This window comes from Streptomyces sp. NPDC025806 (assembly GCF_055558275.1).
Genome location: NZ_JBVHMU010000021.1, coordinates 54,760 through 108,915, shown reverse-complemented (window position 1 = coordinate 108,915; position 54,156 = coordinate 54,760). Strand labels below are relative to the sequence as shown.

Here is a 54,156-nt window from a genome sequence, read left to right as displayed (position 1 = left end):
GGTCGAAGGCGAGGCGGGCCCGGCAGTCGGCGAGGAAGGCGTCGGTCGTCACGTACCAAATGGTGCCTGAGGCGGCTCCTAGCGTCGGGGTGAACGTTCGAAGCGACACGCGACAAGGAGCACATGATGAGAATCGGCGTACTGGGCACGGGCAACATGGCCGACGCGCTCGCCGGCCACTGGGCGCGGGCCGGACACGAGGTGACCATCGGCGGACGGGACCCGCGGAAGGCGGAGCGCCTCGCCGCACGCATCGGAGGCGGCGCACGGGCCGCCGGCCTGCGGGAGGCGGCCGCATCCGGCGAGGACGCGGTGCTCGCCGCGCTCCCCTTCGGGGCGGGAGCCGACGTCGTACGGGACCTGCGCGCGTCCCTCGACGACAGGACACTGGTCGACTGCTCCAACCCGATCGGCCCCGGCTTCCGCCTGCTGACCGACGGAGCCCCCTCCGCCGCACGGCAACTGGCCGCGGCAGCCCCCGGCGCGCACGTGGTCAAGGCGTTCAACCTCTGCCACGAGGACGTCTGGCGCATGCGGCCCCCGGTCTTCGACGGGCGCCCTCTGTCCGTCCCGGTCTGCGGCGACGACGACACGGCCGTGGCCCGCGTACGACAACTGGTACGCGACACCGGATGCGCACCCGTCCGCGCCGGCGGCCTCGACCAGGCCGGTCTCCTCGAAGCGACCGCCGCCCTGTTCATCGCCCTGTGGGTCGGCGAGGGCGCGGACGCCCAGGCGATCGCACCCCCGCTCGCCTTCGCGACCGGGCCCGCGCCGCGCGGCTGAGCGCTGGGTACCGTACCGCCATGAACAGCAAGCACGTGGCGTTCGACGAGCTCGACCGGAAGATCGTCGCGGCGCTCATCGCGAACGCCAGAACGAGTTTCGCGGAGATCGGCGCGGCCATCGGTCTGTCCGCCACGGCCGTCAAACGGCGGGCCGACCGGCTGCGCGAGAACGACGTCATCACCGGATACACCGCCACGGTCCGGCCCGCCGCCCTCGGCTGGAGGACCGAGGCGTTCGTCGAGGTGTACTGCGACGGCGCGGCCCCGCCCCGGCGCCTCGCCGAGGTCGTCCGCAACCACCCCGAGATCACCTCCGCGATGACCGTCACCGGCGGCGCCGACGCGCTGCTGCACGTCAGGGCCACCGACGTGGGGCACTTCGAGGAGGTCCTCGAACGCATCAGGGCCGAACCGTTCATCCGGAAGACGATCAGTTACATGGTGCTCTCCCACCTGCTGCCGGACAGCGCGGAGGCCGGGGCTCGTGACGCGGCCCCCGACCTGACGCCCGAACCCGCCCTCGGTGACGCAGCAAACCCGCGCTGACCACGCGAAACACGCAGCATTCCTGCGGGGGCACGCATTCAAATGTCCTTGTCGAGCGCGGCCACCGCTTTCTACCTTTGGAGGACACCCCCGGTCGTCTCCCGCAGGAAGCGGAGGTACCCGCCTGTGCCCAGGCGCTATCTGGTGTGCGAACCCCGATACTTCGACGTTCGCTACGCCATCAACCCGTGGATGCGTGAGGACGCGCCGGTCGACACCGCGCTCGCCCTCGCGCAGTGGCAGAACCTGATCGAGGCCTACCGCGCCCACGGCCACACCGTCGAGACGGTGCAGCCGGTCCCGGACCTGCCCGACATGGTGTTCGCCGCGAACTCGGCGCTCGTCGTCGGCGGACGCGTCCTCGGCTCGAACTTCCACGCCGAGCAGCGCCGTCCGGAGTCCGTCGAGTACGCGACCTGGTTCAAGGCCGCCGGCTTCGACGTCCAGCGCCCCGAGTCGGTCTGCGAGGGCGAGGGCGACCTCGTCCCCGTGGGGCGCTACGTCCTCGCCGGCACCGGCTTCCGTACGACCCGGGAGGCGCACGCCGAGGCGCAGGAGTTCTTCGGCGTCCCGTTCATCGGCCTGCGCCTGGTGGACCCGTACTTCTACCACCTGGACACCGCCCTGTTCGCCCTCAACGACCCCGAGGGCGACGGGAACATCGCGTACTACCCGGAGGCCTTCTCCGCCGGCAGCCGCGAGGTGCTCGCGCACCTGTTCCCCGACGCGATCCTCGCCACCCGCGACGACGCCATGGCCTTCGGCCTGAACTCGGTCTCCGACGGGCGCCACGTCTTCGTGGCCCCCCAGGCGACCGGCCTCGTCGACCAGCTCGCCGAGCGCGGTTACGTCCCCGTCCCCGTCGACCTGTCCGAGTTCCACAAGGCGGGCGGCGGCATCAAGTGCTGCACCCAGGAGATCCGTTCATGACCCTCGCCCCCGTCCAGGCCGCGCGTTCCTCCGCCGAGCTGATCAGCGCCGAGACGCCCGTGCTCGCGCACAACTACCACCCGCTGCCCGTGGTCGTCGCCCGCGCCGAGGGCACCTGGGTCGAGGACGTCGAGGGCCGCCGCTACCTCGACCTGCTCGCCGGCTACTCGGCCCTCAACTTCGGCCACCGCCACCCCGAGCTGATCGACGCGGCCCACCGGCAGCTCGACCAGCTCACGCTGACCTCCCGCGCCTTCCACAACGACCGCCTCGCCGGCTTCGCCGAGGGCCTCGCCCGGCTGACCGGCCTCGACATGGTGCTCCCCATGAACACGGGCGCCGAAGCCGTCGAGAGCGCCGTCAAGGTCGCCCGCAAGTGGGCCTACGAGGTCAAGGGCGTCCCGGCGGACCGGGCGACGATCGTCGTGGCCGACGGCAACTTCCACGGCCGTACGACCACCATCGTCAGCTTCTCCACGGACGAGTCGGCCCGCGCCGGGTTCGGCCCCTTCACCCCGGGTTTCCGCGTCGTCCCGTACAACGACCTCGCGGCGCTCGAAGCGGCGATCGACGAGACGACCGCGGCCGTCCTGCTCGAACCCATCCAGGGCGAGGCCGGTGTCGTCATCCCCGACGACGGCTACCTCACCGGCGTGCGGAACCTCACCCGGCGGGCCGGCTGCCTGTTCATCGCCGACGAGATCCAGTCGGGCCTCGGCCGCACCGGCCGCACCCTCGCCGTCGACCACGAGGGCGTACGGCCCGACATGCTGCTCCTCGGCAAGGCGCTCGGCGGCGGCATCGTGCCGGTGTCGGCGGTCCTCGCCGGGCGGGACGTCCTCGGGGTGCTGCGGCCCGGCGAGCACGGCTCGACGTTCGGCGGGAACCCGCTGTCCGCCGCGGTCGGCTCCGCCGTCGTCGACCTGCTGGCCACCGGCGAGTTCCAGCGCCGCGCCACCGACCTCGGCGAGGTCCTGCGCAGCGGCCTCGAAGCCCTGACCGGCAAGGGCGTCACGGGCTTCCGGGCGCGCGGCCTGTGGGCGGGCGTCGACATCGACCCGGCCCTCGGCACGGGCCGTCACGTCAGCGAACTTCTCATGGCGGAGGGCGTGCTGGTCAAGGACACCCACGGCTCGACCATCCGCATCGCCCCGCCGCTGACCATCACGCGTGAGGAACTGGAATCGGCGCTGGACGCGCTGGGGCGGGTGCTCGGGTAGGGCGTGTGCCGCCCCGGCCGGTGATCTGTTGATCCGGCTCTCCCGTCGTGGGGGCTGGTCGCGCAGTTCCCCGCGCCCCTGAAGGCTGCGCGCAGCGCATGCCTTCAGGGGCGCGGGGTGAATCCGCGTGGCGCCGCATCCCGCCCGCCCCGCGCGCTCCGCTCGCTCAGGCCTCTTCGCCGCTGTCTCGCTCGGTGTCGTCCCCGCGACGCCGCAGCGCGCGCTCGGTGATGTGGGTGGAGAGTCTGCCGGTCGCGGAGCGGGCCCGGCCGAGGGTCTGCGTGCCGAGGCGCCGGGCGGCGTCCACGTTCTCCGCGCCCTTCTCCAGCGCCCTGTCCCGCACCTCCACGGCCGCCTCCTTCCAGCGCCGCGCCTCCAGCGACTCCCGGTCGCGCTCGATGCCGAGCCGCCCGTGGAAGTCCACGACGGCGACCTCCACCTCGTTGCGCGCCTGCACCACGTCCCGGGACGTGGTCGGGTGCAGCAGCACCTTCGCGTTGGCCGTCCCTGCCGCCGTGTGCAACCGGGCCATCAGGCGTTCGGTGCTCCGCGAGATGAGCTCCATCCGGCTCCGCCGGGCCGTGCGGACCCCGAGCCGGTGCCGGTCCAGTTCGTCCGGGGCCGTGTCCATGACCCGGTCGAGTTCGAGCACGGCCAGCGCGTCCTGGAGGCGGAAACAGTGCGCCAGCACGGCGAGCCACTCCCGGACCCGGGGCTCGACCTCCTTGGACGCCTTCGCCAGATCACCGACCTTGGACGTGCGCTCCAGCTTCTCCGCGAGCGCGTCGAGCCGGCGCAACGCGTACACCTGGGTCTGCGCGATCGTCGCCGCCGTGGCCTGCACCTTCGACCAGGTCACCTCGGAGACCCGGTCCACCTGCGCGCGGATCGCCAGGGCCTCCTCGATCACGAGGTCCACACCGCCCATGGTCGCCACCGCCGCGTCGTCCTGCGCGCGGAGCACGTCGTCGACCTTCTCGTCGATCGTGGCGAGATAGTCGCTGATCTCGTCCATGGCCGTCTGCATCGCCAACTGAGCCATCAGGGCCGCCGCGTTGGCGAGCCGCGCCGGGTTCGCCCGCAGCGGCCCCGCGCCGCCCTTCGCGAACTCGACGAACCCCTTGATCCGCCCGCTGTCCCCCTTCAGCACGCCCGTCCTCAGCCCCGACGCGGCGTTCTCCCGCAGCCCGTACTTCTCGACGGCCTGCGCGGACTCCTTCGTCAGTTTGACCCAGCGCCCCGAGTCGGCGGCCAGTTCGGACCCGGTCTGCGCGACCCCCGCCGCGGTCCCGAGCGCGTCGCCGAGCCGTCGCCGCCCCAGTTCTTTCGACGGCAGCCCCTCGGCGACGAGGAAACGCTCGACCGCGCTCGCGTCCCCGAGGACCGCGAGCCCCTCACCGTCACTGATCAGCTGAACTTCGTCCCGCATGTACGCCCCCTCGCGCCGCTCTCCCCGCCCGTCGTGAAGGTACCGCGCCGCGGGAGCCGTTCGCGGTCAGATCCGGCGGGCGCCGGCCGCGAGGCGCTCGGCGAGCGCGATCACCGCGTCCCGCAGTTCCCCGGGCCGCTCGACGACGAACGGCTGGTCCAGGCCGGCCAGGACGCCCGGGAGCCAGTCGAGCCGCTGGGCGCGGATCTCGACACGGAACCAGCGGTCGGCTCCGTCCCCACCGGGCCGCCCGTACTCCTCCACGTGCGCGACGCTCACGGGGAGACGCGCGCGGATCTGCTCGACCGTGCCGTGGATCCGCAGGACCACCTCGTGCTCGTACGCGGCCGAGGCGAAGCCGGCCAGGACGCGCTGCGCCGGGTCGGGTCCGTCCGGCGGCGGGTCGAACGAGCCGGGGAGGGTTCGTGGGTCCGCGATCCGGTCGAGGCGGAAGGTGCGGTCCTCGCCGAGACCGTCGTCCCTGCCGGTCACGTACCAGCGGCCCGCGTGGGCGACGATCCCGTAGGCGTGCAGGGTTCGTTCGGTGCGCCGGCCCTCGCGGTCGGTGTAGCGGATCGAGAGCGGGCGGCGGTGGCGCACCGCGTCGGCGACGGACAGCAGGACCGCGGCGTCCGGGGTCTCGGGCTCGCCGGGCCGCTCCGTGAAGTGCAGCGCCTCCGTGAGCGCGTCGAGTCGGGCGACCAGATGCCGGGGGAGCACGCGCCGGATCTTCGCCGACGCCGTCTCGTTCGCCGTGCGCTGCGCCGTCGTCAGCCCCGCCCGGCGCCCGGCGAGCAGACCGAGCAGCACGGCCAGCGCCTCGTCGTCGCCGAACATGAGCGGCGGCAGCCGGTGGCCGGGGGAGAGCCGGTACCCGCCGTAACGGCCGCGCACCGACTCCACCGGCACGTCCAGGTCGACGAGTTGGTCCACGTACCGCCGCACGGTGCGCCCCTCGACACCTAGGCGCTCGGCGAGCTCGGACACGGTGCGCGTGCCGCCCGACTGCAGCAGTTCCAGCAGGGTCAGCACGCGGCCGGTGGGTCGGGACATGGCCCCAAGCTAGCGCGAATAGAGGACCGATTCTGTCCCCTATCCCGCCTAGCCTGCGATACGTCCCGCCCCACAGCCCAGGAGATTCCCATGGACTTCGTCTCGATCCGCATCATCACCGGCGACGTGGCACGCCTCGTCGCCTTCTACGAACGGGCCACGGGGGTAACGGCGACCTGGGCCACCGAGGACTTCGCCGAGCTCAGGACCCCGGCGGCCACCCTCGCGATCGCCGGCACCCGCACCGTCCCGCTGTTCGCCCCCGGCTCCGCGCGCCCGGCGGCGAACCACAGCGTGATCACCGAGTTCCGCGTCGACGACGTGGACCGTGCCTACGAGAATCTGACCGGTTTCGTCACCGAATTCGTCACGGAGCCCACGACCATGCCCTGGGGCAACCGGTCACTGCTGTTCCGCGACCCCGACGGCAACCTCGTCAACTTCTTCACGCCGCCCGCCCGCTGAGCGGTTCAGCGCAGCCCGGCGAACAGGTCGTCCTCGCGCTCGCCCGCGCCGGGGCCGTCGTCGACCCGTACGAAGGTCTCCACGCCCATCAGCTCCCCGAACCGCTCCTTGCCCATCCGGAGGAAGAAGATGTTCTCGCCCTGACTGGCGTGCGCGGCCAGCGCGTCGAACTTCTGGCCGCTGAACGCGGTGGTGTCCACCCACGTGGTGATCTCGTCGTCCGGCAGACCGATCTTCGCCATCTCGGCGGCCTCGGCGGGGTCCGGCTCCGGCATGTCCTCGTGGAACTCGCGCATGATCTCCCCGAACCGGCCCATCATCGAGCGGGGCGCCGTCGTCCAGTACACCTTCGGCGTGAGGTCGGTCAGCTCGAGCGCCGCCATCGTGATGCGGTGGGCCTGGATGTGGTCGGGGTGGCCGTAGAAGCCGTTCTCGTCGTACGTGACGACGACGTCGGGCCGGTAGGTGCGCATGAGCTCCGCGAGCCGGGCGGCGCCCACCTCGACGGGGGTCTTCCAGAAGGAGTTGGGGGTGTCGTTGCTGGGCCAGCCCATCATCCCGGAGTCGGCGTAGTCCAGCGTCTCCAGGTCGCTGACCTTCAGGACGTCACAGCTGGCTCGGAGCTCCTCACGCCGCATCCGGGCGACGGCGGCCGGATCGTGCCCGGGATCGCCGGGCTTGACGCCTCCGGGTCCGTCCCCGCAGGCGCCGTCGGTACAGGTCACCAGCACGGTGCGGATGCCCTCCGCCGCGTACCGCGCGAGCACCCCGCCCGTTCCGGTGGCCTCGTCGTCGGGGTGGGCGTGCACGGCCATGAACGTCAGGGGCCGGTCAGTCATGAGAAGTCCTCCAGCGGAAACATGTGGTCGTCCAAGTGGTGGCAACAGTGTCGGGCGTGCGGCCTGTTCCCCGCACGCAGACTCGACCTCGCCGGTCCGTCACCCGCACCGGACAGCCCGCCCCGCCCGGGCCTGACCTTCCGGTGTGACAGGACGATCGAGCACGGTGGTGTTGATGTGCGGTCTGCCCGGATCGGGCAAGACCACGTACGCGCGGGAGCTGGTGCGGCGATCGAACGGCACGGGTGCCGCTGGGAGCTGGTCCACCTCAAGGCGGACCCGGAGACCCTGGCCCGTCGCCTCGCGGCGCGCAACAGCCAGGCGGGCGCCGATTCCGTCACCGTGGACGAGGCGCTCTTCGCCAGTTACGTGGCGAAGTTCGAGGAACCGAGCGGTGAGGGCGAGGAGTTGGTCGTACAGACCCCTTCCTGACCAGTAGGCTCGACCCGCAACACGACGCGAAGGGGAGTTCGGTGGCGCGGGTTGCGGTGATAGGCGGCGGGATCGGTGGGCTGGGGACGGCCCTCATGCTGGGGCGGCGGGGCCATCCGGTCACGGTGTTCGAACAGGACGCGCGGCAGGCCGGGGACGACCCGGACGAGGACTTCTTCCACTGGAACCGGCCCCGCGTCCCGCAGGCCGATCAGCCCCACTCCCTGCTCGCACCCGTACGCACCGTGCTGCGCGCCGAGGCGCCGGACGTCTACGCGGACCTGCTGGCGCGCGGGGCCCGGGAGTACCACGACTTCGACTGGTTCGACGAGCATCCCCCGCGCCGGGACGGCGACGAGGACCTGATCACCCTGCGCACCCGCCGCATCGTGCTGGAGGCCGCACTGGCCGCGGCCGTGCGCCGGGAGCCCGGCGTCGAGGTGCGCCAGGACGGGCGGGTGAGCGGACTCGTCTTCCGGGAAGGCGACCCGGCCCGGGTCACGGGCGTGCGGGTGGGAGCCGAGACCTGCGCGGCGGACCTCGTGGTCGACGCGTCCGGGCGCCGCTCGCCGGTGCCCGCGTGGCTGACCGGGGCCGGCTGCCGCCCGCCCGTGGTCGAGAGCCACCGCGCCGGGATCGCGTACCTGTGCCGCTGGTACCGCCTGCGCCCGGACGGGCCCCGCGACCCCGGGCGTGTGAAGACCGGCTCGGCCGCGCCGTTCGCGCTCGGCGGCGTCTTCCCCTCCGACAACGGCACGTTCGCGGCGAGCCTGGTGCTCTCCACGAGCGATCCCAGCCGCGCCGCGCTCACCGACCCCGCCGTGTTCGAGGCCGTCGCCCGTCGGTTCCCGGCGATCGCCGCCTGGCTCGACCTGGACCCCGAGCCGCGCTCGGCCGTCCTGCCCATGGCGGGCCTGGACAACCGCTGGACCGCCCTGACCGACGGGGACGGGCTCGTGGTGACGGGCCTCGTCAACGTCGGGGACAGCCTCATCCACACCAACCCCACCTTCGGGCACGGCGTGGCCCTCGGACTGCGCGCCGCCCAGCACGTCGCCGCCCACGCCGACGAGATCGCCGAGGACCCGACGGGCTACCACGCGTGGGCGACCGCGACCCTGCGGCCGTGGTTCGACACGCAGGTGAAGTCGGACCGCACCGACGAGGAACGCCTCGCCGTGGGCGCGCCGGCCACGAACCGGCGGGCCGCCGCCCGGGGCGCGTGCGCCTTCGACGACCCCGTCGTCATGCGGGCCCGGGCCCAGGTGCGCCACCTCCTGAAACACGCCGACGAGGCGTACGGGACCGACGAGGTGGAGCGGCACGTCACCGACTGGCTGGCGGCGCACCCGGAGTTCGCGCCGGGCCACGACGGCCCGACCCGCGCCGAGTGGGACGCCCTCATCCCCTGAGGACGCGATTCTCGGCGCGGGCGCCGGCGCGCGGACCTCAGTCGAAGACGACCGTGCGGTTGCCGTGCAGCAGGACGCGGCTCTGGCAGTGCCAGTTCACCGCGCGGGCCAGGGCGAGGCGCTCCGCGTCACGGCCGACCCGGACGAGTTCGTCGGCGCTCTTGCGGTGGTCGACGCGGATCACCTCCTGCTCGATGATCGGGCCCTCGTCCAGGTCGGCGGTCACGTAGTGGGCGGTGGCGCCGACCAGTTTGACGCCGCGCCGGTGCGCCTGGTGGTACGGCTTCGCACCGGCGAAGCTCGGCAGGAACGAGTGGTGGATGTTGATGGCCCGCCCCTCCAGGGTCTTGCACAGGTCGTCGGAGAGGATCTGCATGTAGCGGGCCAGGACGACGAGGTCGACGGCGTGCTCCTCGACCAGGCGCAGCAGCCGCTCCTCGGCCTCGGGCTTGGTGTCACGGGTGACCGGGACGTGCAGGAAGGGGACTCCCGCCTGCTCCACCTGGGCGCGCAGGTCGGGATGGTTGGAGACGACGAGGGCGATGTCACCGTCGAGCGTGCCGCTGCGCCACCGGTACAGCAGGTCGGCGAGGCAGTGGTCGAACTTCGACACCATGACCAGCAGACGCGGCGCGGCACCGGCGTCCCGCAGCCGCCACTCCATCGCGTAGGCCTCGGCGGTGGCGGCGAAGCCCTCCTGGAGGTCGTCGAGCGTCGCCTCGTCGGGGGCGCTGAAACTGGTGCGCAGGAAGACGACGCCGGTGTCCGTGTCGTCGAACTGCTGGTGCTCGGTGATGTCACAGCCCCGGCCGACGAGGAACGCCGTGACGGCGTGCACGATGCCGGGACGCTCGGGGCAGTTCAGGGTCAGGATGTAGGGCTGGGGCACGACCGGCTCACCTCTCCTGGGCGTACGCGACGGGCTCGGTGTCCTCCTGGTACTCGACGCACGCGTCGGTCAGCCACGCGGCGAGGTACCCGGCGAAGGAGGACCGCACCAGCAGCCGGATCTCGCGCGGCCCCGCCGGACCCTGCGCGCGGACCACGAGCGTGACACCGGCCTGCGCCAGGAAGGTCGTGTGGCAGGAGCCCTCGGGGGCGCTGCGCGGGGCGAGGTCCAGGGCGCAGCCGTGCGCCAGGACGTCGGGGAGCAGCGCGCCGGACAGGGCGAGCACGGTGCGCTGCGCGGAGGTGTCGGTGACCGTGGCGAACGCGTCGCCGATCGCGGCCCGCAGCCCCGCCGTGAGCTCCCCGGCGCGGTCGGGGTCCGCCACCAGCAGCCATTCGTCGGGCCCGAGCCACAGGGCCTCCACTCCGGCGCCGAGGCGTGCGGCACCCGGGCCGGGCAGCGCGTACCCGAGGTACCCCTCCACGGCCTCGGCGGCGGGCGTGTCCGGCTCGACGCGGAGGGTGAGCTGGGTGAGGAAGGGCAGCTCCCGGACGCTGAGTCCCGGCGGCAGGGACGGGTTCCACCCGGCGAGCGGGCTGATGCGGACCGGGCGTGCTGAGGTGTCAGCCGTCACGTCGGGCCCCTTCCTTGTCGTAGAGCACGGGTTCGGCGACGGTCACCGCGACGGTGCGGCCGTCCAGCGGGACGTAGAGGGTCTCGCCGATGCGCTCGGTGCCGGAGCGCAGCAGCGCGAGCGCGAAGGTGCGCCGGAGGGCGTCGCTGCGGTAGCTGGAGGTGACGTGGCCCAGCATCGGCACCGGAGGAGCGGGCACCGTCTCGGTGGCGATGATCTGCGCGCCCTCGGGGAGCAGCGTGTGCTCGTCGGCCGGCAGCAGCGCGACGAGCTGCTTGCGGTCGGTCCGCCGGTTCTCCGCCCGGTCGAAGGAGCGCTTGCCGACGAAGTCCTTCTTCTTCTTGGAGACGACCCAGTTCATGCCGAGGTCCTGCGGCGTGACCGTGCCGTCGGTGTCCTGCCCGATGATCGGGTACGCCTTCTCGGCGCGCAGCACGTGCATGGTCTCCGTGCCGTACGGGGTGATGCCGAGGGGCTGCCCGGCGTCGTACAGCGCCTGCCAGACCGTCGTCGCGTACCAGGCGGGCACGTTGACCTCGTAGGCGAGTTCGCCGGAGAAGCTGATGCGGCACACTCGCGCCTCGACGCCCGCGATGACGGTGTCGCGCCAACTCATGAAGGGGAACGCCTCGTTGGACACGTCCAGGCCGTCGCGGGCCACGGTGGCGAGGACGTCGCGCGAGCGCGGGCCGACCAGGGGGATCGTGGCCCAGTGCTCGGTCACCGAGGTGAGGTGGACGCGGAGTTCCGGCCACTCGGTCTGGAGCCATTCCTCCATCCACTCCAGGACCTTGGCGGCGTTGCCGGTCGTGGTCGTGACGAGGAACTCGCTCTCCGAGACCCGGATCACGGTGCCGTCGTCCAGCGCCATGCCGTCGACGCCGCACATCACGCCGTACCGGATCCGGCCGGGCTTCAGATTGCTCATCAGGTTCGTGTAGAGCCGGTCGAGGAGGATCCCCGCGTCCGGACCCTGCACGCTGATCTTGCCGAGGGTGGAGCCGTCCATCATGGCGACGCCGGTGCGGGCGGCGCGGCACTCGCGCAGCACGGCCTCGTCCATGTCCTCGCCCGGGAGCGGGTAGTACCAGGGCCGCTTCCACTGGCCGACGTCCTCGAACAGGGCGCCGTGGTCCACGTGCCAGGCGTGCAGCGCGGTCACCCGGACCGGGTCGAAGAGCTCGCCCCGGTTGCGCCCGGCGAACGCCGCGAACGCGACCGGCTGCACCGGGGGCCGGAAGCTGGTGGTGCCGAGCGCGGCCACACTCGTCCCGAGGGCCTCGGCGACGATGCCGGACGTGAGGATGCCCGAGGTGCGGCCCTGGTCGTGGGCGGTGCCGATCGTCGTGTAGCGCTTGACGTGCTCGACCGAACGCAGCCCCGCACCCGTCGCCCGGAACACGTCGCTGACGAGCGCGTCCCGCTGGAGGTCGACGAACTGCGCGGAGCCGTCCGCCCCTTCCTGCGGACTCGGCACCCGCCACAACTCCAGGGCGGGGTGCGGCAGTTCGGTCGCCGCCGCGGGTACCCCGGTGGGCGGGACGGCGACGCCGAGCGCGTCCAGGGCGGTGGCCGTCGCGGAGATCCCGGCGGCGAGGCACTCGCCGAGCGTGCGCAGCCCGTCCGCCGCACCCGCGGTGCGCACGGTGGGCAGGGCGGCGGCGGGCACGAACGTGGCGAGCCCGGCGTCGTAGCGGAGTCTGCCGCGGGCCTGGCTGAACAGGGCCACCGACGGGTTCCAGCCACCGGAGACGAGCAGCACGTCGCAGTCGATGCCGCGCCGGTGCGCGACCGCGCCGTCCCGCTCGGCCACGTGGACGCGCGAGATGCGGGCGATCCCGCTGGTCCCGGTCACGACGTGCCCGGCGTGCACGGGGATGCCGCGCTCGGCGCAGGCGGCCGCGAGCCGCTCGGGGACGGCCGGGCGGGCGTCGATGACGGCCGCCACCGCGACGCCCGCGTCGGACAGGTCGAGCGCGGCGTCGTACGCGCTGTCGTTCGTGGTGAACACGGTGACCCGGCGGCCGGCGAGCACGCCGTACCGGTGCAGATAGGTGCGGGCCGCGGAGGCCAGCATGATGCCGGGACGGTCGTTGTCGTCGAAGGCGACCGGGCGCTCGGTGGCGCCGGTCGCGTGCACGACCTGTTTGGCCCGGATCCGCCACACACGCTGGCGGGCCTTGCCGGCCGGGGCCGCCGCACCGAGATGGTCGGTGCGCTTCTCCAGAGCCAGCACGAGGTTGTCGTCGTAGTGGCCGATCGCGGTGGTGCGGGTCAGGAGCGTCACGTCCGGGTCGGCGGCCAGCCGGGCCGTCGCCGCGTCCACCCACTCCTGGGCCGGGCGGCCGTCGATCGTCTCGCGGGTGCCGAGCAGGCTGCCGCCGAACTCCGGGGCGCTGTCCAGGAGGACGACCCGGACGCCGGTGCCGGTCGCGGCGAGCGCGGCGGCGAGCCCGGCCGGTCCGGCGCCGACGATCAGCAGCTCCGCGTGCAGGTGCTTGGTGTCGTAGCGGGCCGGGTCCGGCGTGGCGGACAGTCGGCCCTGACCGCCGAGACCCCGGGCGGCCAGGCCCTCGTACAGCTCGACGGTGGTGGCGGTGAGCATGGGCTCGGGGAACGGCGCCTCGATCTGCACCAGCGCGTTGGGCTCCTCGACGCCGGCGGCCATGATGCCGCGCGGGCGGCCGTACTTGATGCCGGTCGCCACGTGGTGCACGCCGTGGGCCAGGAGCGCCGAGGCGAGGGTGTCGCCCGGGTGCCCGGTGTAGGCGGTGCCGTCGAACGTGAAGGAGAGGGTGGTGGAGCGGTCGACGCGGCCGTACGCGGACCCGGCCCGGAACTCGGTGCTCATGCGGTGGCCTCCTGGTCCTCGCGCGGCGTCGCGGCGAGCGGGCTCGGGGAGCCGGTGGCGTACACGGACAGGAACTCGTAACTCACCGTGTCGCGCACGGCGTTGAACCAGCGGCGGCACCCGGCCGTGTGCGCCCAGCGCTCCGCGAAGGGGCCCTTCGGGTTGTCGCGGAAGAACACGTACCCGGCCCACTCGTCGTCGTCGAGCGCGAAGGGGTCCTCGGGGTGGGCGACATGGGCCTGGCCGCCGTAGTGGAACTCGGTCTCCTCGCGCGGTCCGCACCAGGGGCAGGGGATGAGCTGCATGACGGTCTCCTCGGAAGGGTCTCAGTGCGCGACGGCGGCGGCGCCGTGCTCGTCGACGAGGGCGCCGGTCGTGAACCGGTCGAGGGTGAAGGGCGCGTTCGTGGGGTGCGGCTCCCCGGTGGCGATCGTGTGGGCGTAGGCCCAGCCGACCCCGGTCGTCGCCTTGAAACCGCCCGTGCCCCAGCCGCAGTTGAGGTACAGGTCCTCGACGGGCGTGAGACCGACGATGGGGGAGGCGTCGGGTGTCGTGTCGACGATGCCGCCCCAGGTGCGCAGCATGTGGGCGCGCGCGAACACGGGGAACAGCTCCAGGGCCGCCGCCATCTGCCGCTCGATGATGTGGAACGCGCCGCGCTGCCCGTACCCGTTGTAGCTGTCGATGCCGGCGCCCATCACCAGCTCGCCCTTGTGCGCCTGGGAGACGTACACGTGCACCGCGTTGGACATCACGACGGTGGGGTGCACGGGTTCGAGGAGCTCGGAGACGAGCGCCTGGAGCGGGTGGCTCTGCAGGGGGAGGCGCAGGCCGACCATGGCGGCGAGCACCGAGGTGTGTCCCGCGGCGGCGAGCGCGACCTTCCCGGCGGCGATCCGGCCGCGCGTCGTGTTCACCCCGGTGATCCGGCCGCCGCTCACGTCGATGCCGGTGACCTCGCAGTTCTGGATGAGGTCGATGCCGTACGCGTCCGCGCGCCGGGCGAAGCCCCAGGCCACGTAGTCGTGCTTGGCGATGCCCGCGCGCGGCTGGTAGGTCGCCCCGTGCACGGGATAGCGCACGTCGGGGCTGATGTTGACGATCGGGCAGACCTTCGCGACCTCGTTCGGCTCCAGCCACTCGGCGTCGATGCCGTTCAGCTGGTTCGCGTACACACGCCGCTTGCTGTCGCGCACGTCCTGGAGGTTGTGCGCGAGATTGAGGACGCCCCGCTGGCTGAACAGGATCGGGTAGTCGAGATCCTCCTCCAGCGTCTCCCACAGCTTCAGCGAGTGCTCGTAGATGCCCGAGCTCTCGTCCCACAGGTAGTTGGAGCGGATGATCGTGGTGTTGCGGGCCATGTTCCCGCCCGCCAGCCACCCCTTCTCCAGGACCGCGATGTTCGTGATGCCGTGGTTCTTGGCGAGGTAGTAGGCGGTGGCCAGACCGTGCCCGCCGCCGCCGACGATCACCACGTCGTACGAGGGCTTCGGGTCGGCGTTGCGCCACAGGAATTCGGGGTGGTCGGGCAGGACGTCGCCGGGGGTCATGAGGACTCCTTGAAAGCCAGCATGCGACACACTGATATATCAGAGACGCGAGAACGCTAACCAGCGTCGGCGCGGGCCGTCAATGGTGCGGGAGCGGCTGTCCGCGGACTGATATATCAACCGGGTTCTGCGTTACAGTCGTCCCCCCGGAAGCGGGGTACACCGAGGGAGATCCGCATGACCTCCGGAGCCGTGGCGCAGGAGCAGCCGCACGGTCCGACGCTCGCCGAGCAGGCGTACCGGACGATCACCGACCGCCTGGTCACCCTGGAGATCCGCCCCGGCGCGCCGGTCCACGACGGCCGCCTCGCCGAGGAGCTGGGCCTGGGCCGGACTCCGGTGCGCGAGGCGCTGAAACGCCTGGAGACCGAGCGGCTCATCGTCTCGTACCCGCGCCGCGGCACCTTCGCCACCGAGGTCCAGATCGCCGACCTGAGCCACATCTCCGAGGTGCGTCAGCAGCTCGAACCGCTGGCCGCGTCGATCGCCGCCCGCCGCGCCACCGCCGCCGACCGTGAACGGCTGGGCGAGTACCTCACCCGACTCGAATCCGCCTCGGGCGAGTCCGGCGGGGAGACCGAGCTGCTGCGGCTCGACATGGCCGTGCACCGCGCCGTCTACGCGGTCACCCACAACCCGTACCTCGAGGCCACGCTCATCGGCTACGACAACCTGGCCACCCGCATCTGGTGCCTGTTCATCGACCGCCTCGAAGGCCTCGACCAGCATGTGCACGAGCACGAGCAGATGCTTCAGGCGGTCATCGAGGGGGACGCGGCGAAGGCGTCCGCGCTCGCGGCCGAGCACGTCGACCACTTCGAGCGGGCGATCCGGGCGCTGATCTGAGGCGGCGCGCCGGCGTCGGGCAGACAGGCCAGGCACCTCATCGGTCGGGCCTCCGCTCCGTGTCCTCGTGCCTCCCGGCTAGCCTCCCACCAACGCCCGGACCAGGCGCCGCATGGCGGGCCGCGGGTCGGGGGCGCCGGACCAGCTCGTCATCAGCAGATGGTGGGCCGTACCCACGATCGCGAGGGCCGTGGAGTCCGCGTCGACGGTGCCGGCGACCCGGCCGGCGCCCTGTTCGGCCTTCAGGTAGGCGGTGACGGCCTCCTGGATCGTCGTGTACCCGGGCGCCCCGGCCTCCAGCGCCTCGCGGACCAGGAGCGCGGCGGCGGGGCGCGTCATGACCAGGCCCGAGATGCCGGGGCCACCGGCGTCGAACAGTGCGAGGGCGACAGCCTCCAGGTTCCCGGCCGGGGTGCCCTGACCGACGAGCGTCGGCAGTTCCCGCGCCCGCGCCGTCGTCCGTGCGAACCGGTCGAGACACAGCTCGGCCACGAACGCGTCGAACCCCGCGAAGTGCGCGTGCAGCAGGCCCTTCGCGCACCCCGCCTCCGTCGTGACCGCCCGGCTGGTGAGCGCTCCCGGCCCCTGACTCTCCACGACGCGCTCCGCCGCCGCGAACAGCCGCTCGCGCACGTCCGGTGTCGCCACTCCGCGCGGTGACATGGCCCTCTCTTCCGCTCCGCCCCTGCCGCCCCTCGCCGTCGGCGCGGGGTGCCGTGGCCCCGAGCGTAGCCGGTGATTGTCAGTTTGGGCATCTGCCCATACTGTTTGGGCGCACGCCCATTCTTCGTGGCCCGGCACAGGAGGCACCCGTGCGCGACATCGTCAACACCGAGCAGGCACAGGCATGGAACGGCCCGGAAGGCGTCCACTGGGCCCGGCACCAGGACCGCTGGAACGCCGTGAACGGCGGCTTCGACGAGCCGCTCCTCGACGCCGCGCGCATCGCCGCCGACGGCCGCACCCTCGACGTCGGCTGCGGCGCCGGCCGGACCACCCGGCTCGCCGCGCTCCGGGCACCCCAGGGACACGCGCTCGGCCTCGACCTCTCCGGGCCCATGCTGGCCGAGGCCCGGGCGAGCGCCGAACGGGAAGGCGTGACCAACGTCCGCTTCACGCAGGGCGACGCGCAGACGTACCCCTTCGAGCCCGCCTCGTTCGACACCGCGATCAGCCGCTACGGCGTGATGTTCTTCGCCGACCCCGTGGCCGCGTTCGCCAACGTCGCCCGGGCGCTGCGCCCCGGCGGACGCCTCGCCTTCGTCTGCCCCGCCGACGCCGCGCTCAACGCGTGGGTGACCGCCATGGCGACCCTGCGCGACCTCCTGCCCGTCGGCGACTTCGGCCGCCCGGGGCAGCCCGGCATGTTCTCCCTCGCCGAACCCGACCGGGTCCGCGACCTCCTCACCTCCGCCGGATTCACGGGGATCACCCTCACCCGGACGGAGGCCTACGGGATCTGGGGTCACGGGGCCGAGGACGCGGCGGAGTTCCTGCTGGGGACGGGCCCCGGCCGCCACCTCATGGAGCAGGCCGACGCCGGCGCGCGGGCGCAGGCGCGGCGCACCCTCACGGACCATCTGCGCGGCCACGAGACGGCGGACGGCACGGTCCGGCTGCGCAGCACGTCGTGGCTGGTCGGCGCCGAGGTCAGGGCCGGTTGCGGCTGAGCGCGACGATGTCGCCCGGGCACGTCGGCGTTCTCGTGCCCGGGCGGGCCGTCAGCGCACCGCCGTGATCACCTCCCCGGCCGCGCGGGCCCCTTCGGTCGCGCCGCCCTCCATGAAGCCCTGGAAGTCGTACGAGCAGTGCTCGCCGCCGATGTGGACGCGTCCTTGGGCGACGCCCTCGTAGCCCGCGTACCGGTGGAGGTAGCCGACGGGCCAGTACGAGTAGGCGCCCAGCGCGTACGGGTTCTTGTGCCAGGCGGAGAGCTGGGCCCGGCCCGTCCAGGCCGCCCGGGTACCGGGGAAGACCTTGTCGATCTGGGCCAGGTGACGGGCCGCCAGGTCGCGGACGTACGGGTCGTCCTCGAACGCGAACGGGGTGGACGGGTCGAGGGACGCGGCGAGGGAGCCGCCGCCGTACTGGATGAGGATGCCGCCCGTGCCCGGCTGCACCTTGGTGGTGTCCCAGGTCTGCTGGAAGTCGGCGTCCGTGAAGCAGTCCCCGGCCGAGACGCCCGGCCAGGCACCCGTGCCCCGCCAGGGGCGGCTGCCGAACTGGAGGTTGAGCTTGCTGCAGTGGCCCATGCGGGCGTCCCGGAGCAGGTTCGTCATACGGCTGTCGAAGCCGGCCCGGGACAGGTCGAGCCGCTGGAGCACGGGCAGGGGCACACACAGGATCGTGTGGTCGGCGGTGACCGTGCGGGTGGTGCCGGAGTCGGTGAAGGTGAGGGTCTGGGTGCCGTTCGTGTTCGCCGTGACCGCGGTCAGGGACCAGCCGTGCCGGACCGTCCCGTCGGGCAGGGCGGCGGCGATGGCGCGCGGCAGCTGGTCGTTGCCGCCGACGACGTGGTAGCGCTCGTTGGACAGCCCCCAGATGTTGAAGTTGCCGGGATTGGTCTGATAGCCCATCAGGAGCACGAGGGCCAGGGCCGATTGGTCGACCGTGTCGGCGCCGTACTCGACGTTGTACGCGACGTCGAACCACCGCCCGAGCGGCGAGGCGTGACCGCCGGGCACCCGGGAGTCGATCCACTCGTACAGCGACATGTTGTCCAGGGCCGTCCCGGTGGGCGTGGTCTGGTTCCAGAACACCTCGCCCGAGTTCTGGAGGTCCTGGTGCAGAGCCTGGTAGACCGGCTTGAAGTCCTCGTCGGCCTGGGCGCGGGAGTAGTACGCGCCGTTGAACCAGAGGATCTCCTCCGCGCCGTTCGGCCCGCCGCCGAGGAAGTCCTCCAAGGGCAGGTCGAAGCGGCGGCACAGTTCCTGCATCTTCTTGTGGCTGGTGTCGATCAGCTCGCCGCCGATCTCGGACGTCTGCCCGTACGCCCAGTGCGCGCGCTGCGAGTACATCCGGCCGCCGACCCGGTCCGGGTGCGCCTCGTACACGGTGCAGCCCAGGCCCGCGTCCTGGAGGGTGAGGGCGGCGGTCAGACCCGCGATGCCCGCGCCGACGACGGCGATCCGGGGAGCGCCGGCGGACGAGGCCGCTCTCGCTCTCGGCGCGGGCAGCGCGGCCGCGGCCACGCCGGAGGCCGCGGCGGCCTTGAGGACGGTACGGCGGGTGGCGTTGCGTTCGCGGAACTCATGGACGGGGACGCGCAGTTGGGCGGCGGCGTGGTGCTCGGCGGTGAGGTGGCGCAGGGCGTGCATCAGATGCGTTCGAGCCATGGTGCGTACTCCCTCTCTCGACTGGCGGTGCCCGCTGGGTCCGCGTCGCTCACACGATCGCGGTCGTCCGCACCTCCTCCTCCCGCTCCGTGGCGTCCTCGAGCACGATGCGGCCGATCACCTCGTAGCGGTCCGGCCGGCGGGAGCGGAGGTACAGGCCGAGGCCCAGGCCTCCGCAGAACACGAGGCCGACGATCCACGGGATCGCCTTGAAGAACAGGGAGTCGGCGGCCGAGCCCGCGGCCGTCTCCATGTTGAGGACGAGCAGTACCACGACGGCGATCATGCCGACGCCGCCGAGGAGCGGGGCCAGGAACGTGCGGAACCAGTGCCGGTCCTCCGGGTGGTTGCGCCGGAAGTAGCCGATCACCGCGAACGAGCAGAGCGTCTGCACGATGAGGATGGCCATCGTGCCGAGGATGGCGAGCAGCGTGTAGAGGTGCAGATACGGGTCCTGGCCGGTGAGCCAGAAGGCGGCGACGATCGCCACCGCGATGACCGACTGGGTGAACGAGGCGAGGTACGGGGAGCCGTGCCGGGGGTGGGTGCGGCCCAGGGCGGGATGCAGGAATCCCTCGCGGCCGATCGCGTACAGATAGCGCGAGGCGCACTGGTGGAAGGCCATGCCGCACGCGAACGACCCGGTGATCAGCAGCCATTGGAACGCGTCGACGGCCCAGGCTCCGATGAAGCTGTGCGCGGGGTTGAAGAAGAGGTCCAGCGGACTCGTGCTCGACGAGACCTTCACCGCTCCCGCCAGGCCGTTGCCGGCGATCGTCATCCAGGACACGTAGATGTAGAAGATGCCGACGCCGACCACCGAGATCAGGGTGGCGCGCGGCACGACACGCTTGGGGTCGCGGGATTCCTCGCCGTACATGGCCGTCGACTCGAAGCCGACCCACGACCAGAAGGCGAAGAAGAGTCCGAGGCCCGCCGAGGTGCCGGTGAAGGCGTTCTTCGGATTGATGGGCTCGACCGGGATGCCGTCGGGGCCGCCGCCGTGGACGAGGACCGCCGTGGCGACCGCGAAGAGCACCGCGATCTCGGCGATGAGCATGACGCCGAGCGCCTTGGCCGTGAGGTTGATGTCGAAGTACGACAGGGCCGCGGTGACGAGGAGCATGGCCGCGGCGTAGACGATCCAGGGGACGTCCCAGCCGAGCTGGTCGTGGACCGTCGTCTGAGCGAAGTACGAGAACACGCCGACGATCGACGCCTCGAACACGACGTACGCCAGCACGGCGAGCATCCCGGACGCCATGCCGGCGATCCGGCCCAGGCCGTGCGAGATGTACCCGTAGAAGGCGCCCGCGGCGGTGATGCGCTTGGCCATGGCGACGTAGCCGACGGAGAACACCGTCAGGACGAGCGTCGCGAAGAGATAGCCGGCGGGCGCCCCCGTGCCGTTGCCGAAGCCGACGGCGATGGGAAGGTTGCCGGTCATCGCCGTGATCGGTGCGGCCGTGGCGACGGCCATGAAGACCACCCCGACGAGCCCGACCGAGTTGGCTTTCAGCCGATGGACCGGAGGATTCTGATGTGCGCCGTTCGCCGCTGTTTCGGGCATTTTCATCCCTCTCTGGGGGCTGCCACTGCGAAATCCGTAGATGGGAACGTGGTGCGCTTGCGGATGCGTCAGTGTGGCGGGGTGGTGAGCCGGGTCACAACGGACAGGGCGTCGTGCAATCCCCGCCGGAGCGCGACGAGTTGTCGGGGCCGTGCGCGTCGGAGGGCGGTACGGGCGCGACGGTGGAGAGTATGGGTGGGCGGCGGCGCCCGCGGTGCCGCTCGCCCGACGCTCCATCGCCGTGCCCAGGAGGCGTGATGCACACCTTCACCTACGACGCCCTGCCCGGACGGGTCGTGTTCGGTCCGGGCGCGGCCCGCCGGAGTCTGAGAGACGAGATCGACGCGTTCGGCGCGCGCCGGATCCTGCTCGTCGCCGGAGGGTCCGCGACCGGACCGGCGCGCGACCTGTGCGCTCCGTTCGCCGACCGGGTCATGGCCGCGTTCACCGAAGTCCGCCCGCACGTCCCCGCCGAGACCGCCGAGCGCGCCCGCGCGGCGGCCGTCGGCGCCGATCTGGTGCTGTGCGTGGGCGGCGGATCCACGACGGGCACCGCCAAGGCCGTCGCCCTGACCACCGGCCTGCCGATCGTGGCCGTGCCCACCACCTACGCGGGCTCCGAGGTCACCCCGGTGTGGGGCCTCACCCAGGGCACCCGCAAGACCACCGGAACGGACCGCCGCGTGCTGCCCCGGACGGTCGTCTACGACCCCGAGCTCACCCTCGGCCTGCCGGCCGCGCTGTCCGCGGCCAGCGGCCTCAACGCCATGGCCCACTGCGTCGAGGCGTTCTGGGCCCCCGGGCGCAATCCGGTGTCCGGCGCCGTCGCCGAGGACGGCATCCGGCACCTCGCGGCCGGACTGCACGGCGTCGCCGCCGACCCCGCCGACCCCGTCGCCCGTACGTCCCTGCTGCTGGGCGCCTACCTCGCCGGGTCGGCCTTCGCCGGCGCCGGATCCGGCCTCCACCACAAGATCTGCCATGTCCTCGGCGGCGCCTTCGACCTCCCGCACGCGCAGACCCACGCGATCGTGCTCCCGCACGTGCTGGCGTACAACGCCGCGGACGCTCCCGAGGCCGTGGCCCGCATCGCCGCCGCGCTCGGCAGGACCGACCCCGCCGCCCGACTCCACGACCTGGGCAGGAATCTCGGCGTACCGGCCGGGCTGCGCGAACTCGGCCTCGCGGAGGGCGACTTGGACACCGTCCTCGGCGACATCCTCGCCCTCGCGCCCGCCGACAATCCGCGCCCCGTCACCGCGCAGAACCTCGCCGGGCTGCTGCACGCGGCATGGGAAGGCACGGCACCTTCGAGGGGGAGCGACGCATGAGTGCCGAGCACGAGGACGCCGCCGAGCGGGAGCAGGCGGTCACGGCGGTCACCGAAGAGGTGCTCGCCGCTTTCGACGCCACCCCCGACCCTCGGCTGCGCGCGATCATGCGGAGCCTGGTCGGGCATCTGCACGCCTTCGCCCGCGAGGTCCGGCTCACCGAGCGGGAGTGGGAGACGGCGATCGCGTTCCTCGCCCGCGCCGGCCACCTCACCGACGAGCGCCGCCAGGAGTTCGTCCTCCTGTCCGACGTCCTCGGACTGTCCATGCTGACCGTCGCCCTCAACGCACCGGACGCCCCCGGGGCGACCGAGGCGACGGTCCTCGGCCCGTTCTTCGTCGACGGCGCCCCCGAGATCCCGCTCGGCGGCGACCTCGCCCAGGGCGCGCCCGGCACCCCCTGCCACGTGTCGGGCCGGGTCCGGTCCACGGACGGCAGCCCGGTCGGCGGAGCGCTGCTGGACGTCTGGGGAGCCGACGAGGACGGCCTGTACGACGTCCAGTACCCCGGCGAGCACTGTGCGGGACGCGGGCGCCTGCGCACGGACCCGGACGGCGGCTTCCGGTTCTGGACCGTGCTGCCGACGCCGTACCCGATCCCGCACGACGGCCCGGTCGGCGACCTGCTCACTGCCTGCGGACGCGGCCCCATGCGCCCGGCCCACCTGCACTTCAAGGTGACCGCCCCCGGCTTCCGCACCCTGACCACCCACCTCTTCGTCGCGGGCGACCCCCATCTGGGCCGGGACGCGGTGTTCGGCGTCAGGGACAGCCTCGTCGTCGAGGCCGCCCACCACGAGGGCGGCACGGCACCGGACGGATCACGGCCGCGGGGCGCGTGGGCGAGCATGGCCCACGACCTGGTCCTGGCACCGGACCATGGATCCGCACCCGGTCGCTAGGGTCGTTCCCGTGACGCACCCCGTACCGGCCACCAGGACCGCCCCCGCCGCCTCGCCCGCGCGCCCCTCCACCCACCCCGCCGTACCGGACGCTGTGCCCGGCGGCGCGCTGGAGGGGCTGGACCGGCGGATCGTCGCCGCGTTGCAGATCGACGGGCGGGCCTCGTGGCGGCGGATCGCGGCGGCGCTCGGTGAGCCGGAGCGGAAGGTGGCGCGGCGTGGGCTGCGGCTGCTGGAGAGCGGGGACGTCGCCGTGCGCGGGCTCGTCATGCGGGGCGAGACGGTGATCCTGCGGATGACGTGCCGGCCGGGCACCGTGCGCGACGCCGCGGTGGCCGCCGCGCGGCGCCCGGACTGCATCTTCTCGTACGCCCTGGCCGGGCCGGTCGACTGCGTGGCCGAACTGCAGTGCCCGCCGGGCCGGCTGGCGCCGCTGATGCTGGACGAGGTCCCCGAGCTGCCGGGCCTGGTCTCGCAGAGCGTGTCCCCGGTGCTGCGGTACTTCCGCACGGTGCACGAGTGGTCGCCGGGCATCCTGGACGCGGACGAGGTGGAGGCGCTCGGCGGGCAGCCCCGGGACGTGGGGCAGCCGGTGCCGCCGCGCATCGAGATCGGGCCGGAGGAACTGGCGATCCTGGGGGCGCTCGCCGAGGACGGGCGCAGCACGTACGAGGACCTGGCCGCCGTAGCCGGGGTGTCCGTGGCCACGGCGCGGCGCCGGGTGGAGGCGCTGACGCGGGAGGGCGTCGTCAGCATCCGGGCCGCCGTCGAGCCCGCGCTGCTCGGCCTGCCGGTCGAGGCGCTGCTGTGGATCAAGGTCAGGCCCGACGAGGTCGAGAAGGTCGGTGAGCTGCTCGTCGCGTCGCCGCTCGTGCGGTACGCGGCCGTCGTGATGGGCGAGCACCAGCTCCTGGTCGACGTGACGCAGCCGTCGAAGGCGGCGCTGCACGCGTTCCTGACCGCCTCACCCTGGGTGCGGCACGTGGAGTCCGTGCAGTCCCATCTGGTGGTCGAGTCCTTCAAGCGCAGTGGTGTCGAGTTCCCCGGCGTCGATCACCAGACCGCGCAGGGCGACTGAAATCGTCAGCCTTGCTTCTCTGGCGTCCTAAAAATTCATCAGTCACCAAGCATTGACTGAAACAGTCATCGGCTTCAGTGTGGTGCATCACACGCGTTGCGCTCCCGGCTCCGTCCGGTTCACCGCGGCGACGACGCTCCTCGTGCCTGCTGCCCAAGGAATGCCATGCCTGTTTCCCCCGGCCCTGTCGCCTCCAGCTCTCCCGCGTCCGCTTCCGCCGGCGAGGACATCTGCGTGCTCGACGCCGTGGACCTCGCGGCGCGGATCCGGCGCGGAGAACTGTCGGCCCGCGAGGTCGTCCAGGCCCACCTCGACCGCATCGAGCGGCACAATCCGGTCGTCAACGCGATCGTCACCCTGGACGCGGAGGGCGCGCTCGCCGCCGCCGCAGACGCCGACGCACGGCAGGCGCGCGGCGAGGAGCTCGGCCCGCTGCACGGCCTGCCCATCGCCTTCAAGGACACCCACGCCACCCGCGGCATGCGCACCACGCACGGCTCGCCCCTCTTCGCCGACCACGTCCCCGACGAGGACGAACTCCTCGTGCGGCGCATCCAGGAAGCGGGCGCCCTCCGCATCGGCAAGACGAACGTCCCCGAGTTCGCGGCCGGCTCCCACACGTTCAACACCGTCTTCGGCGCGACCAGGAACCCGTACAGCCTGGACCGGTCCGCCGGGGGCAGCAGCGGCGGGGCCGCGGCCTCGCTCGCCGCCGGGTTCCAGCCCATCGCGGACGGCAGCGACATGGGCGGTTCGCTGCGCAACCCGGCGTCCTTCTGCAACGTCGTCGGCCTGCGCCCCACCCCCGGCCGTGTCCCCTCGCACCCCACCGGCAACCTCTGGGACACCATGGGCGTCGCCGGGCCCATGGGCCGCACCGTCGCCGACACCGCCCTGCTGCTGTCCGTCATGGCCGGCCCCGACCCCCGCGTCCCGATCTCCCTCGGCGAACCGGGCGCCGTGTTCCGCGCCCCGCTCGCCCGCGATCTCACCGGCCTGAGGGTCGCCTACGCGCCCGACCTCGGCGGCCGGGTCCCCGTCGACCGCGACGTGCGCGAGGTCGTCGAACGCCAGGTGCGGGTCTTCGAGGACCTCGGCTGCGACGTGATGGAGGACTGCCCCGACCTGGACGGCGCCGAGGACGTGTTCCGCACGCTGCGCGCCCAGGAGTTCCACCACGGCCTCGGCGCGCTGCTCGACAGCGACCGCGACTCCCTGAAGCCCAGCCTCGTCTGGAACATCGAGGAGGGGCGCCGCCTGACCGGCGCCGACCTCATCCGCGCCCGCGACGGGCACGCCCGCATCCACCTCTCCGCCACCGCCTTCTTCCAGCGGTACGACGTGCTGATCGCCCCGGTCAGCCAGGTCACCCCCTTCGCCGTCGAGTCGGAACACCCCACCGACATCGACGGAGAGCCGCAGCACACCTACCTCGACTGGATGCGCTCCGCGTACTTCGTCACCGTCCTGGGCTCACCCGCCCTCTCCGTCCCCGCCGGCTTCACCTCAGCCGGGCTTCCCGTCGGCCTCCAGATCGTGGGCCCGCCCCGCGCCGAGAGGACCGTGCTCGAGATCGGCGCCGCCTACGAGGCGGCCACCGGGCACGGACGCCGTCGCCCCTCCCTCCCGTAGTCGTATGGAGCCCCGAATGGAGCCCCGATGAGAACACCGCATGTGCTCTGGGCCCTCGTGCCCGTGGTGGCTTTCCTCAGCACCCCCTTCCTGCCCTTCGTCAACGGACCGCACCTCTGGCTGGGCATCCCCTCCGTCCTCGCCTGGTGCCTGTTCTGGACGGCGGGCACGACCGCGTCGCTCGCGGTCGTCGAACACTTCGCCCGCCACACGGGCGAGGACGAGGACACCGATCCCGCCGACGCGAACGACCGTGCGGCGCACGACAGTTGTCGGGAGGCCGTCGCGTGAACACCACCATGGCCATCACGCTCGTCGGCATCGTGACCATCGCGATCGTCGGCATGAGCGGACGCAGGCCCGGCCGCGGGGAGTTCGGTGAATGGACCGTGGGGAAGCGGAAGTTCTCCACCTTCACCACCTGGTTCCTCCAGGCGGGCGAGTCCTTCACGACCTTCAGCTTCCTCGGCCTCGCGGGCATCGCCTTCGGCGGCGGCGTGGCCGCGGCCTTCGCCCTGTGCTACCTCTCGATCAACTTCATCCTCCAGTACTTCACCGCGCCCCGCATGCGTGAACTGGGCCGCAAGGGCGGCTATCTGACGCAGGCCGACTTCTTCACCGACCGTTTCCACAGCCCCCTGCTCGGCAAGGTCGTGGCCGTCGTCGGCGCCGTCTTCCTGCTGCCCTACCTCCAGCTCCAGATCACCGGCCTCGGCCTCATCGTGCAGCTCGCCACCGGCAGCCGCACCGGCGGCAACCTCAGCATGGTGCTCGCCACCGTGCTCACCGTCGCCTTCGTCCTGTGGTCCGGCATCCGCGGCATCGCCCGCGTCGCCTACCTCAAGGACGCCCTGATGATCATCGGGCTCGTGGTCCTCGTCGTCGGAGTGGCCCTGTCCGTGAACGGCGGCATCGGCGGCCTCTTCGAGACGGTCCGGGACAGCCACCCGAACCTCCTGACGTTCCATCAGGAAGGCTACGACACCACGTTCTTCGTGACGGCCGTCGTCATCTCCGGCCTCGGCGGCGGCCTCGGCACCATGGCCCATCTGTGGCCGCCGGTCCTCGCCGCCGGCAGCGGGCGCGCCCTGCGCAAGAACGCGATCTGGCTGCCGCTCTACCAGATCGCGCTCGGCATCCCCGTGATCGTCGGCTTCGCCGGAATCCTGCTGGTCAAGCAGGGCTCGGCGCCGAACGCCGTCGCCCTGACCCTCGCCGGGCAGACCCTGCCCGGCTGGCTCGTCGGCGTCGTCGCGGTCGCCGCCGCCTCGGCCGCGATGGTGCCGTCCGCCGCCATCGTCGTGGGCATCTCCAGCCTCCTGTCCCGCAACCTCCTCAGCGCCGGCAACGAGCGCACGCAACTGCGCACCAACCACCTCTGCGTGATCGCCGCCGCCGGGCTCGCCCTCGTCCTCGGCCTGACCCGGCCCGGCCTCCTGTCCGACCTGCTCCTGCTCACCTACGGCGGCCTCACCCAGCTCGCCCCGGCGATCGTCATGGGCCTGGCCCGGAAGGTCCGCCTGGACGCCGTGCCCGCACTGCTCGGCATCCTGACGGGCGTCGGCGTCCTGATCTGGCTCACCTTCGGGGGAGTGGACGTCGGCACCTTCGACACGGGACTCATCGCCCTCGTCCTGAACGTGGCGGTCACGGCCGTCGCCCAGCTGGTGGTCCGCTCCCGGTCCGTCGCCCCGGTCCCGGCCGAGGCGAACTGAACCGCCGCCGGGTCGCGCGCGGTGTGGGGCCGCGCGCGACCCGGCGGCCGTCACTCCCGAGGCGCCGACCGCGCCCAGCCGCGCCGCTCGCCCTCGTCGATGAGGCACCGCCCGGCCTCCCACAGCGCGCCGGACGCGTCCCCGATCACCGCCTTGCGGGCCCGGACCTCGTCGGCGGTGACCCCCGGGGTGCGCCACGTGCCGCCGCGGGCCATCCAGTTGAGCAGCAGCGGCTGCAGTCGGTCCATCGCCTTGGCGAACCGGGCCTCCGGCGTGCGGCGTTCCTCGAACTCGTCCCACAGGGCCCGCATGTACCGCGTCTGGTCGTCCGGGAGCAGGCCGAACAGTTCGTCGGCAGCCGCGGCCTCCCGCTCCTCCTGGTCGGCGCCGGCGGCACTGTCGTACAGCGGGGTGTCGCCCGCGTAGATCTCGACGAGGTCGTGCACCAGGACGAGCTGGACGGTGTGTCCCACGTCGATCGGACGGTCGGAGTGTTCGGCGAGGACGGTGACCATCATCGCCAGGTGCCAGGAGTGCTCCGCGTCGTTCTCCCGGCGGTCCGCCGCGGCGAGCGGCGACTGCCGCAGCACGGTCTTGAGCCGGTCCACCTCGACGAGAAAGCCGAGTTGGGCGCGCAGCCGTTCGTCGAGCTCGTCCGGGAAGGGGTTCTTCTCCGCGAGCAGCCTCCGGCGGGATTCATCGCTCATGCGTTCATCGTGGCAGGCCCCGAGTCGATCGCGCCTCCACGTGGCGGACGACCTCGTAGATCGTCCGCGAGCAGGGCGCCGGGTGCGGGGTGTCGTGCCGGCCGATCTCCGCGGCGCGCTGCTCGATCGCCGGCGGTGTCACGGGCTGAACCAGATGTTCCGCGACCTCCTGCGCGGCCGAAGGATCTTGCGGCCGGTGACCAGGACGAGGGACGTGGCCGCCAGGGCGAACAGCGCCACCGCCCAGATGACATGTGCCGTCGTGTCTCCGTGGGCGAGCGTCAGGACGCCTCCGGCGATCGAACCCAGGGCCAGGCCGAGCGCCGGCGGCCAGCGATCGGTCACCAGACCCATGATCGCGAACACCACAGCGGGCAGCCCCAGGACGAAGAACGTGATCGCAGCAGGCCAGTGGAAGGCGGAGTAGGGGACCAGACAACCACCGCGCGGCCCCCGTGGACAGTCGTCGGGGAGATCCACGGCGTAGGGATCGATCCACCAGTTCAGCACGGACCACGCCACGCCGAACACCACGGGCGCACCGACGACGATCCACCACGGCTTCCGCCACGTGTCCTCGATGTCCTCGCCACCCGCCGGACCCCCACTGCTCATCCTGCCTCCCCGTACACGAGCCGACCGTGACTATACGACGATCAACTCGCGCGCCCGCGCCCCCGTGTGCCTTTCACTCGGTGTCCGAACGGCGCTGGTCGAGCGCGGGGTTCTCCTCGTACTCCTCCGGCACGGGCAGCGGCTGGCGGCAGGGGGTGGACGTGTCCAGATCCGGGGCCCGCCCGCTGATCGCCCGCGCTCGGTCCCGGGCCTCGGCGAGCGTGGAGACGGAGGCGGCCAGAAGGCGGAAGGGCGCCGGGTCCCGGAACTCGACGCAGACGACCGGCCGGCCGTGCCGGATGGCGACGAAGTCCGCACCACCCTCGTACGTACGCGTGCCGATGCACCGTGTCCCGGCGGTCCAGCGGCCCTTGCCCGGGACCCCGCGCAGGGGCCGCCACCAGGAGGGTTCCACCGTCACCCGGCTCACCGAGCCGAGCGGAGCGCGCACGTCGCCCCTGCGTGCCGCCGCCCTCTCGCGCCAGGACAGGTGCACGACCACATCGTCACCGTCGACGAACATCCGTGCCATCACTCGACTCCACCTCCATCGTCGCGCGGGAGGCCGCGGATGTCACGGTGGATGTCACGGGGAGGGGACGCTAGCCGGGCAGTTCCGTGCGCTCCCACCATTCGTAGACCGGCAGCGAACCCTCCGGGGTGTCCTGGCTGCGCTCGGTGGCCCGGAAATGCTCGTACCCGCCACGAAGGGCGATCTTGATGTCCTCCCCCGGAGTGGACACGGAGACGATCCGCTCGGGGAGATCGTCGGGCCCGCCTTCGAGAACTGCTTTGCTCGCATCGCTCATGCCCGCATCTTCGGTGCCACCGCACGCGACGCGCCCAAGACGCGCCGACAGGCCCGCCGGCATTCACACGTGCGTCGGGTCCCGGCGAGGGGCCCGGCCGCGTGCGGCCGAGGGCAACGCGGGGGACCCGCAAGGGAATTGCCGCCCGGCTACCCGCAGAGCCGCTCCGCCAGCCGCGTCGCGTTCATGTGGGCGATCGCCTCGATGGAGATCATGGGGTTCACCCCCGAGGAGGTGGGGAAGCAGGACGCGTCGGCGACCACCACATTGGGGACCTCCCAGGTCGCGCCGTCGGGGTCGGTGGCGCTGGTGTCCCGGGAGCCGCCCATGCGCGCCGTGCCCATGATGTGCAGCGCGGCGATCGCGCAACGGCCCGGCTGGTAACCGGCGTTGCGGCAGGCCGCGGTGAACTCCTCGTACGAGCCGCTGCGTCCCGGCTCGTACGAGGGGCCCGCCTGATGGGCGGACCGGATGCGGCGGGCCCCGGCGGCGGCCAGGATCTTGGTGGCCCCCTCGATCCCGGCGTGCAGATGCGCGGTGTCGTACGCCGAGAGCCGGTAGTGCGGGACGGGCTCGCCGTCTCGCGCCACCTTGACGACGCCGCTGTCGCGGTCGCGGGTGATGACGCCGATGCCCGCCGTGTGGCGGAGGTTCTTCAGGGCGGCGAGATGGGCCCCGGCGCCGCGCCAGTTCATGAATCCCTGGAGGGCGGCGGGGTTGCCCGGCCCGGTCTCGTAGATGACGCCGTGGCCGTGGCCGTCGAGGTCGCTGTGCTCGCGGGAGTACCGGGTCTGCATCCCGCCCTCCCAGGGGCGGATCTCCTCGTCGAAGACGCCCCACACGGCCGTGGCGGGATGCAGGCGCAGGTACCGCCCGATGTTCGGGTCGGTGAACCCGGAGCGGCGCAGCAGGGCGGGTGTCTGGACGGCGCCGGCCGCGACGACGATGGCGCGGGCCCGCACGGTGACGCAGTGGCCCGACGCGGTGACCGCGCGCACGCCGGCCGCGCGGCCCTGCCTCACCTCGATCGTACGGACGGTCGTGTCGACGACCAGGCGCGCGCCCGCGGCCTCGGCGTCCGCGAGCCAGGTCTTCGTGACGGACTGCTTGGCGCCGAGCCGGCAGCCGTACCCGCAGCGCCCGCAGTCGGTGCCCGTGTCGCAGCCCACGACGTTGCGCGGCATCGCGTCGACGTGCCAGCCGAGGGCGCGCAGGCCGCGCTCCATCACGGCGTCGCGGGCCGACGCGGCGCTGTGGTCCCGGTTCACGGACAGCCGGTCCGTGACGGCGTCGAGCGCCTGCGTGTACTCCTTCTCCGCGAACTGCGCGGCGCCGAGGCCCGCCCACTCGGCCCGGATCTCGTCGGGTGTGCGGAAGGAGGTCGTCCAGTTCACCACGGTGCCGCCGCCGAGGCAGGACCCCGCGACCAGGGAGATCTGGCCCTCGGCGGTGGTCGCCGGGCCGCCCGCGTACAGCCGGGTGAGCCCCGTGTGCTCGCCGCCGTCGAAGTCCGCGTCGTCGAAGTACCCGCCGCGCTCCACCACGACCACGTCGAGGCCCGCTCCGGCGAGGACGGCCGCCGCGGTCCCGCCCCCGGCGCCGGAGCCGACCACGACGACATCGCAGTCGAGCCTCGTGTCGACCGTCGGGGACAGCGGGGAGAGGCGGGGGAGCGGGGCGTCGGGCCGGGTGCCCAGGGGGCCGGGGTAGCCGATGGCCTCCCAGACGGGCGAGGTGCCGGTCGGGCCAGGGGTGAGCAGGTACGCCGAGGTCGCCAGGGAGCGCAGGGCCTGGAACAGCACTCGCTTGCGTTCCGACGACGCGTCGCCCAGGCGGAGCATCAGCTCCTCACGGGCGGCCGGCGTGAGCTCCGAGAACCGGCGCCCGCCGGTGCCCAGGAACAGTCCGGTCAGCCTCGCGTCCCACACGGACAGCAAGGTGGCCAGCTGCTTGCGGTCGGCGGCCCGCGGCAGGGCGCGTACGAGGGATTCGGCGACGGGCACCGCGCCGAGCGCTCCGGCGGACGGGATCGCCGCGCCGTCCCCCGGGGCGAAGGTGTCGCAGATCGCGGTGAGCGCCGCCCGCCGGCGGGAGTCGAGCTGCATGGGGCCGTCCGTCCTCAGAGATGGGGTGCGGGTCAGGCGTTGCGTCGTGCCCGCTGCTCGTCCTGGGTGCGCAGCGCGTGCTTGACGACCTTGCCGCCCGCGTTGCGGGGCAGACCGTCACCGGCGACGAGGTCCTTGGGCATCTTGAACGACGCGATCCTGCCGTCCAGGAAGTCGGTCAACTCGCCGAGGGGCAGGGAGGCTTGGGGTGCGAGGGTGACGTACGCGACCGGTACCTGGCCCCAGCGCTCGTCGGGGCGGCCGATCACCGCGACCTCCAGCACCGAGGGATGCCCCGCGATCGCGTTCTCCAGCTCGGCGCAGTAGATGTTCTCGCCGCCGCTGATGATCATGTCCTTCTTGCGGTCGACGACCCAGACGAAGCCCTCCTCGTCCATCCGGACCAGATCGCCGGAGTGGAACCAGCCGCCCTCGAAGGCCGCCGCGGTCTCCCGCGGCTTCCTCCAGTACCCGCGCGTCACCGTCGGACCGCGGTAGACGATCTCGCCGACCGCGCCGACGGGTACGTCGTTCATCGCCTCGTCGACGATGCGGTACTGGAGGGTGGGGATCGGGCGGCCGACCGAGCCGAGCTTGCGCAGGGAGTCCTTGCCGCGCAGGACGCAGGTGATCGGCGAGGTCTCCGTCTGGCCGAACACGGCCACGTTCAGGGCGTCCGGGAACGCCTCGCCCATGGCGCGCAGGGTCGCGTCGCTCGCGGGCGCGGCGCCCCAGCTGATGACGCGCAGCTTCAAGTCCCGCTTGTCGATGTCGGGTTGGGCGCAGAGCAGGTCCCACTGCTGCGGCACGTTGAACACCACGGTGGCGCCCTCGCGTTCGTACGCGTCGAGCACGGCCTTCGGGTCGAAGGCGCCTATCGGGTGGATCACGACGGTGCCGCCGACCAGGATGTTCGCGACGATCGAGCCGAGGCCCGCGATGTGGAAGAAGGGCGCGGTCAGGAAACCGACGTCGGAGTCGTCGAAGATCTCCATCGCCCGGATGCAGGTGATCGCCTGCACCTGCATGTTCCGGTGCGACAGCAGCACGCCCTTCGGCTGCCCGGTGGTGCCCGAGGTGTACATGATCAGCGCCGTGGAGTCCTCGGAGATGTCGGGCAGCTCCATCGGCTCGTGCCCGGTGAGGAAGTCCTCGTACGCCAACTCGCCCTCGGCCGCGCCGTTCTCGCCGATGACGACGACGGTGGCGATCGACGCCGCGGCCGGGACCGAGCGGAGCAGCGGCAGGAGCTGGGCGTCGACGAGGACCGCGGACGGCGTGCAGTCGTCCAGGATGTACCCGAGTTCGAGCGGCGCGAGCCGGAAGCTGAGAGGGACGGCCATGGCGCCCAGGCTGTTGGCGGCCAACACGCTTTCCACGAACCACGGATGATTGAGCGTCAGCAGCGCCACCCGGTCACCCTCGCCGACGCCCCGGCCGGACAGCGCGGCGGCCAGCCGCAGGGACCGCTGCGAGAGCTCGGCCCAGGTCGTGGTCGCTCCGAGATGACGCAGTGCGGGCTTGTCGGGCCGCATGGCCGCGTGGGTGGCCGTCTGCGCCATCCAGTGGTGCCGGAAGGACCAGGCGGGAGCCGTATCGGTGGACATGCCACTCCTCGGGTTCCGGAAGAACGGGGCGGGGCGGGCGGAACGGGACGGGGTGCGCGCGAGGGTCATTATGCCCGCGCGGGCACCGCCCAAGAAGCCCTTTGTTAATGGAAAATCACATGGGATGTGAACGCCGCGTCACGTGAGGACCGAGGCGTGGAGCGGGCTCTGCCCTTCCGGAACCGTGTGATTGACTGGTGCGCATGGCCCCGTCTCTACGACCTTCCCCCTGCCGGTGACCGCCGAGCCGATCGCCGCCGCGCGCCCCCGCAACCGCAAGCAGTTGATCGTCGGCGCTGCCGGCCGGGTGTTCAGCGAGCGCGGCTACCACGCGGCGTCCATGGAGGAGATCGCGGCCGCCGTGGGCATCACCGCCACGGCCCTCTACCGCCACTTCCCCAACAAGTACGCGCTGTTCGCCGCCTGTGCGAACGTCATGGCGGACCGGCTCGTCGCGACGCTCGACGAGGTGCCGTCCGACGCGGACCTCGCGGAGGTGCTCGGCGCCGTCACCCGGGTCGCGGTGGAGCACCGCGCGTCCGGGGGGCTGTACCGCTGGGAGGCGCGCTACCTCGACGCGGAGGACCGGCGGCTGCTCAAGGGCAAGTTCGCGCGCGTCGTCGGCCGGGTGTCGGAGTGCGTCCGGCGCGAACACTCGTGGCCCGGCGCGCAGGTGCGTGCCGTGGCGGCCCTCGGCGTGATCGGGTCCGTCACCCAGCACCACAACGCGATCGCCCGGCGGCGCCTGGAGGAGGTGCTGCTCGGCTCGGCCCTGCGCGTCGCCGCGACCACCCCCGCGCAGACCGTGCGCGCTCCGCGGCCCGTCGGGCTGCCCGCCCAGCCCGTGCCGCGCACGCGGCGGGCGGAGATCCTGGCCGCGGCGGTCCCGCTGTTCGCCCGCGACGGGTTCGCCAAGGTCACCAACGGGCAGATCGCGCAGGCCGTGGGGCTGGCCCCGTCCGCGCTGTACCGGCACTACGCCACCAAGGTGGACATCCTGGTGGCCGCCTGTCTGCAGGCGGCGGGACTGCTCGCGCAGGCGGTGGACCGGAGCCTCGACGAGGTGACCGACCCGGGCGACGCGGTGGTCGCGCTGGCGTCGGCGTACGTCGGCTACAGCTTCGAGCACACCGGTCTCATCAGCGTCGCGCAGGCCGAGGTCGCCGGGCTGCCGGACGCTCTGCGGCAGCCGCTGATCCTCGCGCAGCGCGAGCACATCGCCGTCTGGGAGCAGCAACTGCGGCGGGCGCGGCCCGACTTGGACGCGCGGCAGGCCCGGGTCCTGGTGCACGCGGGGTTCGGTGTGGTCGTCGAGGCCGGTCGTCGGCTGCGGTGGCAGGACAGCCCGGAACACCGGGAGGGGCTCACCACCCTGGTCGTCCGGGCCCTCGGTCTGTGACTCCGGCCGTGCCTGCGGCGTCGCCCCGGGATCCGGGAGGGCGGCGCCCCAGGAGCACGGTTCAGGCGCCCGGCCTGTTCGCGGCCGGAAGGGTCACCGGGGTCTGCGTGGCCGAGGTGCCGTTGTTGAGGTAGAGCATCGCGATGCCGCGCAGGGCCTGGTCGAACAGGTAGCCGCTGCCGGGCAGCACGCCCGACGTCCCCTCGCGGAAGGCGACGTACAGCGGCCACTCCACCTTGATCAGGGCGGCCTGTGCCCAGTCGCGGCGCAGCCCGAGCCAGTCGCAGATCTCGTCGCCGAGCAGATAGCGCACGAACTCGTGGACGAACCCGGTGGCGAGGCCCAGTGTGGGTTGCGTGATGTAGCCCAGCAACGTCTCGGCCAGGCTGGTCCCCTCGGCGGTGGGGCCCAGGTTCGGCCAGAGCATCTGTTCCGCCTGCGCCAGCGCGTCGGCCCACGTGGCGGGGATGAACTCCCGTCGTACGCCCAGCAGATGGAGGGCGACCTGCCACGCGTGCAGGTCCGCCTCCTGCTCCGCGGCGGACAGGCGGATGCCCCACTTGAGCAGGTTGCTGTGCGCGTAGGTGGCCACCGAGTGGAAGGTGCGCAGGATGTCGCCGTTGCTGATCGGCTTCGGCTGGTCCGAGGTCTCCATGAAGTGCGCGGACGTCGGCAGCAGGTTGCGCACCACCGAGTGCACCAGCCGGGTCTTGTTGGCCGTGACGACGAAGTGCCCTGTGGGATGCCAGGCGGTCTCCGAGTTGAGGTCGTAGCCGAAGGTGAACGTCTTGGCCGCACGTTCCTTCATGTCGGCGCCGCCCGCCGACCAGTAGACGGCCCTGGCCTCCCGGGGGATGACGGTGCTCATGATGCCGCTGCCCAGACTCTGGGAGACGAACAGGTACGAGGCCAGCCGCTTGTAGTAGCGCTCGGACGCGGCGAGCTGGGTGGTGTCCGCCCATGACGGCAGCCGGTTGACCTGCTGGAGGTAGCTGGTCAGATAGCCCGGCATGCCCGCCGGCAGCGGGTCCGCGTTGTCGACCCAGGAGTGCCAGGCGGTGTTGACCGCCGGAATCACACCGTCGGCCAGGAGTCGCGCGGCCACCTCGTCCGGCTCCGGATCCCAGACCTGGAACGGATCGGTGACCGTGTCCGTGTCGGCGAGCGAGCCGCGGGAGGACCAGGCCCACGCCTCGGGCGCCGAGGCCACACTCGCCAGTCCCAGTACGGCGCCCAGCGACAGCACACGTCGTCTGCTGATATTTCCCATTCACTTACCTACTTCCAAGTAGGTCGAAGCAGTCCTCGACTCGCCTTGTTCCCTTGCCAGTTGACTGATCGGCGGGACTGCCCACGGGTGTGATTTCTGATTAACATAACGAGGCCTGCCGGGGTCGGCAAGAGTCGACGCGCCGCGCGTCAGAATCAGGAGTGGTGACCGAATGACCCGTGTGATCTCCACCCAGCGCTCCCTCTACGACGACGAGCACGAACTTCTGCGGGACACCGCCCGCGCGTTCGCCGACCAGCACGCCTCGCCCCACGTGGAGCGGTGGCGGGCCGAGGGGAAGGTCGACCGCACGCTCTTCGAGGAAGCCGCCCGCGTGGGCGTCCTCGGCTTCAACATCCCCGAGGAGTACGGGGGCGCGGGCGTCACCGACTTCCGCTTCAACGCGGTGATCGGCGAGGAGTTCTCCCGTCATCCCGCGGCGGACGCGCTCGCGTGCGTGGGTCTGTCCAACGACATCGTCGTGCCCTACTTCACCGATCTGACCGACGACGCGCAGAAGGCCCGCTGGCTGCCCGGGATCGCCGCCGGGGACCTCGTCGTGGCCGTCGCGATGACCGAACCCGGCACGGGCAGTGACCTCGCCGGCATCGCCACCACCGCCGTCCGCGACGGCGACACGTTCGTGCTCAACGGAAGCAAGGTCTTCATCTCCAACGGCCAGAACGCCGACCTCGTCGTCACCGCCGTACGGACCGGGCCGGACCGGCACGGCGGGCTCAGCCTGCTCGTCGTCGAGGCCGACCGCCCCGGCTTCTCCCGCGGCCGGAACCTGGAGAAGGTGGGCCTCCACGCCCAGGACACCAGCGAGCTGTTCTTCCAGGACGTGCGGGTGCCGGCCGCCAACCTGCTCGGCGAGGAAGGCACGGGCTTCAAGGCCCTCATGCGGAACCTGCCCCAGGAGCGGATCTCGATCGCCGCCAACGCTGTGGCGTCCATGGAGGGAGTCCTCGAACGCACCCTGGACCACGTCAAGCAGCGCACGGCGTTCGGCAAGCCGATCGGCTCCTTCCAGAACACCCGATTCGAACTCGCCGAGATGGTCACCACGGCGCGGGTGGGCCGCAGCCACCTCGACGACCTCCTCGCCCGGCACTCCCGCGGCGACCTCACGGCGGTCGACGCGGCTGCCGTGAAGTTCTGGGCCACCGAGGCGTACGTGAACATGGTCGGCCGCTGTCTCCAACTCCACGGCGCCTACGGCTACATGCTCGAGTACCGCATCGCCCACGACTACCTGGACTCGCGTATCAGCACGATCTACGGCGGGACCACCGAGATCATGAAGGAGATCGTCGGCCGAGACCTGGGACTCTAGGACCTGGGACTCTAGGGCGACGCACGGCTCAGGCGCCCTTCCCTAGGCGCCGTCCCCGCGCTGGGCGAGCAGGGAGCGTACGCCCTGGCTGGTGAGGATCAGTCCGTCGTGGTGGCCCGGATCGATGAGCAGGGCCAGGTCCTCGTCGGTGGGCCAGTTGGCCGCCAGGAGGCCGAGCTGGACCTGATGGCTTCCGTGGATGCCGGGGAGCGCCCGGCCCATGCGCTCGGGTGACGTGAAGACAGGCACGGCGTGCAGCCCCGGCGGTTCGTCGATCACGGGCAGGGTCAGTCTTCCGTACTCCGGGCGGTCGCCGGCGTCGGAGCCGGCCGATTCCGGTACGAGGATGTCGCAGGCGGCGAGGGTGTCCAGCGCGGCCATGTCGTCGGAGGACCGGCGGAGGTCGCGCAGGGCGTCCTGGGCCGCGCCCGCGAACAGTTCCATGGGGATGATGTCGTCACACATGGGCTTCCCTCAGCGGCTCGTCCGATGACTGTCCGGTACCCAGAAGTGATCGAACCATGTGAAAACAGACGGTACCCCCGCCGGTGCGGGGGTACCCGTCGGGCGCAGACGTCACCGAGAGGAGGCGTGTCATGAACGGGACCGACCCCGATCCGCGCCGTACCCCAGGCCTCGCCGCCGGTGGCGCGGTGCCGCCCGGCGAGACCCCACCGGCCGAGGAGGGGACGACAGCCGCCATCTCGTACCCGCAGGCCGAACTGCTGCGCAAGGGCTGGGGCACCATGCCCCTCGTCGCGATCGCCGTGGTGACACTCCTGGTGGCGATCGGCCTGATCGCCATGGTCGTGTCCCTGCTGGCCTAAGCCGATCGGCGACCGGCGGAGGCCGCCGACGCGGCGGTGGTCAGCGGGTCGCGGGCCGGGCGGCCGAGCAGGGCCGTGAGGTCGGGGGTCGTGCCGGCCAGGAAACCGTGCCGGACGCCGGTGGCGATCGAGGCGAGCATGGGTGGCTGGAACGGCAGGAGTCCGGGCGTCTCCTCGAGGAGCCTGCGCCGGTACTCGCCCAGGCCGATCGTGCGGTGCGGGACGCCGAGCCGGCCGGCCACCTCCCGCGCCGTGATCGGAGTACCGACGAGGTCGTAGACGCGCTCCCTGTGCGGTGCGGGATCCGCCGCGACGATCGCGGCCGCGTCGGCGAGGTCCTCGCGCGCCACGGCGGCCAGGGCGCCGTCCCCGAAAGCCGACTCCACGCCCTCCCCGGTCCAGCTCAGCAGGCCGCCGAAGAGTTCGGCGTACAGGCCGTTGCGCAGGATCGTCCACGGGAGTCCGCTCGTGCGGACGAGGCGTTCGGTGGCCCGGTGGGCGAGCGCGAAACCGAGATGGTCGCCCGCCGTGGTCAGGCTCGTGTAGACGACATGGCGGACGCCGTCGCGGACGGCGGCGTCCAGCACCGCCGCGTGCCGGGCGACGACCTGATCGTCCTCGGCGTACCCGGCGGAGACCAGGACCAGGGTCGCCACCCCGGTGAGATCCAGGCTCGCGGGGTCGTCGAAGTCGAGACGCCGCATCCCCGCGCCGGGCGTCCGGCTGCCGCCCGCGGCGGTGGCTCCGCCCGCCCGCAGTGCCGCCAGGGTCGCCGAGCCGAGGCTCCCGCCGGCACCCGTCACCAAGATCATGTTCATCGCACAGCCGTCTTCCGTCGGTGGTTCTCATCGGTAACCACGCTTGATCAGCAACTACGCTCGATCCTCGATCGCACGACCACCGGCGACAAGAAGGCACTCTGATGTCACCCACGCACACCGGGGTAACCACCCCCGCCGAGCTCGACCCCTGCGGGCGCCAGGAGCACCCCGACTGCGGCATCCGCGACGTCCTGGACCGCATCGGCGACAAATGGTCCGTGCTCGTGATCGTCGAACTGGCCGGTGGACCCCGCCGCTTCCGTGAACTGCAGCGCGCCATCGACGGCATCTCCCAGCGCATGCTCACCCTCACCGTGCGCAGGCTCGAACGCGACGGCCTCGTGCTGCGCACCGTGTACCCGACCGTCCCCGCCCAGGTCGACTACCGCCTCACCGGGACCGGAGCCGGACTGACCCACCTGGTCAAGGCGCTCGCCGACTGGTCGCTCGCCCATCGCACCGTCATCGCGGAGGCCCGCCACGCGTACGACGAGGCCCACCCCGACCACGACATCCGCTGAGCCGGGAGGCGTGTCACCGCCCGCGGCGCACGGCGGCGGCTCGACATGCAGGGGCGGCGCGGGAGGTTTTAGGTTGTGGGGAGACTCGCTGATTCCGTACCGGCTGAGAGAGGCGACCATGGCGCAGCACCTGATCAAGCAGGTCGAGGGCATGGAAGCACTGGACGGTCTGTGCCGTTCCGCCGCCGGACGGGTGGGGCGGCTCACGCGCTGCTCAGCGGTCAAGAACGCCCTGTCGGGCACCTGGCTGGGGCATCAGCTGCACCCGATGCTGACGGACGTCCCCATCGGCGCCTGGGCGATGGCCTCGGTACTGGACGTGACGGCGGGCCCGGCCGGAGCCGCCGCCGCGCGCCGGCTCGTCGGGGTGGGGCTGCTCGCGGCGGTCCCGACCGCCGCGTCGGGGGCCTCCGACTGGTCCGACACGTACGGCTCCGACCAGCGGATCGGCGCCGTGCACGGAATCTGCAACGCGACCGCGACCGTGCTGCAGACGGCGAGCTGGGTCGTCCGGGGCCGGGGCCGGCGGGGGACCGGCGCGGTGCTCAGCGGCGTCGGCTTCGCGTTCACCGCCGCCGCCTCCTATCTCGGGGGCCATCTGACACTGGTGCGCGGCATCGGCGTGAACCACACGGCGTTCCAGCCGGAGGTCGACGAGTGGATGGACGTGGCCGCCCTGGACGCGTTGAGCGAGGGCGAGCCCCTGCGGGTCAAGGCCGGCGAGGTGCCGGTCGTCCTCGTCCGCCGCGGGCCGACGGTGTACGCGCTGTCCGCTGTCTGTACGCACGCGGGCGGCCCCCTCGACCAGGGCGAGGTGCTGGACGACGGCGACTGCGTGCGCTGCCCCTGGCACGGCAGCGAGTTCCGGCTCGCCGACGGTAGGGCCGCGCGCGGGCCGGCGGCGGCGGACGCGCCGCGCTGGGAGACGAAGGTCGACGACGCGGGGCGGGTCCACGTCCGTTCGGCCACTGCCTGAACCATCCGTCACGTGACCGGTGACCGGTGGCCGACCGCTGTCAGGCAGCCTCACGTGCGGCCCGGGGAGCCGTCAGCGGCAGCCCGTACCGTGCCCAGAGCTGCTTCATGACGATCAGGGTCGCGGTGCCGGAGATCAGCATGCCCATGAGGTTGAGGCCGAGCTGAACCAGCGACGCGCTCACCTCGTCCCAGTGCGCGAGCGGCACCGCGAGCGCCAGGTTTCCGGCGGCGGGCACCGTCGTGACCGAGATGAAGACGCCTACGAGCACGGCCGACTTGCCGGCCGTCAGCGAGAGGGTGCCGGCGATGCCGGCGAGCAGCGCCACGATGAACGACCAGCGGTCCGGATGCACGATGAAGTCGGTCAGCGGGCGGGTGACCAGCATGTCCGGCGTGACCCAGCCGAGCCCCCGGCCCACGGCCGCGCACGCCATCGTGAACGCGATGGCGACCGCGAAGCCGACCACGAGCGTGCGGACGGCGCCACCGACGGCTCTCCCGTCCCCGCGCACCAGACCGAAGCAGATGGCCGAGACGGGCCCGAACTCCGGGCCGAGCACCATGGCGCCGACGATGAGGACCGGTTGGTCGAGGAGCGCGCCGATGGCGGCGATCTGCGTCGCCAGCGTGAGGAAGGCGAGGAACGCCCAGGTGAGCCGGGAGTCGGCGGCGGTGTGCGCCGCGAGCTCGTCCCAGACGACGGCGTCGTCCGGGTCGCCCGGGACCAGTTGCTCGGCCCGGTCCGCCGCGCGCGACAGTGAGACGTCGAGCTGTTCCACCGTGATGCCGCCGCTCTCTTCGAGGCCGAGCGCGCGCAGTTCACGCAGCACGGTGTCGGCGGCCTCGCGGGCGACGTCGAACTCCACGACGTCGCCCGGTGGTTGATGCGCGGCGCCCCGGAGGAGGATCACGTTCACCGCGGCGGGGCTGTCCGCGGCGATGCGCGCGGCGGCGTCGGTGCGGTCGGGCGGGGCGATGAGTCGTACATGCAGCACGGGCCGATTCTGGCGCGTCCCGTGCCGAAGCCCCGTACCGTGACCGGCGCGTCGCCCGGGGACTCGCGCGGCCCGGTGCTCAGTCGCTCTTCACTTCAAGGACGCTTCCCGGTCCCCTCGCCCGCCGGACTTCTTCACCGGCCCGCCCGACAGTGAGGTGGTCATGATCGTGACAAGGAATGGATCCCCCTTCATGGCCCCGTCCCACCGGACCCGCCAAGTCGTAGGCCGGCTCGCGCTGTTGACCGCGCTCGCCGCACTCTCCACCGTCGTGCCCGGATCCGCCGTCGCGGCGGACGACCTGCCCGCCGTACGGCCGGCCGCCGAGACACCGGCCGTGTACGACGACGCGGCGGGCGGCAACGCGGACGCGGACGACCCCGCGATCTGGCGCAACCCGGCGGACCCGGACCGCAGCCTCGTCATCGCCACGGTGAAGGAGGGAGGCCTGCGCGTCTACGACCTCGACGCGCGCGAAGTGCAGTCCGTCCCGGCGCCGCGTGCCCCCGGTCCTGACGACGCGCCCGGCCGGTTCAACAACGTCGACCTCGTGCCCGGCATGAAGACCCCCTCGGGCAGGACCGATCTGGCCGTCACCAGCGACCGGGGCAGCGACCGCCTGCGCATCTACCGCATCGACGGGGACCGTTCGGACGCCCCGCTCACCGACGTGACCGCCCCCACGGCTCCGGCGGTCTTCTCCGGCTCCCAGGAGGAGATCAACGAGCAGCGCACCGCCTACGGCCTCGCCACCTGGACCGACCCGTCCAGCGGTCGCTCGTACGCGGTCGTCAGCCGGCGCGAGCGCACCGAACTCAGCCTGCTGGAACTGACCGCCGGCTCCGACGGCACCGTCTCGTACCGGAAGATCCGCACGCTCGCACTGCCCTCCGCGTTCAAGCTGCCGAACGGCAGGACGTGGACCCCGTGCGCCGAGCCGGACGAACTGCCCCAGGTCGAGGGCATGGTCATCGACCCGGAGACCGGCACGCTCTACGCGGGCCAGGAGGACGTCGGCATCTGGAGGATGGACGCCGACCTCGGCGGCACCCCCGAACTCGTCGACAAGGTCCGCGAGTACGGCGTGCCCGGCACGTACGACCCGGAGACCGAGGAGTGCGTCCCGGGCACGGACCCCGGCTACGGCGGCACGCGCCTGCGGGCCGACGTCGAGGGACTCACCCTGCTGCGCCAGAAGGACGGCGACGGCTATCTTCTCGCCTCCAGCCAGGGCGACAACACCTTCGCCGCCTACGACCGTGAACGTGACGAGGACAACGAGTACGAGGGCGGGTTCAGGATCACGGCCGCCTCCGCCACCCTCGACGGCACCGAGGAGAGCGACGGCGCCGCCGTCCTGAACGAGCCGCTCGGGACGAAGTACCCGCACGGCCTGCTCGTCGTCCAGGACGGCGACGACAAGCCGGGGGAGACGGGCCGGGACGCCACGGACTTCAAGTTCGTGGACCTGAAGCCTGTGCTCGTCGCGCTCGACGACTGACCCGGCGACGCCGCCGAACGGGAAGGCGGGGCCCACGCACCGGACGTGCCGGTGTGTGGGCCCCGCTCCCGCCTTTACGCACGGCCGCTACGGCGCGGCGGCCCGCACCGGCTCGTCGGCCGTGACCCGCACCGGAGCCGTGCCCGAGGCACTGTGCTGCTCGGCCCAACTCTCCAGCGCCGAACGGCAGGCGTGGTCGAGATGGTGCAGCCCGGACAGGTACACCTCGATCGGCCGGTCCTGCGGAAGCGCCTCCAGACTGTCGAGTATCTTCGGCAGCCGCAGGAACGTCGCGTTGCCCGACAGGTGCACCTGAATCGGACCGGCGCCCTTGTCTATGACCTCCGTCTTCAGGTGCGAGGCCTCCCAGGCGGTCTTGACGACGGCCAGGGCCAGACCGATGAGCACACCCTCCAGCATGTTCATCGCGACGATCGACCCGGCGGTGACGACGAGGATCAGCGCCTCGCCCCTGTGCCCCCGCCAGAGCAGGCCGACCTGACGGAACGGGATCAGTTTCCATCCCGCGTGCACGAGGACGCCGGCCAGCGCGGGCAGCGGGATGAGCGCCAGCGTCGACGGCAGCGCCGCCGCGAACAGCAGCAGCCACACGCCGTGCAGGACGCGCGACGCCTTCGTCCTGGCGCCCGCCTGCACGTTCGCCGAACTGCGCACGATCACCGCGGTCATCGGGAGCGCGCCGAGCAGGCCGCACACCGTGTTCCCCGCGCCCTGGGCGATCATCTCCTTGTTGTAGCGGGTGCGCGGACCGGTGTGCAGGCGGTCCACGGCCGCCGCGCTGAACAGCGACTCGGCGGAGGCGATCAGCGCGAACGCGAGGACGGTGCCCCAGATCGCCGGGTCGGCCAGTTCGCCGAGCGCGCCGGTTCCCGGCAGCTGGATCGCGCCGAGCAGGCCCTCCACCTCGACCGTGGCGACCGGCAGGTCGCCCAGGAGCGAGGCCAGCGTCGCCAGCACCACGGCCGCGAGGGCGCCGGGCACCGTCCGCACCTTGGCCGGCAGCCGCTTCCACAGCACGATGACGGCGACGGTGCCGGCGCCGATCGCGAGCGAGACGAGGGCCTGGGAGCTGCCGATCGCGTCGGCGAACGCGCCGGGCAGGCCCGCGATCTTCCCGAGGCCCGTCCCGGGGGCCTTGAGGCCCGCCGCCGCGTAGAGCTGACCGGCGATGATGACGAGGCCGATGCCGCAGAGCATGCCCTCGACGACGGACACGGAGATCGCCCGGAACCAGCGGCCCATCCCCAAGAAGCCCATGGCGAGCTGGAACAGACCCGCCATCAGGACGATCACGCCGAGCGCGGCCACTCCGTACGTGCTGACCGCCTCGTAGACCAGGACGGTCATGCCCGCGGCCGGGCCCGACACCTGAAGGCTGCTGCCCGGGAGCAGGCCGGTGACGATCCCGCCCACGATGCCGGTGACCAGGCCGAGTTCGGCGGGGACGCCGGAGGCGACCGCCACGCCGACGCACAGCGGCAGGGCCACCAGGAACACGACGAGGGAAGCGGCGACATCCTGCCGCAGGAAGGGAAACCTCGACCTCAGTGTCATCGTGCCCCTCACAGCGCCTCGAACGTGTCGGTCTCCGGGCGGTGTTCGCGCACGCCTCCGGTGTGCACCTCGTAGTACCAGGCGCGCAGATCGAGGCGGCCGGTGCGCAGGTGCCGCTCGACACACGGGTAGGAGCGCAGGCGCAACAGCTGGGTCAGGACGTGGTGTTGCACCGCCTCGGCGACGGTGGGGTCGGCGGGATCCGCGCACGCGGGTTTCCCCGCGGCGTGCGCGAGCCAGTCCCGTACGGCGGGCACGGCGCCGAGGTCGTCGCCGCGCACCACGGCGCCCACGGCGCCGCAGTGCGAGTGGCCGCAGACCACGATGTGCCGGACGCCGAGGACCTCCACGGCGTACTCGATGGTGGCCGCCTCGCCGGTGGGGTGCGCGGAGGCGTACGGCGGGACGATGTTGCCGGCGGTGCGCAGCTCGAAGAGCTGGCCGGGGCGGGCGCCGGTGATCAGCGCCGGCACGACCCGGGAGTCGGCACAGGTGATGAACAGAACTTCGGGTGACTGGCCTTCGGCGAGTCCGGCGAACTCCTCAGGGCGCTGTCCGAACGTGCGGGCATTGTCGATGAGGGGGTGCATGGCTGGTGTTTCCTCCTGGCGCACCACGAAGGCGCGTCGGACGGACAAGGACAGGTGTGGGGGTGTCCCGGGGCCGCCGGGTGCGGACGCCGTCCCGGCGGGAGTTCGTCCCGTGCGCGGCTCGTGCCGCTCCTTCCGGACGGTTCACATCTCTTGCGCACACCAAGACGTGGTCAACGAACTGCCAAGAAACACCATAGCCATGCAAAGTCGCCCGCCGGGTTAACTGGACGTTTCCATCCGGAAAGGGGCTGAAGCGCGATCATCGGTGGCGGATTTCCGCTCAGTCGTCCCCGAACCCGTACGCGGCCCAGTCCTCCGTCACGCGCCGCCGCAGCTCCTCGGGGTAGGAGGTGGCGAACGACGCGGTCCTGCCGCGCACTTCACCGTCGAACTCCTCGGGCCGGACGCAGCTCATGACCGACTTGCCGCCCCGGCCCGCGCGGATCTGCTCGCGGGTCAGATAGGGGACCATCGGGATGCCGGGGGCGTCCGGGAAGACGTACTCGGTGCCAGGGCGGTAGCGGGTCGCGAGGGCCCAGGCGACCTGGCCGATGTCGGTGACGTCGACGTCGGAGCCGACGAGGATCACCTTCGGCACGAGCCAGCCCGCGTGGGAGTCGAAGAGGACCTTCGCGATGTCACGGACGAGGTCCTCCTCCGTCGTCCGGCGGGCGGCGAGCCGCGCGCGGTCGACCGAGACGACCATCCAGCAGGTCGCGGCCTCGTACGAGCACCAGGCCAGGTCGACCGGCAGGCCGGCGGACCGGAGCAGACCGGTCGCCTCGGCGGAGATCATCGTGCCCCAGATCGTGTGGTTCTCCTCGGGCGGGACCCCGGCCACGCACACGGGCAGGATCGCCCGGTCGCGGAAGGTCACGGCCTCCACGTGGAAGAGCGGCTGCGGCTTGCCGCCGGGGAGCGAGTAGCCGTGGTACTCGCCCATCGGCCCCTCGGAACCCGTCCCGTCCGCGCTGATGTACCCCTCCAGGACGATCTCCGCGTTCGCCGGGACATACAGCCCGTTGGTCTCCGTCCGGACGACCTCCACCCCGGTCCCGGTGAGCGCGCCCACGTACCCGGCCTCGTCGACCCCGGCCGGGAGCGGCATCCCGGCCGCCGCCAGCGCGGCCGGGGGAGCGCCCAGGACCATCGCCCACGGCGTGGGCCGGCCTTGATCGCGCCACATCTCGCGGATCATGCCGACGTGCTGCTGCGGCATGGCCGGGCCCACCAGGGTGGTGCGATCGTGCAGCATCGTCCGGGCGACGGACCAGCTCGTCCACCGGCCGTCGGGGCTCTGGACCACATGGAACCCGTACGTGCCCACGTACCGGCCGCCGTCCTCCTCGTGCAGGAGCGGTACCGGCAGTCGCTCCAGGTCGACGTCCGCGCCGAGCAGGACGTTCTCCTTGCAAGGGCCTGTCGGGACGACGGTCGGGGGCACCGGGTCGGCGTGCATCGCCGCGACGAGTTTCTCGACGACGTCCCGTGCCGAACTGCGGGGCGGCAGGCCGACGTGCGCGGCGAGGCGGCCGTACGCTCCCTGCGCCTCGCCGCTCAGGCCCGCCGGCGCGCCGAGGACCCTCATCCCCGCGTCGCCCCCGGAGACGGAGTCGAACAGCGGGGCGGGGGAGCGGGTCTCGTACACCCGACGGGTCACCGCGCCGAGCTCCAGGTCGAGGTCCACCGTCCGCTCGACGCGCACGGCGTCCCCGCGGTCCAGCAAGTCGTCGAGAAAATCACGGAAGTTGAGGGCAGGGCCATGCTGTGTCATGTGTGTCTCCTGGAGGGGCGGGTGTGTGTGCAGGGAACGGGTCAGCGGGTCGGAGTGCCCAGGCGGGCCGCGCGCATGCCCTCCCACCGCCGCGCCCGCGGCGCGGCGAGACCGAACTGGTCGAGCACACGGCTGACCACGTGATCGACGATGTCGTCGACGGACTCCGGGTGGTTGTAGAAGGCGGGCATCGGCGGCACGATGCGCGCGCCCATCCTGGACAGCGCCAGCATGTTCTCCAGGTGGATCTCGCTCAGCGGCGTCTCCCGCGGCACCAGCACGAGGGGCCGGCGCTCCTTGAGCACCACGTCCGCCGCCCGCCCCACCAGGCCCTCGGCATAACCGGCCCGCACGCCCGCGAGGGTCTTCATGCTGCACGGCACGATCACCATGCCGTCGGTCCGGAAGGAGCCCGAGGAGATCGCGGCGCCCTGGTCGGCCGGGTCGTGACAGACATCGGCCAGTCGCGCGACCTCGCGCGCCGAGCGGCCGGTCTCCAGCTCGACGGTGGTCCGGGCCCAGCGGCTGAGCACCAGATGCGTCTCCACCCCGGGAAGCTCCCGCAGCACCTCGAGCAGCCGGACGCCCAGGATCGCGCCGGTCGCTCCTGTCATCCCCACGACCAATCGCACGGCAACGCCCTTCCTCGTCTCCTGTCGGACCGCCCCGGGCCGTGCGCGTGGACCTTTTCGGTCGGCGGACCCAGAAGCCGCAGATCGAGGCGACCTAGCCTCTGACCAGCTACGGAATAGACTCTAGGAGCGAGATCGGGCCGCGCGGCGAGGGAAAGCGGCCCGGAGATGTGCAAAAGGAGACGCACCTGTGGCAGGGATCCCGCAGCTCACCTTTCCCCGACGGGCGGGCAGCCTCCCCGCGGTCCGGGTGCTCGGGCTCGACGAGCTGCTCGAACTCGCCGCCGGCTTCTCGGGCAGCCCCTTCGCGCCACTGCGCCCCGGCTTCCATCTGCTGTTCACGCTCCGTACGGGCCACCTGGTGTGCACGGTGGACGACACCGAATGCCTGGTGACGAGCGGCAGTTGGCTGTGGGTGCGCCCCGGGCAGGTCCTTCGCCTGGGCGCGGGAACCCTGGAGACGACCGGCACGGCGGTGCTCTTCCTGCCGCACGCCCTGGGAACGGACGCGGGCGCCGCCGTCGGACTCGACCAGCGGACCTGGCGCCTGCCCGTCACCCTTCCGCCCGCGGTCGACGCGCCCGTGCGCCAGACCCTCGACCTGCTCGCCGACGAGTACCGGCAGCTCGGACTGCTCCCGCTGGAGGCCCACACCGAGGTCGTCCGGCACCTGCTCACCGTGCTGCTCCTGCGGCTCACGCATCTGCCGACGGAGCCGCGCGGGCCCGCCGCGGGCAGCGCCGCCTTCCACCGGTTCCACCAGGCGGTCGAGGCCGGCTACCGGCGCACGCACACCGTGGAGGACTACGCGGCCGAGCTCGGCTACAGCGTCCGCAGCCTCAGCCGCGTCACCCACGCCGCCGTCGGCCTGAGCGCCAAGCGCTTCATCGACGACCGGGTCCTGCTCGAAGCGCGCCGGATGCTGCTGCACACCGACCTGACCTCGGCCTCCATCGCGGACCGGCTCGGCTTCCCGACCGCGACGGCCTTCACCCGCTTCTTCCGCCACCGCACGGGGGAGACGCCCTCGGAGTTCGGCGGACGGAGCCGGGCCGCGTAGCCGGGTGCGTGCCTCCCCGGCCGCGCCGCCGGCCGGCCGGCGCCCCGAGCAGGCGCCCCGAGCAGGCGTCCCCGGCCCCCTCCGAGTGGCTGACCGCCGCGCGACGGCCGAAGCTGGACGCCAGTGCACCGGACCACGGGAGGCTCGCGCCGTACATGGACCACTCCTCCTCGGTGCCCGACGCACGCGCCCGACTGGAACTGGGCGCGATCAAGGAACTGCTCCTCGCCCAGCGCCGACGCGTGCTCGCCTACGCGCGGGACCGCGACCGGCGCGCCCGGCCTCCGGCCACCGAGGCCCCCCGCACCGACCCGCCGGCCGCGACGTACCACCCCTCCGGCCAGGAAGTGCTCGACGCCCTCCCCGTGCCCGCCCTGCTCCTCCAGCCGGTCACGGGCGCGGACGGCGAGATCATCGACGTCCTGCACGTCTCCCAGAACGCCGAGGCCGAGGCCCACTCGGCGGCGCGGCTGCACGGCGGCTCGCGGTCGCACCCGTCCGGGCCCGTCTCCCTGTACGAGCGGTTCCCCGCCCTGCGCGCCTCCCGGCTGCCCGAACTGATCGCCCGCGCCCACCGCCTGCGCGAGCCGCAGGGCCCCGCGACGGTCGAATGGATGGCCGGCGGCGCCGAGGACTCCGTACGCGTCAACGACGAGATCCGTGTCGCACCGTGCGGGTCCCAGCTCCTGCTGCTGACCTGGGAGCGCGGCAACCGGCTGAGGATGGCGGCGGCCGCCCAGCACCTGGTCCGCACCTGCTGGGCCGAGTGGAACCTCGGCGACGACGGGATCGAACCCTCCCGCGGCTTCCGCCAGGTGATCGGACTGCCCCCGGGCAGCGCCCTGCCCACCCTCGGAGACCTGGCGAGCGTCGTGACGAACGACAGCCTGCCCGGCTACTACCAGATGCTGTACGACGTCATCCTGCGCAAACGAACCGCCTCCTGTGACCTGCGACTCCGCGGACAGAACAGGCGGATCGTGCGGATGACCGCCGAGCCCGTCCGCATCGCCCCCGGCAGCCTCGTCTGGGCCGTGCGCGCCGTGCTCAGCGACGTGACGGCCGAGCGGCGGCGCCGTGAGACGGCCGAACGCGCGGCGCTGGAGGCACGCCGCCAGCGCCAGCGGGCCGAGACGCTCACCGAGGTCGCGGAGGCACTGCGCGAAGCCGTCCTGCCCCACTTCCAGGACGAACTGGCCACGTACGGACTCCAGGCGGCGGTCGTCTACCGGCCCGACGCCCGCGAGGCCGGAGTGGGCGGCGACTGGTACAAGGCCCGGCGGGTGCCCGACGGCCGGCTGCTGATCGCCCTCGGCGACGCGCGCGGGCACGGGCTCGCGGCGGTCACCCTCATGGCCAAACTCCGCTACGCCCTCGCCGGGCTCACGTACACCGAGCAGCCCGTCGAGCAGCTGACGCGATGGCTGAACGAGGCGGCCTGCGCGGACGGCGACGAGTCCACGGCCACCGCCATCGTCGCCCGCTACCACCCGGAGGGCTCAGTGCTGCGCTGGACCTGCGCCGGCCATCCGCGACCGGTGCTGATCCGTGACGGCCGCGCCGCGGTGCTGCCGTCTCCCGAAGGCGGTCCCGGACTCTCGCTGGGCGTACTGCCGGGCACGACGTACACCGCCGTCGAGACGCGGCTGCGGGTCGACGACATCGTCCTGATGTACTCGGACGGGCTCACGGAGCGCCGCCCCGGCGACCCGGACCGCGACACCGCCCGCTTCCTCACGCAGGCCCAGGAGTGCTTCGCCTCGGATCCGCCCCCGCCCGGCCGCCTCGGCCTCCTCCACTACGCGGAGCGGCTCGTCGAACGCCTCGACGGCCCGCACCGCGACGACGACGCCACACTCCTCGCCCTGCGCCGCGTGGACCCATGAGCCTCAACGGCCGCTCCCCGCAAGGGCGTCGGCCGCCACACCGAGATCCGCGAGCAGCCCCTCGTACGCGCTCTCGCGGTCGTCCGCCCTCAGCACCGCCGACGGGTGGACCGTGCAGACCAGACCGTGGGCCGGCGGGGAGCCGCTCGTCGCGGCGGCGTGCCCCAGGTCGTCCCAGTCAGGGGCCGGCAGCAGCAGCCCGCGCCGGTCGCCCACGCGGAAGGAGCTGCCGAGGAGCGCCTTGCCGGCGGTGGCACCGAGAGCGACGACCAACTCCGGGTCCACCGCCTTCAGTTCCGCCGAGAGCCAGGGTCGGCACGCCTTCAGCTCATGGAGGTCGGGGGCCTTGTGGATACGGCGCTTGCCCGACCCCCGCCGCTCGAACTTGAAGTGCTTCACCGCGTTCGTGAGGTAGGCGTCCTTCTCGCTGATGCCCACCTCGCCCAGCGTCTTGCGCAGCAGCTTGCCCGCCGGGCCGACGAAGGGCAGGCCCCGCACATCCTCCTGGTCGCCCGGCTGTTTCCCGATCAGCACCAGCCGCGCGGACCGCGTCCCGGAGCCGAAGACCGTCTGGGTGGCGTCCTCGTACAGAGGGCAGCCACGGCAGTCGGCCGCCGCGCGCCGCAGGGTGGGCAGCCCGCCGCGCGAGGGAAGGTAGCGCGCCGCGCCCTCCTCCTGGTCCGGAGCCTGGTGCGTCATGTCGTCCGCTCCCTCTCTGCGGCAGGGGTCAGGCGGCGGACCTGCGCCGGCCGTGTGTCTCGGACAGTGCCTCGACGAGTTCGTCGCGGTTCATGGAGGAGCGGCCCGGGATGCCGGCCTCGGCGGCCTTCTCGTAGAGCTCCTTCTTGGTCAGGGAGTCGAGATCCGTGTCTGCGGGCTTCTTCGCCCGGTCCACGCTCGCGCGCAGGGCGTCCATGAGGTCGACTACGTTGGTCGACTCCGCCGGGGGATCGGCCCGTTCGACCGGCTCACCGGTCCGTTTGGCCTCGACGAGCCGCGCCACCCGCTCCTGGTAGGTGTCGTGGAACTCCTCGGGGTCCCACTCCATGCTCAGCTCGTCGATGAGCCGCTCGGCCATCCGCACCTCCCGGTCGGAGACTTTGACGCGGCCGGGGAGCGAGTCGAGTTCGCGCGGGTCCCGGATCTCGTCGGCCCAGTGCAGGGTGTGCAGCGTGAGCAGTCCCGACTCGGCCTTCACGGCCACCAGGTACTCACGGTTGCGCATGACGAACGTCGCGATCGCCGCCTTCTCCTGGTGCTCCATCGCCTTCGCCAGCAGCGCGTACGTCTTGCCGAAGTCCTTGCCCTTCGGAGCGAGGTAGTACGTCTTGTCGAAAAAGATCGGGGCGATGTCGTCGAGGTCCACGAAGCCGTCGATCTCCAGGGACTTCGACCGTCCCGGGGCGATGTCGTCGAGTTCGTCCGGTTCCACGAGCACGTACGCGTCGCCGACGTCGTACCCCTTGACGATCGCATCGAGTGGCACCTCGTCGCCGGTGCGTTCGTTCACCCGCCGGTTGCGGACGCGGTCCGAGGTGCCGCGCTCCAGCTGGTGGAAGTGGACTGCGTGGCTGTCCGTCGCGGTGAACAGGCGTACCGGCAGGGACACCAGCCCGAAGGTCAGCGCCCCGCCCCATACGGCCCGAGCCATGGCGGTCGCCGCCTTCGGTCGGTGCGCGTGCCTAGGCCGGCCTGCTGCGGCGGTGCGCCGCACGGCCCCGCCCGGACGCGGCGGTGCCGCGCCGCAGCCAGCGGTGGGTGTGCCCGCCGTGCGTCTCGCGCGGCCGTGAGGTCCCGGCGTGGCGGTGCGAGGTGCCCCGCAGGGCCAGGGCCAGTCCGAGACAGAAGACGAGCGCGAGAGCCAGGCCGGAGCAGAAGATCGCCAACGTGTTCATGGTGGCGATGTCGTGGTCGAGCACGGACACGGTGTACTCGGGGCCGCCGCCGAGGTTGCCGGCGATCGCCAGAGCGGTGAACGCGCCGGTGGCGGCGAGGAGAAGAAGTCCCAGGGCCCGCATGTGAATCATCTCCCGGGCGGAGGCGGTCGGGTGACCGGCAGTCGGTTGAAGAACGAGCGGTGGTGAGGCAGCGCCTGGCGCGGGTCCTTGGACCGAGTGCCCGGAACCCCGCGGTCGAAACCGAACGAGAGGGGCCGACGGCGGCCGGTCGGGCCGCCGTCTTCGAACGGATGCGACGGTGTGCGCGGCGCCCGCGCGCCTACATCGTCCGACGCTGCTCCTCGCCGGTCTCGTCGACGTCCTCCAGGGCGATCTCCTCCTTGCGGACCTCGCCCGTGACCGTGCGCTCCTCGGTGTGTTCCTCGGTGGTCAGCCGGACGCGCTCCACCGGGACGGCCTCGGTCTCCACGACGGGGCGTTCGGCGTGCAGCGTGACCTCGTGCTCGGCCTCGCTGATCTCCGGGCCGCGCAGGGAGGCGTCCATGTTGGCCTCCGTGATGGGCTCACGCACCAGCCGGACTTCCTCGTGACTGACGGGGACGGTCTGTTCGACCTCCTCCGTCACGACGTACTTGCGCAGCCGCGCCCGACCCGACTCGTAGCGCTCGGTGCCGACGTGCATGCGCTCCTCGGACCGTGTCATCGCGGTGTCGCCGGAGGCCATGCCGGTCCGCTCCCGCTCCGCCGTGCCGGCCCGCTGTTCCTGGGTTCCGGCGGCTTCGTCGGGGCCCTTGAAGCCGGCGGCCGTACCCGTGCCGCCCGCCGCGGCAGCCATCCCGCCGCCCGCGCCGGCCATGCCGCCCGCGCCGGCCATGCCGCCGGCGCCTTCCATGCCGCCCGCCTCGGGGGCGCCGGGGCCGCCGTGGGCCCAACCACCCTCGCCGGGCTCGTTCGCCCGCTGCCAGGCGTCGTCCCAGGCGATGCCGTAGTAGTCGTAGAGGCGCTGTTCCTCCGCCACGGACAGGTGTCCGCCGTTGTCCACGTCGACGTTGGGCGCATCCTTGACCTTGTCCTTGGGGTAGGGGAGCTCGAGGTGTTCCCCGACCATGGCCGCTTCGCGGATCGGTGCGAACGACTCGTGGCTGCCGAACAGACCCGTCTTGATGGTGACCCACTCCGGGCGGCCCGTGGCGTCGTCGTAGAAGATGTGCTTCGCGTTCCCGATCTTGTTCCCTTCCGCGTCGTGGACGGGGTGTTCCAGTACCGACGGGATCTGCTCGTGGGTGATCATTCCGCAGCACCCTCTTTCGCTTCTGTGGCGTCCCCCATGACGTCCCCCTGGGCGGGTCACCGTCATCGAAGTGAATAAACGGGACTAAAGGGATAAATAGGATTGAAGTGAATCCCTCCGCCGGTGCGGCCCGGCGGCTACGGTGGTGCGATGACCACCACCGTCAACGTCCGCGGAGTCGATCTGGGCGTCGAGTCCTTCGGCGACCACGACGCGCCCCTGATCCTGCTCGCAGGCGGGACGACCATGCTGTCCTGGCCCGACGCCCTGTGCGAGCGGCTGGCCGGTGGAGGCCGGCGCGTGGTGCGTTACGACCTGCGCGACAGCGGCGCGTCGACGACCGGCGATCCCGAAGCTCCCGCCTACACGCTCAGGGATCTCGCCGCCGACGCCGCGGCGCTGGCCGGCGCGCTCGGCCGAGGTCCCGCGCACCTCGCGGGAATCGGCGTCGGAGGCATGGTCGCGCAGGTGGCCGTGCTCGATCACCCGGAGGCCTTCTCGGCGCTCAC

At 72.4% G+C, this 54,156-nt stretch carries 55 protein-coding genes (2 of these 55 cut by a window edge); 24 read left to right on the top strand and 31 right to left on the bottom strand.

From position 1 onward, the window contains the following. Window positions 1-52 carry the start of a winged helix-turn-helix transcriptional regulator gene (locus ACZ4E1_RS34605; protein WP_467546982.1) on the bottom strand. 326 nt of this gene lie to the left of the window's left edge, so only the first 52 of its 378 coding nucleotides appear in the window; its start codon is at window positions 50-52; the stop codon falls past the left edge of the window. Between the two features lie 74 nt (window positions 53-126). Between ACZ4E1_RS34605 and ACZ4E1_RS34600 the strand changes: the two genes are divergently transcribed. The 4 genes from ACZ4E1_RS34600 (at window position 127) to rocD (ending at window position 3,484) form a co-directional block, all read left to right on the top strand. Further along, on the top strand, window positions 127-786 hold the full coding sequence (locus tag ACZ4E1_RS34600) for an NADPH-dependent F420 reductase (protein WP_467546980.1): 660 nt from the start codon (window positions 127-129) through the stop codon (window positions 784-786). Window positions 787-806: 20 nt separating this feature from the next. Beyond that, window positions 807-1,334, top strand: coding sequence for an Lrp/AsnC family transcriptional regulator (locus ACZ4E1_RS34595; protein WP_467546978.1), 528 nt, complete (start codon window positions 807-809; stop codon window positions 1,332-1,334). 144 nt (window positions 1,335-1,478) lie between these two features. Further along, window positions 1,479-2,264: a dimethylargininase gene (gene ddaH / locus ACZ4E1_RS34590; protein WP_467546976.1), complete on the top strand. Its 786-nt coding sequence runs from the start codon at window positions 1,479-1,481 to the stop codon at window positions 2,262-2,264. Beyond that, window positions 2,261-3,484, top strand: a complete 1,224-nt coding sequence (gene rocD, locus ACZ4E1_RS34585; protein ID WP_467546974.1) for an ornithine--oxo-acid transaminase — start codon at window positions 2,261-2,263, stop codon at window positions 3,482-3,484. The genes ddaH and rocD overlap by 4 nt, the downstream gene beginning before the upstream one ends. Before the next feature lie 166 nt (window positions 3,485-3,650). Here the strand turns inward: rocD and ACZ4E1_RS34580 are convergent, their stop codons facing one another. Continuing rightward, a complete protein-coding gene (locus tag ACZ4E1_RS34580) occupies window positions 3,651-4,913 on the bottom strand; it encodes a cyclin family protein (protein ID WP_467546972.1) in 1,263 nt (420 codons plus the stop codon). A gap of 66 nt (window positions 4,914-4,979) precedes the next feature. After that, window positions 4,980-5,966: a helix-turn-helix transcriptional regulator gene (locus ACZ4E1_RS34575; protein ID WP_467546970.1), complete on the bottom strand. Its 987-nt coding sequence runs from the start codon at window positions 5,964-5,966 to the stop codon at window positions 4,980-4,982. A gap of 90 nt (window positions 5,967-6,056) precedes the next feature. Here ACZ4E1_RS34575 and ACZ4E1_RS34570 point away from each other — a divergent pair, with 90 nt between their 5' ends. Next, window positions 6,057-6,431, top strand: a complete 375-nt coding sequence (locus ACZ4E1_RS34570) for a VOC family protein (protein ID WP_467546968.1) — start codon at window positions 6,057-6,059, stop codon at window positions 6,429-6,431. 5 nt (window positions 6,432-6,436) lie between these two features. Here ACZ4E1_RS34570 and ACZ4E1_RS34565 read toward each other — a convergent pair whose 3' ends face one another. Beyond that, window positions 6,437-7,270: a PIG-L family deacetylase gene (locus ACZ4E1_RS34565; RefSeq protein WP_467546966.1), complete on the bottom strand. Its 834-nt coding sequence runs from the start codon at window positions 7,268-7,270 to the stop codon at window positions 6,437-6,439. A 175-nt stretch (window positions 7,271-7,445) separates the two neighbouring features. Between ACZ4E1_RS34565 and ACZ4E1_RS34560 the strand changes: the two genes are divergently transcribed. Both ACZ4E1_RS34560 and ACZ4E1_RS34555 read left to right on the top strand, forming a co-directional pair. Further along, complete coding sequence (locus tag ACZ4E1_RS34560; RefSeq protein ID WP_467547012.1) at window positions 7,446-7,709, top strand: hypothetical protein; 264 nt, start codon at window positions 7,446-7,448, stop codon at window positions 7,707-7,709. A 34-nt stretch (window positions 7,710-7,743) separates the two neighbouring features. Beyond that, window positions 7,744-9,114, top strand: a complete 1,371-nt coding sequence (locus tag ACZ4E1_RS34555; protein WP_467546964.1) for an NAD(P)/FAD-dependent oxidoreductase — start codon at window positions 7,744-7,746, stop codon at window positions 9,112-9,114. Window positions 9,115-9,151: 37 nt separating this feature from the next. On the opposite strand, the gene purU is transcribed toward ACZ4E1_RS34555, so the two are convergent. The 5 genes from purU to ACZ4E1_RS34530 are packed head-to-tail and all read right to left on the bottom strand — an operon-like array spanning window position 9,152 to window position 15,038. Next, window positions 9,152-10,003 carry a formyltetrahydrofolate deformylase gene (purU, locus tag ACZ4E1_RS34550; protein ID WP_467546962.1) on the bottom strand — a complete coding sequence of 284 codons (852 nt, stop codon included), beginning with the start codon at window positions 10,001-10,003 and terminating at the stop codon, window positions 9,152-9,154. 7 nt (window positions 10,004-10,010) lie between these two features. After that, entirely contained in the window at window positions 10,011-10,637 is a 627-nt protein-coding gene (locus ACZ4E1_RS34545; protein WP_467546960.1) for a sarcosine oxidase subunit gamma, read from the bottom strand. Further along, window positions 10,627-13,488, bottom strand: a complete 2,862-nt coding sequence (locus ACZ4E1_RS34540) for a 2Fe-2S iron-sulfur cluster-binding protein (protein ID WP_467546959.1) — start codon at window positions 13,486-13,488, stop codon at window positions 10,627-10,629. The genes ACZ4E1_RS34545 and ACZ4E1_RS34540 overlap by 11 nt, the downstream gene beginning before the upstream one ends. Then, window positions 13,485-13,793: a sarcosine oxidase subunit delta gene (locus ACZ4E1_RS34535; protein WP_467546957.1), complete on the bottom strand. Its 309-nt coding sequence runs from the start codon at window positions 13,791-13,793 to the stop codon at window positions 13,485-13,487. The genes ACZ4E1_RS34540 and ACZ4E1_RS34535 overlap by 4 nt, the downstream gene beginning before the upstream one ends. 21 nt (window positions 13,794-13,814) lie before the next feature. Continuing rightward, the gene (locus ACZ4E1_RS34530; protein ID WP_467546955.1) at window positions 13,815-15,038 is read right to left on the bottom strand and encodes a sarcosine oxidase subunit beta family protein; all 1,224 of its coding nucleotides are present in this window, start codon (window positions 15,036-15,038) and stop codon (window positions 13,815-13,817) included. A 177-nt stretch (window positions 15,039-15,215) separates the two neighbouring features. Here ACZ4E1_RS34530 and ACZ4E1_RS34525 point away from each other — a divergent pair, with 177 nt between their 5' ends. Beyond that, on the top strand, window positions 15,216-15,884 hold the full coding sequence (locus ACZ4E1_RS34525; protein ID WP_467546953.1) for a GntR family transcriptional regulator: 669 nt from the start codon (window positions 15,216-15,218) through the stop codon (window positions 15,882-15,884). Window positions 15,885-15,962: 78 nt separating this feature from the next. On the opposite strand, the gene ACZ4E1_RS34520 is transcribed toward ACZ4E1_RS34525, so the two are convergent. Continuing rightward, window positions 15,963-16,547: a TetR/AcrR family transcriptional regulator gene (locus tag ACZ4E1_RS34520; RefSeq protein WP_467546952.1), complete on the bottom strand. Its 585-nt coding sequence runs from the start codon at window positions 16,545-16,547 to the stop codon at window positions 15,963-15,965. 149 nt (window positions 16,548-16,696) lie between these two features. On the opposite strand from ACZ4E1_RS34520, the gene ACZ4E1_RS34515 reads away from it, so the two are divergent. Continuing rightward, window positions 16,697-17,554 carry a class I SAM-dependent methyltransferase gene (locus ACZ4E1_RS34515; RefSeq protein ID WP_467546950.1) on the top strand — a complete coding sequence of 286 codons (858 nt, stop codon included), beginning with the start codon at window positions 16,697-16,699 and terminating at the stop codon, window positions 17,552-17,554. Window positions 17,555-17,605: 51 nt separating this feature from the next. Here ACZ4E1_RS34515 and ACZ4E1_RS34510 read toward each other — a convergent pair whose 3' ends face one another. Then, complete coding sequence (locus ACZ4E1_RS34510) at window positions 17,606-19,219, bottom strand: flavin monoamine oxidase family protein (protein ID WP_467546948.1); 1,614 nt, start codon at window positions 19,217-19,219, stop codon at window positions 17,606-17,608. 49 nt (window positions 19,220-19,268) lie between these two features. Further along, complete coding sequence (locus ACZ4E1_RS34505) at window positions 19,269-20,795, bottom strand: APC family permease (protein WP_467546946.1); 1,527 nt, start codon at window positions 20,793-20,795, stop codon at window positions 19,269-19,271. Window positions 20,796-21,046: 251 nt separating this feature from the next. Between ACZ4E1_RS34505 and ACZ4E1_RS34500 the strand changes: the two genes are divergently transcribed. From ACZ4E1_RS34500 to ACZ4E1_RS34475, 6 genes are all read left to right on the top strand, one after another. Continuing rightward, complete coding sequence (locus ACZ4E1_RS34500) at window positions 21,047-22,120, top strand: maleylacetate reductase (RefSeq protein ID WP_467546944.1); 1,074 nt, start codon at window positions 21,047-21,049, stop codon at window positions 22,118-22,120. Further along, window positions 22,117-23,022, top strand: a complete 906-nt coding sequence (locus ACZ4E1_RS34495) for an intradiol ring-cleavage dioxygenase (RefSeq protein ID WP_467546941.1) — start codon at window positions 22,117-22,119, stop codon at window positions 23,020-23,022. Before ACZ4E1_RS34500 ends, ACZ4E1_RS34495 begins: the two co-directional genes overlap by 4 nt. 10 nt (window positions 23,023-23,032) lie before the next feature. Next, window positions 23,033-24,100: an Lrp/AsnC family transcriptional regulator gene (locus tag ACZ4E1_RS34490; RefSeq protein WP_467546940.1), complete on the top strand. Its 1,068-nt coding sequence runs from the start codon at window positions 23,033-23,035 to the stop codon at window positions 24,098-24,100. A gap of 165 nt (window positions 24,101-24,265) precedes the next feature. Continuing rightward, entirely contained in the window at window positions 24,266-25,732 is a 1,467-nt protein-coding gene (locus ACZ4E1_RS34485) for an amidase (RefSeq protein WP_467546938.1), read from the top strand. Window positions 25,733-25,759: 27 nt separating this feature from the next. Next, window positions 25,760-26,023 (top strand): hypothetical protein, encoded by a 264-nt coding sequence (locus ACZ4E1_RS34480; protein ID WP_467546936.1) that lies wholly within the window; start codon window positions 25,760-25,762, stop codon window positions 26,021-26,023. Further along, entirely contained in the window at window positions 26,020-27,447 is a 1,428-nt protein-coding gene (locus ACZ4E1_RS34475; protein ID WP_467546934.1) for a sodium:solute symporter family protein, read from the top strand. Before ACZ4E1_RS34480 ends, ACZ4E1_RS34475 begins: the two co-directional genes overlap by 4 nt. Before the next feature lie 50 nt (window positions 27,448-27,497). Here the strand turns inward: ACZ4E1_RS34475 and ACZ4E1_RS34470 are convergent, their stop codons facing one another. The 7 genes from ACZ4E1_RS34470 to ACZ4E1_RS34440 form a co-directional block, all read right to left on the bottom strand. Beyond that, entirely contained in the window at window positions 27,498-28,154 is a 657-nt protein-coding gene (locus tag ACZ4E1_RS34470) for an HD domain-containing protein (RefSeq protein WP_467546932.1), read from the bottom strand. Between the two features lie 4 nt (window positions 28,155-28,158). Continuing rightward, window positions 28,159-28,296, bottom strand: a complete 138-nt coding sequence (locus ACZ4E1_RS34465) for a hypothetical protein (protein WP_467546930.1) — start codon at window positions 28,294-28,296, stop codon at window positions 28,159-28,161. After that, a complete protein-coding gene (locus ACZ4E1_RS34460) occupies window positions 28,293-28,769 on the bottom strand; it encodes a hypothetical protein (RefSeq protein ID WP_467546928.1) in 477 nt (158 codons plus the stop codon). The genes ACZ4E1_RS34465 and ACZ4E1_RS34460 overlap by 4 nt, the downstream gene beginning before the upstream one ends. A gap of 73 nt (window positions 28,770-28,842) precedes the next feature. Then, complete coding sequence (locus tag ACZ4E1_RS34455) at window positions 28,843-29,301, bottom strand: hypothetical protein (RefSeq protein ID WP_467546926.1); 459 nt, start codon at window positions 29,299-29,301, stop codon at window positions 28,843-28,845. 70 nt (window positions 29,302-29,371) lie between these two features. Further along, window positions 29,372-29,578 (bottom strand): DUF5988 family protein, encoded by a 207-nt coding sequence (locus ACZ4E1_RS34450; RefSeq protein WP_467546924.1) that lies wholly within the window; start codon window positions 29,576-29,578, stop codon window positions 29,372-29,374. Between the two features lie 149 nt (window positions 29,579-29,727). Next, the gene (locus ACZ4E1_RS34445; protein ID WP_467546922.1) at window positions 29,728-31,683 is read right to left on the bottom strand and encodes a GMC family oxidoreductase N-terminal domain-containing protein; all 1,956 of its coding nucleotides are present in this window, start codon (window positions 31,681-31,683) and stop codon (window positions 29,728-29,730) included. Window positions 31,684-31,715: 32 nt separating this feature from the next. Next, entirely contained in the window at window positions 31,716-33,290 is a 1,575-nt protein-coding gene (locus ACZ4E1_RS34440) for a long-chain-fatty-acid--CoA ligase (protein ID WP_467546920.1), read from the bottom strand. A 235-nt stretch (window positions 33,291-33,525) separates the two neighbouring features. On the opposite strand from ACZ4E1_RS34440, the gene ACZ4E1_RS34435 reads away from it, so the two are divergent. After that, entirely contained in the window at window positions 33,526-34,689 is a 1,164-nt protein-coding gene (locus tag ACZ4E1_RS34435; protein ID WP_467546919.1) for a TetR/AcrR family transcriptional regulator, read from the top strand. A 61-nt stretch (window positions 34,690-34,750) separates the two neighbouring features. Here ACZ4E1_RS34435 and ACZ4E1_RS34430 read toward each other — a convergent pair whose 3' ends face one another. Beyond that, window positions 34,751-35,959: an oxygenase MpaB family protein gene (locus ACZ4E1_RS34430; protein ID WP_467546917.1), complete on the bottom strand. Its 1,209-nt coding sequence runs from the start codon at window positions 35,957-35,959 to the stop codon at window positions 34,751-34,753. A gap of 172 nt (window positions 35,960-36,131) precedes the next feature. Between ACZ4E1_RS34430 and ACZ4E1_RS34425 the strand changes: the two genes are divergently transcribed. Next, window positions 36,132-37,295: an acyl-CoA dehydrogenase family protein gene (locus ACZ4E1_RS34425; protein ID WP_467546915.1), complete on the top strand. Its 1,164-nt coding sequence runs from the start codon at window positions 36,132-36,134 to the stop codon at window positions 37,293-37,295. A 42-nt stretch (window positions 37,296-37,337) separates the two neighbouring features. Here the strand turns inward: ACZ4E1_RS34425 and ACZ4E1_RS34420 are convergent, their stop codons facing one another. Then, window positions 37,338-37,760 carry an SseB family protein gene (locus tag ACZ4E1_RS34420; protein WP_467546913.1) on the bottom strand — a complete coding sequence of 141 codons (423 nt, stop codon included), beginning with the start codon at window positions 37,758-37,760 and terminating at the stop codon, window positions 37,338-37,340. 131 nt (window positions 37,761-37,891) lie between these two features. Between ACZ4E1_RS34420 and ACZ4E1_RS34415 the strand changes: the two genes are divergently transcribed. After that, window positions 37,892-38,122, top strand: a complete 231-nt coding sequence (locus ACZ4E1_RS34415) for a DUF6480 family protein (RefSeq protein WP_467546911.1) — start codon at window positions 37,892-37,894, stop codon at window positions 38,120-38,122. On the opposite strand, the gene ACZ4E1_RS34410 is transcribed toward ACZ4E1_RS34415, so the two are convergent. Further along, window positions 38,119-38,934: an NAD(P)H-binding protein gene (locus ACZ4E1_RS34410; RefSeq protein WP_467547011.1), complete on the bottom strand. Its 816-nt coding sequence runs from the start codon at window positions 38,932-38,934 to the stop codon at window positions 38,119-38,121. The genes ACZ4E1_RS34415 and ACZ4E1_RS34410 overlap by 4 nt on opposite strands. Before the next feature lie 110 nt (window positions 38,935-39,044). Between ACZ4E1_RS34410 and ACZ4E1_RS34405 the strand changes: the two genes are divergently transcribed. Next, window positions 39,045-39,464, top strand: coding sequence for a winged helix-turn-helix transcriptional regulator (locus ACZ4E1_RS34405; RefSeq protein ID WP_467546909.1), 420 nt, complete (start codon window positions 39,045-39,047; stop codon window positions 39,462-39,464). Window positions 39,465-39,582: 118 nt separating this feature from the next. Next, complete coding sequence (locus tag ACZ4E1_RS34400; RefSeq protein ID WP_467546908.1) at window positions 39,583-40,440, top strand: Rieske (2Fe-2S) protein; 858 nt, start codon at window positions 39,583-39,585, stop codon at window positions 40,438-40,440. A 40-nt stretch (window positions 40,441-40,480) separates the two neighbouring features. Here the strand turns inward: ACZ4E1_RS34400 and ACZ4E1_RS34395 are convergent, their stop codons facing one another. After that, window positions 40,481-41,437 carry a DUF389 domain-containing protein gene (locus ACZ4E1_RS34395; RefSeq protein WP_467546906.1) on the bottom strand — a complete coding sequence of 319 codons (957 nt, stop codon included), beginning with the start codon at window positions 41,435-41,437 and terminating at the stop codon, window positions 40,481-40,483. Between the two features lie 193 nt (window positions 41,438-41,630). Here ACZ4E1_RS34395 and ACZ4E1_RS34390 point away from each other — a divergent pair, with 193 nt between their 5' ends. Beyond that, window positions 41,631-42,938, top strand: a complete 1,308-nt coding sequence (locus tag ACZ4E1_RS34390) for a phytase (protein WP_467546904.1) — start codon at window positions 41,631-41,633, stop codon at window positions 42,936-42,938. Window positions 42,939-43,025: 87 nt separating this feature from the next. On the opposite strand, the gene ACZ4E1_RS34385 is transcribed toward ACZ4E1_RS34390, so the two are convergent. From ACZ4E1_RS34385 to ACZ4E1_RS34370, 4 genes are all read right to left on the bottom strand, one after another. Further along, on the bottom strand, window positions 43,026-44,513 hold the full coding sequence (locus ACZ4E1_RS34385; protein ID WP_467546902.1) for a SulP family inorganic anion transporter: 1,488 nt from the start codon (window positions 44,511-44,513) through the stop codon (window positions 43,026-43,028). A gap of 8 nt (window positions 44,514-44,521) precedes the next feature. After that, a complete protein-coding gene (locus ACZ4E1_RS34380) occupies window positions 44,522-45,103 on the bottom strand; it encodes a carbonic anhydrase (RefSeq protein ID WP_467546900.1) in 582 nt (193 codons plus the stop codon). A gap of 283 nt (window positions 45,104-45,386) precedes the next feature. Further along, a complete protein-coding gene (locus tag ACZ4E1_RS34375) occupies window positions 45,387-46,880 on the bottom strand; it encodes a UbiD family decarboxylase (RefSeq protein ID WP_467546898.1) in 1,494 nt (497 codons plus the stop codon). A 41-nt stretch (window positions 46,881-46,921) separates the two neighbouring features. Further along, the gene (locus tag ACZ4E1_RS34370; protein WP_467546896.1) at window positions 46,922-47,512 is read right to left on the bottom strand and encodes a non-oxidative hydroxyarylic acid decarboxylases subunit B; all 591 of its coding nucleotides are present in this window, start codon (window positions 47,510-47,512) and stop codon (window positions 46,922-46,924) included. Window positions 47,513-47,702: 190 nt separating this feature from the next. On the opposite strand from ACZ4E1_RS34370, the gene ACZ4E1_RS34365 reads away from it, so the two are divergent. Next, window positions 47,703-48,572, top strand: coding sequence for a helix-turn-helix transcriptional regulator (locus ACZ4E1_RS34365; protein WP_467546894.1), 870 nt, complete (start codon window positions 47,703-47,705; stop codon window positions 48,570-48,572). A gap of 155 nt (window positions 48,573-48,727) precedes the next feature. Continuing rightward, the gene (locus tag ACZ4E1_RS34360) at window positions 48,728-50,458 is read left to right on the top strand and encodes a PP2C family protein-serine/threonine phosphatase (RefSeq protein WP_467546892.1); all 1,731 of its coding nucleotides are present in this window, start codon (window positions 48,728-48,730) and stop codon (window positions 50,456-50,458) included. Window positions 50,459-50,461: 3 nt separating this feature from the next. Here the strand turns inward: ACZ4E1_RS34360 and ACZ4E1_RS34355 are convergent, their stop codons facing one another. From ACZ4E1_RS34355 to ACZ4E1_RS34340, 4 genes are all read right to left on the bottom strand, one after another. Next, window positions 50,462-51,157 (bottom strand): UdgX family uracil-DNA binding protein, encoded by a 696-nt coding sequence (locus ACZ4E1_RS34355; protein WP_467546891.1) that lies wholly within the window; start codon window positions 51,155-51,157, stop codon window positions 50,462-50,464. A 28-nt stretch (window positions 51,158-51,185) separates the two neighbouring features. Further along, a complete protein-coding gene (ku, locus tag ACZ4E1_RS34350; protein WP_467546890.1) occupies window positions 51,186-52,109 on the bottom strand; it encodes a non-homologous end joining protein Ku in 924 nt (307 codons plus the stop codon). A gap of 31 nt (window positions 52,110-52,140) precedes the next feature. Continuing rightward, entirely contained in the window at window positions 52,141-52,476 is a 336-nt protein-coding gene (locus ACZ4E1_RS34345; RefSeq protein ID WP_467546889.1) for a hypothetical protein, read from the bottom strand. Window positions 52,477-52,675: 199 nt separating this feature from the next. Further along, window positions 52,676-53,647, bottom strand: a complete 972-nt coding sequence (locus tag ACZ4E1_RS34340) for a YsnF/AvaK domain-containing protein (RefSeq protein WP_467546887.1) — start codon at window positions 53,645-53,647, stop codon at window positions 52,676-52,678. 150 nt (window positions 53,648-53,797) lie between these two features. Between ACZ4E1_RS34340 and ACZ4E1_RS34335 the strand changes: the two genes are divergently transcribed. Beyond that, window positions 53,798-54,156 carry the 5' end (the start) of an alpha/beta fold hydrolase gene (locus tag ACZ4E1_RS34335; RefSeq protein ID WP_467546885.1) on the top strand. The gene runs 487 nt beyond the window's last position, so 359 of the gene's 846 nt are visible here — the first part of the coding sequence; it begins with the start codon at window positions 53,798-53,800; the stop codon falls past the right edge of the window.

What these genes read in the sequence shown, in the direction of transcription:
- ACZ4E1_RS34600 (WP_467546980.1), top strand. Translation starts at nt 127, where the DNA reads ATGAGAATCGGCGTACTGGGCACGGGCAACATGGCCGACGCGCTCGCC.
- ACZ4E1_RS34595 (WP_467546978.1), top strand. Translation starts at nt 807, where the DNA reads ATGAACAGCAAGCACGTGGCGTTCGACGAGCTCGACCGGAAGATCGTC.
- rocD (WP_467546974.1), top strand. Translation starts at nt 2,261, where the DNA reads ATGACCCTCGCCCCCGTCCAGGCCGCGCGTTCCTCCGCCGAGCTGATC.
- ACZ4E1_RS34580 (WP_467546972.1), bottom strand. Translation starts at nt 4,913, where the DNA reads ATGCGGGACGAAGTTCAGCTGATCAGTGACGGTGAGGGGCTCGCGGTC.
- ACZ4E1_RS34575 (WP_467546970.1), bottom strand. Translation starts at nt 5,966, where the DNA reads ATGTCCCGACCCACCGGCCGCGTGCTGACCCTGCTGGAACTGCTGCAG.
- ACZ4E1_RS34570 (WP_467546968.1), top strand. Translation starts at nt 6,057, where the DNA reads ATGGACTTCGTCTCGATCCGCATCATCACCGGCGACGTGGCACGCCTC.
- ACZ4E1_RS34565 (WP_467546966.1), bottom strand. Translation starts at nt 7,270, where the DNA reads ATGACTGACCGGCCCCTGACGTTCATGGCCGTGCACGCCCACCCCGAC.
- ACZ4E1_RS34560 (WP_467547012.1), top strand. Translation starts at nt 7,446, where the DNA reads ATGTGCGGTCTGCCCGGATCGGGCAAGACCACGTACGCGCGGGAGCTG.
- ACZ4E1_RS34540 (WP_467546959.1), bottom strand. Translation starts at nt 13,488, where the DNA reads ATGAGCACCGAGTTCCGGGCCGGGTCCGCGTACGGCCGCGTCGACCGC.
- ACZ4E1_RS34535 (WP_467546957.1), bottom strand. Translation starts at nt 13,793, where the DNA reads ATGCAGCTCATCCCCTGCCCCTGGTGCGGACCGCGCGAGGAGACCGAG.
- ACZ4E1_RS34530 (WP_467546955.1), bottom strand. Translation starts at nt 15,038, where the DNA reads ATGACCCCCGGCGACGTCCTGCCCGACCACCCCGAATTCCTGTGGCGC.
- ACZ4E1_RS34525 (WP_467546953.1), top strand. Translation starts at nt 15,216, where the DNA reads ATGACCTCCGGAGCCGTGGCGCAGGAGCAGCCGCACGGTCCGACGCTC.
- ACZ4E1_RS34520 (WP_467546952.1), bottom strand. Translation starts at nt 16,547, where the DNA reads ATGTCACCGCGCGGAGTGGCGACACCGGACGTGCGCGAGCGGCTGTTC.
- ACZ4E1_RS34510 (WP_467546948.1), bottom strand. Translation starts at nt 19,219, where the DNA reads ATGGCTCGAACGCATCTGATGCACGCCCTGCGCCACCTCACCGCCGAG.
- ACZ4E1_RS34505 (WP_467546946.1), bottom strand. Translation starts at nt 20,795, where the DNA reads ATGAAAATGCCCGAAACAGCGGCGAACGGCGCACATCAGAATCCTCCG.
- ACZ4E1_RS34500 (WP_467546944.1), top strand. Translation starts at nt 21,047, where the DNA reads ATGCACACCTTCACCTACGACGCCCTGCCCGGACGGGTCGTGTTCGGT.
- ACZ4E1_RS34495 (WP_467546941.1), top strand. Translation starts at nt 22,117, where the DNA reads ATGAGTGCCGAGCACGAGGACGCCGCCGAGCGGGAGCAGGCGGTCACG.
- ACZ4E1_RS34485 (WP_467546938.1), top strand. Translation starts at nt 24,266, where the DNA reads ATGCCTGTTTCCCCCGGCCCTGTCGCCTCCAGCTCTCCCGCGTCCGCT.
- ACZ4E1_RS34480 (WP_467546936.1), top strand. Translation starts at nt 25,760, where the DNA reads ATGAGAACACCGCATGTGCTCTGGGCCCTCGTGCCCGTGGTGGCTTTC.
- ACZ4E1_RS34470 (WP_467546932.1), bottom strand. Translation starts at nt 28,154, where the DNA reads ATGAGCGATGAATCCCGCCGGAGGCTGCTCGCGGAGAAGAACCCCTTC.
- ACZ4E1_RS34460 (WP_467546928.1), bottom strand. Translation starts at nt 28,769, where the DNA reads ATGAGCAGTGGGGGTCCGGCGGGTGGCGAGGACATCGAGGACACGTGG.
- ACZ4E1_RS34455 (WP_467546926.1), bottom strand. Translation starts at nt 29,301, where the DNA reads ATGGCACGGATGTTCGTCGACGGTGACGATGTGGTCGTGCACCTGTCC.
- ACZ4E1_RS34450 (WP_467546924.1), bottom strand. Translation starts at nt 29,578, where the DNA reads ATGAGCGATGCGAGCAAAGCAGTTCTCGAAGGCGGGCCCGACGATCTC.
- ACZ4E1_RS34445 (WP_467546922.1), bottom strand. Translation starts at nt 31,683, where the DNA reads ATGCAGCTCGACTCCCGCCGGCGGGCGGCGCTCACCGCGATCTGCGAC.
- ACZ4E1_RS34440 (WP_467546920.1), bottom strand. Translation starts at nt 33,290, where the DNA reads ATGTCCACCGATACGGCTCCCGCCTGGTCCTTCCGGCACCACTGGATG.
- ACZ4E1_RS34430 (WP_467546917.1), bottom strand. Translation starts at nt 35,959, where the DNA reads ATGGGAAATATCAGCAGACGACGTGTGCTGTCGCTGGGCGCCGTACTG.
- ACZ4E1_RS34425 (WP_467546915.1), top strand. Translation starts at nt 36,132, where the DNA reads ATGACCCGTGTGATCTCCACCCAGCGCTCCCTCTACGACGACGAGCAC.
- ACZ4E1_RS34420 (WP_467546913.1), bottom strand. Translation starts at nt 37,760, where the DNA reads ATGTGTGACGACATCATCCCCATGGAACTGTTCGCGGGCGCGGCCCAG.
- ACZ4E1_RS34415 (WP_467546911.1), top strand. Translation starts at nt 37,892, where the DNA reads ATGAACGGGACCGACCCCGATCCGCGCCGTACCCCAGGCCTCGCCGCC.
- ACZ4E1_RS34410 (WP_467547011.1), bottom strand. Translation starts at nt 38,934, where the DNA reads ATGATCTTGGTGACGGGTGCCGGCGGGAGCCTCGGCTCGGCGACCCTG.
- ACZ4E1_RS34405 (WP_467546909.1), top strand. Translation starts at nt 39,045, where the DNA reads ATGTCACCCACGCACACCGGGGTAACCACCCCCGCCGAGCTCGACCCC.
- ACZ4E1_RS34400 (WP_467546908.1), top strand. Translation starts at nt 39,583, where the DNA reads ATGGCGCAGCACCTGATCAAGCAGGTCGAGGGCATGGAAGCACTGGAC.
- ACZ4E1_RS34390 (WP_467546904.1), top strand. Translation starts at nt 41,631, where the DNA reads ATGGCCCCGTCCCACCGGACCCGCCAAGTCGTAGGCCGGCTCGCGCTG.
- ACZ4E1_RS34385 (WP_467546902.1), bottom strand. Translation starts at nt 44,513, where the DNA reads ATGACACTGAGGTCGAGGTTTCCCTTCCTGCGGCAGGATGTCGCCGCT.
- ACZ4E1_RS34380 (WP_467546900.1), bottom strand. Translation starts at nt 45,103, where the DNA reads ATGCACCCCCTCATCGACAATGCCCGCACGTTCGGACAGCGCCCTGAG.
- ACZ4E1_RS34375 (WP_467546898.1), bottom strand. Translation starts at nt 46,880, where the DNA reads ATGACACAGCATGGCCCTGCCCTCAACTTCCGTGATTTTCTCGACGAC.
- ACZ4E1_RS34360 (WP_467546892.1), top strand. Translation starts at nt 48,728, where the DNA reads ATGGACCACTCCTCCTCGGTGCCCGACGCACGCGCCCGACTGGAACTG.
- ACZ4E1_RS34355 (WP_467546891.1), bottom strand. Translation starts at nt 51,157, where the DNA reads ATGACGCACCAGGCTCCGGACCAGGAGGAGGGCGCGGCGCGCTACCTT.
- ku (WP_467546890.1), bottom strand. Translation starts at nt 52,109, where the DNA reads ATGGCTCGGGCCGTATGGGGCGGGGCGCTGACCTTCGGGCTGGTGTCC.
- ACZ4E1_RS34345 (WP_467546889.1), bottom strand. Translation starts at nt 52,476, where the DNA reads ATGCGGGCCCTGGGACTTCTTCTCCTCGCCGCCACCGGCGCGTTCACC.
- ACZ4E1_RS34340 (WP_467546887.1), bottom strand. Translation starts at nt 53,647, where the DNA reads ATGATCACCCACGAGCAGATCCCGTCGGTACTGGAACACCCCGTCCAC.